This window comes from Spirabiliibacterium mucosae, from assembly GCF_014884965.1.
Taxonomy (GTDB): Bacteria; Pseudomonadota; Gammaproteobacteria; order Enterobacterales; family Pasteurellaceae; genus Spirabiliibacterium; species Spirabiliibacterium mucosae.
Map to the genome: position 1 here is coordinate 1 of NZ_JABTBO010000018.1, position 48,288 is coordinate 48,288.

A 48,288-nucleotide genomic window follows, 5' to 3' on the forward strand; every position below is an offset into this window, starting at 1 on the left:
GTCCTTTAAGTTCCTGTGTACCTAACATTTTAGAAACTGTTTCGCCTGAGAAGCTTACAATTGCAATACTATTTAAATCATCATATTCATTTGCATTCCATATATCTTCTATAGGGTATTTATCAGGTCTGCATGAGAAGTTTATTTCCTTAATAATTTCTAGTAGTGTTTCTTTGTTTTGTATTTTGCTAGGGACAAGATGTTTAAGTTTTTCATACTTAATGATTTCTTTAAATTCATTATTGGAAATGTATTTTTTATAAAAACACATTTGACTATTATTTTTAGAATAGAATAAAATTGTATCGTGATTTCTAATGTAGTTATTAACAGATGTTTTATATCCTGAAACCCATCCGATCCTCCAAATAATCTCTCGTTGAAAGTTTTCTCGTCCAAAAATTTCATCCATTAAAATTTTAAATAATGGACCTCGTTATAATCTAATTGAACATAAATAACACCATCATCACGCAATAATTCACGCGCGACTTCCAAGCGGTTTTTCATAAAGGTGAGCCAAGTGGAGTGATTGAAATTGTCGTTATAATTGAAACTGTCATTGCCCGTGTTGTAGGGTGGATCAATATAAATCAGTTTCACCTTACCTTTAAATTGGGCGTGGAGTGAGTGCAGAGCAATCAGGTTGTTGCCTTTAATGATGAGATTTTCAGCCAGTGTGCCGTCATCATGGCGTTTTAGAGAATCAATCGTCTGTGCGCCGTCGGCGGTGTAGCGAGTGAAATGGGCGAGTGATTTGCGATCAAAAAGGCGGTCTAGCTCATCAAAGGCGAGAATGCGATTAAAGAAAATTTCTTGACGTTTGCGCGTTTTTTGCGTGTAGGCTGTTGCCGATCCGATCCGATCCGATCCCTGAATTGCGTTCAAAATAGCACTCTTCGCGTTCTTCTGAGCTTTGCCCACCGCTCAACACGCAATCTTTGAACGGAAAGTCTAACACAATATCAGTACTGTCTTTTAAAAAGCGCGTGCCGTCGGTTAGTCCAATGCGGTTTTTAAAGCGAGTGTAGGAGTGGCTTATTTTACGCTGTGACAAGAAAAATTGAAAGTCTTGCTGTTTGAACACCCATGCGTCGCCCACTTGGGTGAAAAAGTGGCGTTTAAGCACTGAGTTATCTAAAAGTGCGGTTAAAATCGCAACGTCGTGTTTGTCGAGCTTGTCGAGCAAAAGGTTGTGCGCAAGTTCAGTCTTGGCTTCATCTGCCCACACCCCATCACAACCGCTAAGTGCGGTCTTGAGTTCTGAAAAAAGTTGAGATTGTTCCATGGTAGCCCTTGTCAATGGTAAAAATGGTTATTTGTGTTGCGTGCAACTGTGGCAAAACGATTTGAATTTTCTATTTTACCCAATAATCACCCGCTTGGGGAAACAATCTTTGTGAGAAAAACCGCACTTTTTTAAAGTGCGGTTTGCTTTTTTGTGAAACTTGATTTTATAAAGTGCGATTTTTTGTGATCTGACTCTAAGATTTGATTTTTGTTTCTTTTCTTTTTATTTCGACTGCTTATTATATGGGCTATGTGAAAGTAAACGTAAGCTTTCAGTGATTCATATTGCAGGAGAATGTTATGTCTAGAAAATTGAGCGTGGCCTATTGCTTAGTGGCCAGTGCGTTGGCCGCCAGTGCGGCGCTGGCCGAGGGGGCTAAATTCCCAACGTATTCCTTTGAACAAAACGACGTGGCAGCGTTTAGCGCCAAGCAGGGCAAGCTGAGCGTGAGCGACGCCCACTACAAAGACGGCAGCCACTCGCTGGTGTGGGATTTTGCCGCGGATGACACGCTGACCTTGACCACCGCGATTGATTTGAGCAATGATGACGACATCCTGCCGCGCACCTTTATGGCGTGGGTGTATAACCCGAAAGCGATTGATGCGCCGCTGACATTCGCCTTTGAACAAGGCGACAAGGCGGTGAAATCGTTTGAGTTCAACCTCAACTTCACCGGCTGGCGCGGAATTGCGGTGCCGTTTCGTGACATGACAGGCGCAGGCGCAGAGCACGCCGATCGCTTGGTGGTGCGCGCACCTAAACAGGCGGGCAAGCTCTTTTTTGACCAATTGATGCTCAACATCCCGGTGGATAACCGCAACCCAATTCCGGATTATCAAGCACGCTTTGTCAACCCGAAAGTCAACACCTCGGTGAACAAAAACTGGAATGCGCTGTTGATGTATGATGATATGCTCAGCAAGCACGTACCGCACTTGAAGTTTGACGGCAAATTCAGCGACCAAGGCAAGACCCATGCGCTGTATGAAAAATTTACTAAATTCATGGGCGTGAGTGACGCCGACGTGAGCGCCGACAAGGTGAAAGAAAACCTCGACGCCTACGCCAAATTTGGCATCAAACGTGATGACAAGGGCAACATTGTGGGCAAGATGATGGACTTCCCGGCCCGTCAAAAATTCATGAAAAACGCCGATGTGTTCGACAAACCAGCGCAGGATTTTTATCTCGATGCAATCCAAATGCGTGATTTGGGCAAAACCTTGCTGCAAAGCGCCAAATTGCTGAAAGCGAAAAACTTAAATACAGCCGACAAGCAACAACTTGAGCAGCAATTTTTGCTCGCCACTCAGTATATTTTCGACCAAGGCTTTGTGCGCGGCAGTGGGTATCAAATCATCACCCACTTAGGCTATCAATCCCGCGAGATGTTTGATGCTTGGTTCCTCGCGCGTGATTTGCTGGCGCAAAACAACCTGCTTGAGCAAGCCCAAGGCGCGATGATGTGGTACAACGGCACAGGGCGCATTTTTGAAAGCGATGACGAGATTGTCTCCGCCAATGTGGACATCCTCAACACCCAATTGCAATGGATGGTGAAAAGCATTTTGCTGATCCCTGATGTGGCGCAACGTGAAGAGCTGCTCACGCAACTGTCAAGCTGGTTGAGCAAAACCATTATGCAATCCAAAGGCGTGGCTGGCGGCTTCAAGCCAGATGGCTCAATTTTCCACCACTCACAGCACTACACCGCTTATGCCAAGGATGCCTTCAGCGGCTTGGCGCCAACCATTTATGTGCTCAGCGGCACCGATTATGCCATCAGCAAAGCGGCGCATAAACGCTTAGACGACGTGCTGTATAAAATGTGGGTTTACACCAAAGACACCAACATCCCAGTGGTGCTCAGCGGCCGCCACCCAACCGGCAAATTCAAAATTGCCGATGCGCCATTTAAATGGATGGCACTGGCAGGCGAAGTGGACAACCCAAGCCAAATCAACAAAACCTTCGCGGGCATTTATGCCGCGCTGAAAGGCGAAAAAGCCTTTGAAGGCGTGCCCGCCATTCAAGAGCCAGAAGGCGCTTGGGCGATGAACTATGCCTCCATGGCGTTGCAACGCCGCCACGGTGAAGACGCCAACAAATCCTGGCTTGCCGTGGCGCGTGGCTTTAGCCGCTATTTGGTGGGCAACGAAAGCTACGAGGCGAACAACCGCTACGGCCGCTATTTGCAATACGGCCAATTGGAGCTGATTCCGTCTGACTTTGCTAAATATGCCTTTAGTTACAACGGCTGGAACTGGAACCGCTTCCCGGGCACCACCACCATTCAATTGCCGTTTCGTCAACTCAAATCGCAACTCAACCAGCTGCCAGCCGCTGGCCTTGAGGAGATGCTGCTGTCAACCGAAACCTACGCAGGCGCCAATGCGCTGGATAACAACAGCATGTATGCCGTCAAACTCCACGGGCACAGCAAATATGACCAAGAGTCGTTTGTGGCAAACAAATCGTATTTTATGTTCGACAACCGCATTGTGGCGCTGGGGTCAAACATTCAAGACGATGACAGCCAAAACCCAACGCAAACCACCTTGTTCCAAGCTTCAGTGGCGCACAATCAGCCAATTTTGGTCAACGGCACCGAGATCAACAAACTCGGTGAATCCATGCAGTTTAACGGCGAGGCGTTGACGCTGGCTGATCCTGCGGGCAACTACTACTATGTGCCAAAAGGCCAAAATGTAGACGTGACCTACGAAGTGCAAAAATCCGTTGACGGACGCAACGACAAAGAAACCGAAGGCAATTTTGCCAGTGCGGTCATCAACCACGGCAAAGCGCCGAAAAACGCCGGCTATGAATATGCCATTGTGGTTGAACCAAAAATGCCACAGCAGCCAGCCTACCAAGTGCTTGCCCGCACCGACAAACTGCACGCCGTGCGGGATGACAAATCCGGCATGGAGGGCTACGCCTTCTTCGACAAAGCCGAGCAAAACCAAGGCGGCGTGGTGTTGAGTGCAGACAACCCAGTGATGGTGCTGACCAAAGCCCACGACAACGCGCTCGATGTGTCTGTCGTGAACCCTGACTTGGCCTTCTACCAAGGTGTGGAAGACGACCAAGTGAAAAACGGCAAACAAGCGGAGGTGAGCATTTATTCCCGCGCGTGGCGTGCGAGCGAATCCCAAGCGCAATCCTCACAAGTGACTTTGAAAGGCCACTGGGCACTGGCGGGCGAATCACACTGTGCGAAAGTGCAAAGTGCGGGTGACAATACCACACTGAGCACCACCACCCGTGATGCCACACCGTGTCAGGTCAACTTAACGGAGCAAAAATAACCCCTAACAGTGGCAGCGTGCTGCCACATTGAAACAACAGGAGCATGTATGAAAAAACATTAACCCTTTCTTTGCTGGCGTGCGCATTGGCCGCCAACGTGTATGCCGCCAACACTGGCGACAGCTACAATGTGGTGTATAACAACCAAGCGCCAACTTTGGATGGCAAACTCGACGACGGTGTGTGGAAAAACGTGAAAGCGATCACTGACTTCTCCAACCCGTGGGTGGAAGACAAAATGCCATCAACCGAGTTCAAAGCCTATCACGATGACAAAAACCTCTATTTTGCCTTTGACGTGGTGGACCCAAACGTGGTGGTTTACGACCAAACCGATCATGAATGGATGGTAGCGCGTGAAGACCGCGTTGAGCTCTTCATGGCGCCAGGTGCGATTGACCAAGCCAACGCCGATGGCAGCTACCCGAAATACATGGCGTTAGAGATGGACTACAAAGGGCGTGCGCTTTCAATGCTGCGTGATTCACAAAAAAATGTGAATGCTGAGTGGAACCCAAGCACCCTTGAGCTGAAAGGCGAACGCACCGACAAAGGCTATGTGCTTGAAGGCCAAATCTCCCTCAAAGAGCTCAATGACTTAGGCTTGATTAAAGACAACACCATCCAAGCCGGTGTTTACCGCGCTGAATTCAGCATTATTGAAGGCAAAGGTAAAGAGCGCGCAGATTGGATCACATGGGTCAACCCACAAACCGAAAAACCGAACTTCCACATCAATTCATCGTTCGGCAAATTTGTGCTTGAACCGAAAAAATAAGCCACACAAAAACAAAACCGCACTATACCGTGCGGTTTTTTTTATATCAAAGTGCGGTCACACCTCAAGCGCTTGGCTGAGATCGGCCAAAATATCATCAATATGCTCAATCCCCACACTCAAGCGCACCATGTCGGCGCCGACGCCTGCCTCACGCAGCTCGTCATCGCTCATTTGGCGGTGAGTGGTGCTGGCTGGGTGGCAGGCGAGGGATTTGGCATCACCAATATTGACAAGGCGCACGATGAGTTTGAGCTTGTCGATAAAGCGCGCGCCAGCCTCACGCCCACCTTTAATGCCAAAGCTCAACAGCCCTGAGGCTTTGCCTTTAAAGTCACGCTGAATTAAGGCATGATAATCGCTCGATTCCAGCGCAGGGTAGTTCACCCACGAGACTTGCGGGTGCTGTTGCAAAAATTGCGCGACTTTCAGCGCGTTTTCACAGTGGCGTTCCATGCGCAGGCTTAGCGTTTCCAGCCCTTGCAGCAGCAAAAAGGCGCTCATTGGGCTCAATGCCGCACCAGAGTTGCGCAGTGCCACCACACGCAGGTAGGCAATGAAGGCGGCGTTTTCAAAATAGTCGCAATAAGTGATGCCGTGATAGGACGGATCCGGCGTGGTGAATTGGCTAAAGCGCGTGTTTTGCCGCCAGTCAAAGGTGCCGCCATCAATAATCGCGCCGCCAATGGTGGTGCCGTGGCCGCCGATGTATTTGGTCAACGAATGTACCACAATGTCTGCGCCCAATTTCAGCGGGTTACACAACGCAGGCGACGGCACGGTGTTGTCGACCACTAATGGCACGCCGCATTGGTGTGCCAGTTTTGACACCTGCGGCAAATCAAGCACGTTAATCGCGGGGTTGCCGATGCTTTCGCAATAGACAAGCTTGGTTTGTTTGTCCGCCAGTGCAGTGATTTCGTCAGGCTGATCAGGGTTGAAAAACCGCACTTCAACACCTTGCTTTTTCAAGGTTTGGGTGAAGTAGGTATAAGTGCCGCCATAGAGCGTGCGGCTGGCGATGATGTTGTCACCACTTTCCACCAGCGCTTCCACGGCGTACATAATCGCCGCCATGCCGCTGGACACTGCCAGTGCCGCAATCCCGCCTTCTAGCTGGGCAATGCGCTCCTCAAGTACCGCGGTGGTCGGGTTCATAATGCGGGTGTAGATGTTGCCGGGGGTTTTGAGGTCAAACAAATCGGCGCCGTGTTGCGTGTTGTCAAAGGCATAACTGGCGGTTTGATAAATTGGCACAGCCACCGCTTTGGTGGTTTGCTCTGGCGTGTAGCCCGCGTGCAGGGCAATGGTTTCAGCTTTCATAAATGCTCCAATTGAGTGAAAAGTGCTCTCAGTGTAGCGCAACTTGGCGCAAGAAAAAACCGCACTTTGCAAAAGTGCGGTTTGTGGTATCAAAGTGCGGTGTTAGCCAAGCACTTTTTTCACCGCTTGGCCAATTTCGGCCAGGCTGCGCACGGTGGTCACGCCTGCGTCTTCAAGGGCGCGGAATTTGTCATCGGCGGTGCCTTTGCCGCCGCTGATGATAGCTCCTGCGTGGCCCATGCGTTTGCCTTTTGGCGCGGTGACGCCGGCAATGTAGGCCACCACAGGCTTGCTGACGTGCTCTTTAATGAACGCGGCGGCTTCTTCTTCAGCGCTGCCGCCGATTTCGCCAATCAGCACAATGGCTTTGGTTTCGTCGTCTTGCTCAAAGAGTTTGAGAATGTCGATAAAGTTCGAGCCTGGGATTGGGTCGCCACCAATGCCGACACAGCTTGATTGCCCCAAGCCGCAATCGGTGGTTTGTTTCACCGCTTCATAGGTCAGTGTGCCGGAGCGCGAGACAATGCCGACTTTGCCTTTTTGGTGAATGCTGCCAGGCATAATGCCGATTTTGCACTCATCAGGGGTGATCACACCTGGGCAGTTCGGGCCAATCATGCGCACGCCCGTTTCGTTCAAGCGCTGTTTCACGGCCAGCATATCCAGCGTTGGGATGCCTTCAGTGATGCAAATCACCAGCTCAATGCCCGCGTCAATCGCCTCCAAAATGGCGTCTTTACAGCCTGGTGCTGGCACATAAATCACGCTGGCGGTCGCGCCTGTTTGCGCCACGGCTTCTTTCACGGTGTTGAACACCGGCAGGCCTAAGTGGGTGGTGCCGCCTTTGCCAGGGGAGACGCCGCCGACCAGCTGCGTGCCGTATTCCAGTGCTTGCTCAGAGTGGAAGGTGCCTTGGCCGCCGGTGAACCCTTGGCAGATCACTTTGGTGTTTTTATCAATTAAAATAGACATTATTTGCCCTCCGCAGCTGAAACAACACGTTGCGCGGCATCGGTGAGGCTGTCTGCCGCAATGATATTAAGCCCACTGTCGGCCAAAATTTGGCGGCCGTTTTCAGCGTTGTTGCCCTCAAGGCGCACCACAACCGGAATGGTCACCCCCACCTCGTTGACGGCCGCGATGATGCCGTTGGCAATCAAATCACAGCGCACAATGCCACCGAAGATGTTGACCAACACGGCTTTAACGTGTTTGTCTGACAAAATGATTTTAAACGCCTCGGCCACGCGCTCTTTGGTGGCGCCACCGCCAACATCCAAAAAGTTGGCCGGCTCCCCGCCGTGGAGTTTGATGATGTCCATGGTGCCCATCGCCAAGCCCGCGCCGTTGACCATACAACCGATGTTGCCGTCAAGCGCAACGTAGTTGAGCTGCCATTTTTCGGCTAACGATTCGCGCTCATCTTCTTGGCTTGGGTCGTTGAACGCGTCCAAATCCGCGTGGCGGTAGGTGGCGTTGCTGTCGGTGATGATTTTGGCATCCAAGCACAGCAGGTCACCACTGTCTAAAATCACCAGCGGGTTGATTTCAATCAGGGCGAGATCTTTTTCAACAAACAATTTGCCCAGTTGCACAATCAAGTGGGTGAACTGCTTGAGTTGTTCTTTGTTCAGCCCCAAAGCAAAGCCTAATTGGCGCGCTTGGAAGGGCTGCACGCCATAAAGCGGGCTGAAGCTGACTTTGTGCAGCAGCTCTGGCGTTTTGGCGGCCACTTCTTCAATGTCCATGCCGCCCTCGGTGGAGGCCATGAAGGTGATCGCCTGTTGGCTGCGGTCAAGCACCGCACTGAGGTATAACTCTTTGGCGATTGCCGAGCAGCGCTCAAGATAAATGGTGTTGACCGGCTGGCCGTGTTTGTCGGTTTGAAAGGTGACTAAATTTTTGCCAAACCACTGCTCGGCAAAGGCACGAATATCGTCTTTGCTTTCAACCAATTTCACCCCGCCAGCTTTGCCGCGGCCACCGGCGTGCACTTGGCATTTGATCACCAGCCGCGGGTCACCGAGTTTGTCGGCGGCCTCAAAGAGTTCGTCCACCGTTTTGCAGGCGTAGCCGTCTGGCACGGGGATGTCATATTGCGAAAAAAGCTGTTTGCTTTGATATTCGTGTAGATTCATAGTGTATCCTTTCGTCGTTTTAGGGCAAAAGTGAACGTAGGCATAAGCACCTTATGCCTACAAGAAGTTAGATTTCAAGTAAGATGCGAGTTGGGTCTTCCAACAGCTCTTTGATGGTGACCAAAAAGCCGACCGACTCACGCCCGTCGATCAAACGGTGATCGTAAGACAAGGCCAAATACATCATTGGGCGAATCACCACCTCACCATTGACGGCAACTGGGCGCTCTTTGATCGCGTGCATGCCCAAAATCGCACTTTGTGGTGGGTTGATGATTGGGGTTGACATCAATGAGCCAAACACGCCACCGTTGGTAATGGTGAAGTTGCCGCCAGTGAGCTCGTCTACAGTCAATTTGCCATCACGGCCTTTAATTGCCAGCTCTTTGATCTTTTTCTCGATCTCCGCCATGGAGAGTTTGTCGCAGTCTTTCAGCACAGGGGTCACCAGCCCGCGCGGGGTAGACACGGCAATCGAGATGTCAAAGTAGTTGTGATAAACCACGTCATCGCCGTCAATCGAGGCGTTGACTTCAGGGTAGCGTTTAAGCGCTTCAACCACCGCTTTAATGTAAAACGACATAAAGCCAAGGCGGATGTCGTTGCGTTTTTCAAACTGCTCGCCGTAGGTTTTGCGCAGCTGCATAATCGGTGACATATCCACCTCGTTGAAGGTGGTGAGCATCGCGGTGGAGTTTTTCGCCTCCAGCAAGCGCTCTGCCACACGTTTGCGCAGGCGTGTCATTGGCACGCGTTTTTCGCTGCGGTTAGCCATCGCAACAGAACTATCGGTGCCGTCACTATGAACCGCACTTTGGCTTTTTTCAACATAGGCTTGCACGTCTTCACGGGTGATGCGGCCGCCCACGCCAGAGCCTTTGATTTGGCTGGCGTCAAGGTTGTGTTCAGCCAACAAGCGGCGAACAGACGGGCTGATGCTGTCGTTGCTGGCGTCTTCTTCAATCGCGCCGCCGTGGCGTTGCGCTGGGGTGGCCTCACTGCTTTCCACTTTGGCGTTGGTTTGGGTGCCGGCGGCCGATTGTGGGCTGAGTTTGCCCAGCACTTGGCTGCTGGTGACGGTTGCGCCTTCATCTTCGGCAATGCTTTCAATTACGCCATCAGCGGTGGCAGGCACTTCCAGCACCACTTTGTCGGTTTCAATTTCAACGATGATCTCATCGCGCGAGACGCTGTCGCCCACTTTTTTGTGCCAGGTGGCAACGGTGGCATCAGCAACGGATTCAGGTAATACAGGGGTTAAAATCTCAATAGTGCTCATTGTTTAATCCTTAATAACAGTCATTCGGTTACACATTCAACGCTTGCTCAACTAATGCTTTTTGTTGCGCATTATGCAGTGATGCAAAGCCTGTTGCAGGAGAAGCTGATGCCGCTCGCCCTACATAATTTAAACTTGCGCCATCAGGCAGTGATGTGCGGAAGTTGTGCTGGCTACAATACCAAGCCCCTTGGTTAAGCGGCTCTTCTTGACACCAGATAAAATCTTTCACGTGTTGGTATTGCGCCAACACCGCTTGCACCTCTTGGGTTGGGTAAGGGTAGAGCTGCTCAATACGGATGATGGCCACGTTGTCTTGGCCTTTTTCGCGGCGTTTTTCCAACAAGTCGTAATACACTTTGCCCGCGCACAGCACCACGCGTTTCACCGCGGTTGGATCGAGCGCGTCCACCTCTGGCAACACCGGCTGGAAGGTGCCGTTGAGCAACTCATCCATCTCAGAGATAGCCAGCGGGTGGCGCAGCAGTGATTTTGGTGTCAGCGCAATCAGTGGCCGGCGCATTGGGCGCAGCATTTGCCGGCGCAGCATGTGATAAACCTGCGCAGGGGTTGACGGCACGCACACTTGAATATTTTGCTCAGCGCACAGCTGCAAATAACGCTCTAAACGGGCAGAGGAGTGCTCAGGGCCTTGGCCTTCATAGCCGTGTGGTAACAGCATGGTCAAGCCGCACATCCGGCCCCATTTTTGCTCGCCTGAGCTGATGAACTGGTCAATCACCACTTGTGCCACGTTGGCAAAATCACCAAATTGCGCCTCCCAAATCACCAGAGTTTTCGGATCCGAGGTGGCGTAGCCGTATTCATAAGCCAGCACCGCCTCTTCTGACAGCACGGAATCCCACACCTCAAAGCGGCCTTGTTGTTGGTGCAAGTGCTGCAACGGGATGTAATAGGTGCCATCTTCTTGATTGTGCATCACCGCGTGGCGGTGGAAGAAGGTGCCACGGCCTGAGTCTTCACCCGAGAGGCGAATGGCGTTGCCATCGTCAAGCAAGGTGGCGTAGGCCATGATCTCTGCCATGCCCCAGTCGAGCGGTTTTTCGCCCGCGGCCATCAGCTCGCGGTCTTGATAGATTTTTTTCACGCGGTTGTGCAATTTGTGCTCTTGCGGATACATGCACACTTTTTTCGCCAGCTGCATAAAGCGCTCTTTGTCGAACGTGCTATCAAAGGCCGCCGTCCAATCGTGGTTGAGATACGGCAGCCAGGTGAGTGAAGTGCGGTCAATCTCGCGCCACTCTTTCACCACGCGCTCACCGTTATCCAGCGCGTCGCGGTATTCATTGACCATCTCAAAAGTTTGATCGTCGCTAACCACGTTTTCAGCCACTAGGCGGTCGGCATAGACTTTGCGCGGGGTTGGGTGTTTTTTGATGGCTTTATACATCATCGGCTGCGTGGCAGACGGCTCATCAGCCTCATTGTGGCCATGGCGGCGATAAGAGACCAAATCAATGAAGATATCGCGTTTAAATTTGGCGCGGAACTCCACCGCCATGCGCGCGGCATATACCACCGCTTCAGGGTCGTCGCCGTTGACGTGAATCACCGGCGCATCCACCATTTTGGCAATATCCGTGCAGTATTCGGTTGAGCGGGTGTCGCCACGATAAGAGGTGGTGAAACCAATGCGGTTGTTGATCACAACGCGAATGGTGCCGCCAATGGTGTAGCCACGGGTGGCAGACATATTCAAGGTTTCTTGCACAATGCCTTGGCCGGTCACGGCGGAGTCACCATGCACAGTGATGCCGAGCACTTTGTCGTGAGTTTCATCATTGAGCCGTGTTTGGCGTGAGCGCACCGAGCCAATGACAACAGGGCTGACAATTTCCAAGTGCGATGGGTTGAACGCCAGCGACAAATGCACGTCGCCTGATTCGGTGTGGAAGTTAGACGAAAACCCTTGGTGGTATTTCACATCCCCTGTGCGCTCTTCATTGCTGTGCTTGCCGGCAAACTCATCAAAGAGCTCAACAGGCTTTTTGCCCAGCACGTTAACCAGCATATTCAGCCGCCCGCGGTGGGCCATGCCCATCACAATATCTTGCGCGCCAAATTTGCCCGCATGGCGGATGATCTCTTTCATCAATGGGATGAACGCATCACTGCCCTCAAGCGAAAAGCGCTTAGCACCTGGGAATTTTGCGCCTAAATAGCGCTCAAGCCCTTCGGCGGCGGTCAGCTCTTGCAAGTAGGTGATCTTCTCTTCTTGACTAAAGTGCGGTTTGGCGATGCGTGCTTCCATCTTCTTTTGCAGCCAGTCGCGCATTTCCACATTGTGCACGTGCATAAACTCCAGCCCGATGGTGCCGCAGTAGGTGGCGTGGAGTTTTTCAGACAGCTCACGCAAGGTGATGTTTTCTTGGTCGTAAACATAACGCCCGATGTTAAACTCTTCATCGAGGTTTTTGTCTTCAAGGCCATAGAATTGATAATCGAGGTTTGGCACCGACAACCGCTGCCACATTTTCAGCGGGTCAAGGTCGGCGCGCAGGTGCCCACGGTAGCGGTAGGCATTGATGTATTGCAAAATGCGCACCAAACGCTGGCTGGCGCTTGGGTCAATGATGGTGAGGGTGCCTTTGTTGTTAGTGTTCTCGCGCGCAAGCTCGCGAAAATAATCCCGCACGGGGCTGTGTGCTTGCTCTGGCAGCTGTGGCGCTGGCCATTGGTCAAAAATCTCGCGCCAGCTGCTGTCAATACTTTTGGGGTCGTTTAGGTAATCTTCATAGAGTTGCTCAATGTAACTTTGATTGGCACCACCTAAGGCGCTGGTGTCAATCCAGTCTTGCATGGCATGATTTTGTTGCATAAATTTAGACCTTTTTCTATCCACGATTCGGGGTTAGTGTACCGCTAATTATCTTCTAACACACGGCTGTGTGTTAAAAATATAACGCAAGTTGTCATCAATGGTGAAATTATACCTAAAAATTTTTTTTATAATGTGACGAGCCTAGAATTTTTTACAAAAAAGTAACAAATTAATCATTTCAGGCTTTAATTTTTGATGATAAAGGGCTAAATTGTTAGCAGGTTAATAAAAAAGCCCCCTTATTTGTTGGGCAAAAGTGCGGTTTTTGCTGCACCTTGTGGTTAACAGGACAATAACAAAGGAGTAAGTATGTCAGAACTGAAAGCAACGCTGTCTATTAGTGATGGTCGTCAATTTGAGCTTAACGTGGAACAAGGCTCACTGGGTTATGATGCCGTTGACGTGCAGCCATTGGTGAAAAATCAACTGTTCACCTTTGACCCTGGGTTTATGTCCACCGCGTCGTGCAAATCGCAAATCACCTACATCGACGGCGAGCAGGGCATGTTGCTCCATCGTGGCTACCCAATTGAGGAGCTGGCCGAGCACGCTGACTACCTTGAAGTGTCCTATTTGTTGCTGTTCGGCGAGCGCCCAACCAAGGAGCAATACATCGCCTTTAGCAACCGCGTGAAAAAACATGAACTGGTGCACGAGCAAATCTCGCGCTTCTTCCACGGCTTCCGTCGAGATTCTCACCCGATGGCGATCATGTGTGGGGTCAGCGGCGCGCTGGCGGCGTTCTACCATGACTCCACCGATGTGGCTAATCCGTATCACCGTGAGCTGACGGCGTATCGCCTGCTGGCGAAAATGCCAACGCTGGCGGCGATGTGTTATAAATATTCCATCGGCCAGCCGTTTATGTACCCACAACGTCATTTGTCCTTCTCGGGCAACTTCTTGTATATGATGTTTGCCACCCCATGCGAGCCGTATGTGGTCAACCCTGTGTTGGAAAAGGCGATGGATCGCATCTTTATTCTCCATGCCGACCACGAGCAAAACGCCTCCACCTCCACCGTGCGCACCGCTGCGTCATCAGGCGCGAACCCATTTGCCTGTATTGCTGCGGGCATCGCGTCACTGTGGGGGCCAGCACACGGCGGCGCGAACGAGGCGTGCATTAACATGCTTGAAGAGATCGGCACCGTTGATCGCATCCCGGAATACATCGCCAAAGCGAAAGACAAAAACGACCCATTCCGTTTGATGGGCTTTGGCCACCGCGTGTACAAAAACTACGATCCACGCGCCAAAGTGATGCGCAAAACCTGTCACGAAGTGCTCAAAGAGCTCAACGTGCAAAACCCACTGCTCGACGTGGCGATGGAGCTTGAGCGCATTGCATTGAGCGATCCGTATTTTAAAGATCACAAACTCTACCCGAACGTGGACTTCTACTCCGGCATCATTCTCAAAGCGATCGGCATCCCAGTGTCGATGTTCACCGTGATGTTTGCGCTTGCGCGTACCGTCGGCTGGATTGCGCACTGGAAGGAAATGTACAACGACGGCGCGATCCGCATCGTGCGCCCACGCCAAGTCTATGTGGGGCATGAAAAACGCGAGTTCACCCCGTTGGATAAATCCTAATCTAACCGCACTTTGATAAAAACCGCACGTTAAAGTGCGGTTTTTTTAGCTGATGTGAATGCGATTGTTGTGCTCAAACACCTCGGCGCGGTAGTCGTAAAGCGCGTGGATCGTCTGCGCCGTCATCAACGCTTTGGTTTCACCCAAGCCGACCAACTCACCACGGCGCAGTAGCAAGAGTTTGTCGCAATAACGGCTAACGAGGTTGAGATCATGCAGCACGATCAACACTACGTGGGTTTTCGCCAACGCTTGCGTGAGGGTGAGGAAGTGGTGCTGATGTTTGAGATCCAGCGCGCTGGTGGGCTCATCCAGCAGCACTAATTTCGGCGTGTGGCTCCCTTGAATTTGCGCCCACACCCGTGCGGCGTGCACCCGTTGTTTTTCCCCACCGGAGAGGTGCAGGTAGTTTTGCTGCTTAAGTGCGGTTATCTCAAATTGCGCCAAGGCATGGTCTACCACCGCACTTTTGTTTTTCACCCTGGGGTGCATCATCACGCCCATTTCGACAATCTCTTGCACGCTCAACGCAAACGCCATCTGGCTATGTTGCGGCATAAACGCCATGTGCTGCGCGCGTTGCGCTTCATTCATTTTGCTCAACGCCATCTCACGCCAGGTGATTTCCCCTTTATGAGCGATGTTTTGCCCAATGGTTTTCAGCAGCGTTGATTTGCCCGCGCCATTGGCGCCAATAATGCCCACACAGCAGGGGGCGTCGAGTGTGACACTCAGTGGCGAGAGCAACATTTTGCCGCTTACTTCAGCTGACACCTGATTGAGCTTAAGCATTAGACTTTTCCTTTTAACTTGAGCAACAACGCGATGAAAAACGGCGCACCTAAAAGTGCGGTGATGATGCCAATCGGCACTTCTGCCGGTGGCGCAATGGCGCGCGCGAGAATGTCGGCAAACAATAACAACACCGCACCCATCAAGCTGCTGGCCGGGATCAGCACTTTGTGATTGGCGCCAAGCAGGCCGCGACAAATGTGCGGCACCACCAGCCCAACAAAGCCGATGATCCCCGCCACCGCCACCGCCATGCCAATGGCCAGCGCGGTGAAAAAGATGCACTGGCGCTTAACGCGCTCAATATTCACGCCCAAATGCTGCGCCTCAATATCTCCCAGCAACAGCGCATTGAGCGCATGCGCCAGGCGGCGAAAGCGCAGCAACACAATGGCGAGCACCAGCCATGTCAGCAACACGTGCCAATAATTGCTTTGCGCCAGTGAGCCTAGCTGCCAGGTGGTGAGATCGCGCAGTGCGCGGTCGTCGGCGATGTACTGCAACAAGCCGAGCAGCGCAAAGGCAATCGAGCCAATGGCAATTCCGCCGAGCAGCATCAGCGTCATTTGCGAGCCGTATTGCGTTTGGCCTAAGCGATACACAAACAAGGTGATCAGCAAACTGCCCACAAAGGCAAACACCGAGGTGATGCCAAGCTGCACGCCAAAAAGGGAGGCCGGCAGCAGCACAATGGCAATGCCAGCCCCGAGTGCAGCGCCCGCGCTCACGCCGATGATGCCAGGGTCAGCCAAAGGGTTGCGAAAAAGCCCTTGCAGCACCGCACCCGAGCAGCCCAAAATCGCCCCAATAGCCAGTGCGTTGAGCGTGCGCGGCAGGCGCAATTGCTGCAAAATAAACACCGTGGCCTCATCACCTTGGCCCAAAAGTGCGCTCGCCAGTTGAGCAACATCGAGCTTCACCGCGCCCGTGCTTAATGACAGCAGGCTCAAGGCCAGCAGCAGCGCGGTGGTCATCAACCCAAAGGCGAGTGGGGAGAGCAGCTTCATCATCGGCAAGCAGGGTTTTGCGCAATCGCTCGTTGCAGCCGCACGCTTTCTGCCAGTGAGCTTAAGTTAAAGCCACCGAGCAGCGCTTGGCCGTTGACGGTGAAAATGCATTGATTTTGCGTTGCTTTCAATTGGCTCAAAAACGGGTATTTCGTCAAAATGCCGTTGAGATCCTGCGCTAGGCTGCGCTCTGAAATCAGCACCACTTTCGGCTGCTCGGCAATCAAGGTTTCAATGCCGTAGGGGTAATAATTCGTCTTGCCTTTGGCGATGTTGCTCAGCCCAATGAGCTCAAACATGCCATTGGCCGTGGTGGCATCGCCGCCGGCAAACAGCGCGCCCTTTTCGCCTAAAAAGAGGAACACCGCGCGTTGCCCGCCTTGCTTGCCGCGGGCTAATTGCGCTTGTTGCTGCGCCACTTGGTCTAGCAAAACCGCACTTTGTGATTTTTTATCAAGCTGCTCGCCCAAGGTGCGAATGTGCGCGCTGAGGTCTGACACATTGTGCTGCGCGCCATCGAGCACCACCACCGCAATGCCCGCTTGCTTGAGTTGCGACAGCACCACCTCAGGCCCCATCTCCTCACTGCCAATCACCACTGTCGGTTTCAGCGCGATAATCCCCTCCGCGGCAAGCTTGCGCTGATAGCCCAGCACCGGCAAATTGCGCGCCTTGGCAAAGGCCTTGCTGGTGGAATCCACCGCCACAATCTCCTCGCCAGCGCCAAGCGCATCAATCAACTGCGTTACCCCAAAGCCCACCGACACCACTCGCTGTGCTTCGTGCGCCACTGCGCCAGCGGAAACCGCCAACATCAAAAGTACGGTTAGTAAATTTTTCATGGTTGCTCCTTAAAGTGCGGTCAAACCGCACTTTGCTTATTTATCACGGCTCGCGCCAAAGGCGATGCGTTCTTCACCGCCACCAATTTGGCCGACAATTTCGTCTGCATTAGGGCCTGCGAATGTGCCGCCGTAGTTTTGGCTCGCGACTTCTTTATCACCATCCATCCACGCGACATTGTCACTAGCGCCTTTGCCAAAACTCATGGTGCCGTTTTCGCTCACTTCAATTTTGGTTGGTTTTAAGATCAAATCTTGCTTGGTGAGATCAATGCCTTTTTGCGTTGGCATATCATCGTCATCTGTGTAGCGCCAGTTGTATTTGGTGAACCCATCTTGACGCGCGGTCACTTTGCCATCGATCATTTTGGTGTCAAAATTCACATTCAAATTGACATCCCCCATATAACCTTGCGTTGGTGTTTTACCATCGGGGCCATCAACATAGCCCAGGGTGTGGCCTGAATAGGTAGCCGTGCCTTTTTGCTGTGCAAATTGCGCTTCGGTGGTTGGGTTGGCCACAAAGAGCGCAACATTTTCAGGGGTAATATGCTCACCATATTCGATTCTTGTCATCTCAGGCACAAATGTGGCATAGCTGGAGTAAGATTGATTCACAAATTGGAATTTACCCAGCAGTGTACCGTCATCTGCTTTGACTTCCAGGTATTGTGCCTTTTGTGGATCAATTTCCCCTTTTTGCAAAAAATCACTTTCTTTGAGTGCATCAGCCAATAATACGTTTTTCTTGTTTTAGGATTCATGAATTCTCTTGAATCACCTGCGTTGTAGTAGAATGCTGTTCCATCCTTAATAAGTGGATTAAACGCATCATATGCAGCAACAATATCCTTGGTTGTTTTAGGGATGCTAACACTGCGATTCTCCAAGCCATTTACCACCTCAGGCTTAGCAGGTTCAGCTGGCTCGGCAGGTTTCTCAGGTTCAGCAGGCTTCGCTGGCTCGGCAGGTTCGGCAGGTTCGGCAGGTTTTACAGGTTCAGCAGGCTTCGCGGGCTCAGCCGGTTTTGTTGGCTCAGCAGGCTTTGCGGGCTCAGCAGGTTTTGCGGGATCAGCAGGCTTTGCGGGCTCCGCAGGTTTAGCCGGCTCTGCAGGTTTAGCCGGTGTGGTGGCGTGCGGGTTGTTTGCCGCACTTTTGTCTAAACTGTAATCGGTCGAGCTAGATGAGCACGCGCTTAGTGCCAGCACAAGGCTGGCGGCAAGGGTGAGTTTGGTCATAGTCATAGTGTCTCCTTAGGTTAAAAGCGGACTTCAGCGCCGAGATAAAAGGTTCTGCCACGGGCTGAGTTGGTGAATGAGAATACATCGTTTTGGTTGCTGTCCACGCTGTATTGCGATGCGGTGGAGTTGAGGCTGTTGAGCGCTTCAACGTAGTTTTTGTTCATCACATTTTGCACTGAGGCTTTAAGCAAAATGTATTTGTTGAACTGATAATTGGCGTAGGCATCCACAATGATCGGCACTTTTGGCATGTCTTGCACCAAGGTGTCGTTGCCCTCGGCATAGGCCACTGTCAAGCCATTTGGCTTGGTGCGTTGGTTTTTGCCGGTGTATTTAAAAATGGTGCCCAAGGTCAAAGTGCGGTCAAGCAGTCGCCCGCCCAGTTCAAGGGAGCCGTAGCTCGCCGGCAGTGTGGTCACACCCACGGTGCCAAAGCCTGTGCCCACGGTGGAGGTGACATCCAGCGGTTCGTTGGATTTGATATAACTTAAATCCAAGCGTGCAAAGGCAAAGCCTGCGTCATAGTTCATATCCAGCTCAATGCCACGGCGTTTGATAGTATTGATGGAATTGGTATAAACCTGAAAATGGTTAAGCGCGCGTGGGTCACTAATTGGCACCGATTGCCCATCTTTGGAATAATAAAAACTTTGTTGTAGATGTAATCACGCACGCTGCTGTAAAACGCGGTAAATTTGAGGCCAAAGAAATCATCGTTGACCCACAGATTGTCTTTGTGAATATTAAAGCCCAATTGGAATGTGTTACCTTTTTCTGGCTTCAAGAACGGGTTCATTGAGCCACCACTTTGGTGGTTAAAAAAGATCTCGTTTAAATTGGGCGCGCGGGAGGTGTAGGCATAGCTCACATAGGGTGTCAGCCAGCTATTGGCTTTCCAAGAGAGCATCATACTCGGTTTTAAAATGCTTTGGGTCAGCTTCATGTGTGCTGCGCCTTGTGGGAAGCAAGGGCTTTCCTCACAGGCGGGCTTATAGCCTTTGGTGACAGACTGGCTGTAAGCAAGGTTGGTGTCTAAGATAAAGCGCGACCATTCGGATTCCAATGCGGCATAGGCGCTGCGCATTTTCTGCTCGCCTGTTGGCGCAAAGGGGGTGTAGTTGTAGTTATCTTGATTGACCGCAACCGCACTTTTGCTGTATTTGTTGCTGAGGTAATTCAGCCCCACGGTCAAGGTATTTTGCGCGCCCAGCGCATCAAAGGCCATTTTATTGCTTAGATCAAGATAATCTGAGGTGTTTTTGGTTTTGGCATCTGCAATTTGCCAAATATTGGCATCATTATTGAAAATTTGCTGGTTAGTGCTTTTTGCTGCCAGCAACTGCACCTCCACCCAAGGGGAAACAGGGGTGTAGTGATAATCAACAATGTAGCTGTTGTGCTCGGTTTCACGCCCGCCCACATTGTTGCGGTAGCCATTGTGGCTGAGCTTGATGAAATGATCATTGTTTGCCTTCAATTCCACTTTCGCCAGCCACGAGCGCGGGCGTTGGTCAAGGCGTTTCACGTAGTCATTGCTGCTGGAAAAGGTGCCTGCACCCGTTTTGTAATTGGCTTTGCTGGAATTGCCTGAATAAGCAGCAAAGGCGCCGAGATGGCCGTTATTCTCCAGCAATGTTTTGCCACCCAGCGCTAACATGCCACCACGGCCCACGCCGTTGTTGCCGGTGTTGAATTTGGCCAAGCCACCCACGCGGTTGCTAGCAAACACCACATCGTCCACATCAAGAGTGCGGAAGTTGGCGCTGCCGTTAAGAGCATTAATATTGTGCGCGCCGTCTTTGCTAAAGCCACGTTCAACCGTGGCGCCGACGATAAAATTTGGGTCGATCATCACGCCATATTGGCTGCTTGGCCCGTAGCCCTCGCCGTCATCGCCAGCGTGGTAGCGGCTGCCAGAGTTGGATGAGGTGCCGTAAAAGGTTTGTGGCACGCCATCGACCATGGTGTTCACGCGCCCAAACCCGGTCAGCCCGCGGATATTAACACTTACCGTGCCTTGGGTTGGGTTGATATTGGTATAAGTCCCCGGCAGGGAGCGAATAGTGCTGTCAAGGGATTGCAGGGTTTTGTCGGTGGCGCCAAGGGTGCTCACCGCACCTGATTGGGTGTAGCGCTGCTGCTCGGCGGTTTTCTTCTCGCCGAGCACTTCAATGGTATCAAGTGCGGTCACGCTTTCAGCCCACAGTGCATTGGCGTAGAGCGCAAGGCAGGTGACAATCACTGCGCTGGCAATGTTATTCAATCGCATAAATTCTCCTTCAAGTTATTGGGGTGCGTTTTGTTCTTGTTTTAAAAAAAAGAGATAACTGGCAATATTACGCTGCAGCCGGCCATAGCGCCCATGCCCTTGGCTGTGGCCGCCTTCGCGCTCGATATGGAGCAAAATCGGCATTTCGCTGGTGGTGTTTTCACGCAATTTGGTGACAAAATTAACGCTCTCTTTAAGCGGCACGCGGCTGTCTTGCTCACCGCTTATCACGAGCAGTGCAGGGTAGGGCTGCGTGCTGATGTTTTGCATGGGCGAATAGCTTTTGATGTAGGCCATATCGGCCGGGTTATTGGCATCTCCCCACTCTTCGCTTTCTTGCGCGCCAAGGCCATCGGGCGATTGCAAGGCGTTGAGCACATCCACAAACGGCACTTGCAACACCACCGCCTTAAACAGCGTAGGCGCTTGGTTCATGGCACCTGCGATGGCCAAGGCACCCGCACTTTCACCCAAGGCATAAAGATGCGTGGTGTGAAAGCGCTCAGCCAGTGCGCGCGCGGCATCAACGGTGTCGTTAAGCGTATTTAGCTTATGCTTTTTGCGCCCTTGCGCGTGCCAGTCAATGCCCAGCTCGCCACCGCCGCGCACATGGGCGATGGCATACACAAACCCGCGGTCAAGCAAGCTTTGGTACCCTGTGCCAAAAGTCGGCTCAAAACTAAAGCCATAGGCACCATAGGCTGTGAGCAACACCGGCGTATTTTTAGCCTTAAGTTGGGATTGTTTATAAATCAGCGACACAGGCACCTTGGTGCCATCGCGCGCGGTGATAAACGTGTATTCACTGTGATAATCGCCCTCAAGTGCGGTGGGCTTGTCAAGCCACTGCGCGGTGTTGAGGTCAAAGCGCAGGTGCGTTTTCGGTGTGAGCATGGCGGTGTAGTTGAAATCCAAAATGCCCTGCGCCATCTGCTCACCGCGTTGCAGCCAAGCGAGATAATTGCCATCAAAAAACGGGATTTGCCCAACTGATTGTGGTGCGTTTTTAGCCCAATAGCGGTACTGGCTCACGCCGTTTGACCGCACTTTCACCACCATCCAGCGCGGCAAAATAGTGAAACTCTCCAGCAGCTCATCGCCGTGGGTTTCGTAACGCAGCTGCCAAGGCGCGTTGAGATCGCGTGTATAAAATAATGCAAAGTGCGGTTTGTGCGCGTTGGCACGGATATAAAAGCCATCATCGGTGTGGTCAAGGTAATACTCAACACCCTGTTCACGCGCTTTAAATACGCGCAATTGGGGCACGGCTGCCGTGAGGTCAAGCACACGGGTTTCGGATTGATCTTGGCCCGCAATGTCGAGTAGCAAATAGCGCTTGGATTGCGCGCGCGACAAACTTAATAAAAGCGCGGGTCGGGCTCTTGATAAATCAGGCGATCGCGCGCTTGCACCGTGCCGATCGTGTGTTGATATAACCCCAAAGTGCGGTGCGTTTGAGGGTCAACGCGCAAATAATAGAGCTGCTGGCCATTGGCCGCCCACACCATGTCGCCGGTGGTGTTTTCAAGCTCAGGGGTGAAGGCATCGGCGCCCATCGCGGCGATTGAGATGCGGTAAAGCTCGCGCCCCGTGGTGTCTTCAGCAATCGCAACCATTTTGTTATCCGCGCTGATGGCAGGCGGCAACAGCTGGTAATAGCTCTGCTGGGCCGCGCGGACATCACCGTTAACGATAGTTTGCCACTTGTCTGTGCCGAGCGGTGCGCGCTCAAAGTGCGGGTAGCGCTGGCTGAGGCTTTTGCGGTAGCGATAATCGCCGTCAACCCAGGTTTGCACCGCACTTTGGTGGTGAATACGCGCGCGCATTTCTGTTTCTAGCGTGTTTTTCAACGCGGCCTCATCGGCAAAATAGTGCGCCGTTTGTGCGTTTTCTTGCGTGATGATTGAAGCCATTTCATCACCATAGGCATAAACGCTGAACAACAAGGAGAGCAGAGCAAGGCAGGCTTTCATCGAATCTCCCAGATATAATCGGCTTCACCCGCGCGCACACGCTGGCGATCATCGGTCATGATCACCGTGGCATAGCGGTGTTTTTGGTAGTCATCAAGGTGCACGGGCACGCCGAAAAAGCGGCTGGTGTGAAAGCGCCCGGCAATCAGCAAGCCCCGTTGGTGATTGGGTGTGGCCTCCACCAAGGTTTGCGCCATGCGGCGGTCTCTAAATTGCTGCACACTCACCAAATTTGCTAAGGTGGCATCATCCAGCTTGCCGTGGCTTTGGGTGATAATCCTAGCAATCTGCGCTTTAACCTCGGCGGTGGTGGAGCGTGTACCGTTGAGCGGATAGGCGCCTTGCATGACGGTGTTGATCTCCTCACGGGTGAGGTTGCCACCTAAAAGTGCGGTTGGTGAGCGCGCAATGTCTGTCACCAGCGCGTGGTATTGTGCCCAATCCCATTTTTCATCCCACCCCAGCAGGCAGGCGATGCACTCGCTATCCGTAATGCGATCAGCGCGAATATGGTGCTGGGCGTGGGTAAGTTGTGCATTTTGCGCACTCGGTAACATCTCCAGCACCACGATGGCTAACCCGTTAGGTTGTGCGCTCAAGGCATTGAACAGCTGCACTTCAGCCTGGTGGTGTAGTGCGTTGTCGTGCACTTCACCGAGCAAGATATAATCGACCTGCGCCAAATCGGCCAGCATGGCATCAAAGGTGATTGGCTGATGATCGCGGTTATACAATTGGCTACTTTGCGGCGTTTGTTGCGCACAGCTTGCGATCAAAACCGTGATCAAAACCCAGAACGTGGAGGAAATCCATTTCATAACATTAACAATTGAGAAAAAGAATGATAATAATTATTATTTGATCCCGATAGCGAAGTCAAGTTTTTTAATCACTGCGATTGTTGTCATCAATCAAAACTAAGGCCTTAAATTTTATACGGTTTTTACGGAGCAATTTTTGTTTGCTTTTGTTTGGATTATTTATTTATAATGAGAATCGTTTTTATTCAAGTATAATTTGAGGTTTTGATGAGTGATTTGAAGGCGGCGGTGGCGCAGTTGTTGGCGCAAACGCCGGAGATGAATACGTTGGATTTGGCCGCTCAGCTTGAGGTGGGCGAGGGCAGTGTGATTTTGGCGTTGTCTGAAAAATGGGTCACCGTGCTTGGCGGCGAGCAGTGCGAGGCGTTGCTCACGGCGCTGACCCAATGGGGCGATTTGGTTACGATCATTGAAAAAGAAGGCTCGATTTTTGAAGTCAAGCAGCCCTTCCCGCAGGGGCGCAATGGCTACGGTTATTACAATTTGAATATGCATGGCGGCACGCCAACGGGCTCGCTTTATGGCCATTTAAAACTCAGCCAGGTAGACAAAATCGCGCTGGTGAGCAAGCCGTTTCGCGGTAAAGAGAGCTACGCCTTTGCGTTTATCACAAAGTGCGGTCAGGTGATGTTCAAAATTTATCTTGGCCGCGACGACAAGCGCGAGCTGATTGCCTCACAAGTGAGCAAGTTTAAACAATTATTAGCCACAAAACCATTAACTAAGGATTATCCATGGAAGATCGTCAAACGCGTTTGCAAAATAAAATTGGGCCTGAAATTCAAGAGCTGAAGGACCATTGCCGCACCATTATGCTCGCCACAGTCGATGAGCACGGCCAGCCGAATGTGAGCTATGCGCCTTTTGTGCTCAATGATCGTGGCTATTATGTGTTTATTTCAGACATTGCGCGCCATGCCCGCAACCTTAAGCAAAACCCGCGGGTGTCGTTGATGTTGATTGAAGATGAAGAAAAATCCCGCCAAATTTTTGCTCGCCGACGCCTGTCGTTTGACGCCGCCGTCGAGGTGGTGGCGTTTGACAGTGATGAATGGCAACAAGGCACGCAAGCACTGCGTGAGCGCCACGGCGAGGTGATGGATCACTTGATCAAAATGCAAGATTTCACCTTGTTTAATTTGATTCCTGAAAAAGGGCTGTTTGTCAAAGGCTTTGGCCAAGCCTTCCAGGTTGACCCCAATGATCTTGTCGGCATGGTGCATCTTGATCAAGGCCATATTGAGCGCGATGTGCGTGGCCACGTGGAACGTGAGCGCGCTTAACGCAAAACGTAAAATAGCAAATAAAGGCAACGTTGGTTGCCTTTAAATTTTTTCAATATCAAAGCAGTCTAAATCAATTTTAGCTTCAGTGCCATAAAAGTCACATAAAGCGCGGTGCAACAGTGCCGCCCGCTTTGGCAAACCGTGCTCGGCGTAGTGGCACACTTGGTTATACACCGCTTGCTTAAATGGCCGCGTGTCGCCCGTGGTGCCGTTGAGGTTGTCGCTGCTGGCATAAAAGCGATGGTTGGCCGCCACCGATAAAATCCACTCCAGTGCTTGCGGCTTGACTTCAACCTGCTCGAACAAGCGTTGTTGCGCTTCACTGCGCCCGTCGGCTTCATACCAATAGCCAAAATCCACCAAGCCCCAGCGTTTGCGCCCCGCCACCAGCCAATGGGCTATCTCGTGCAAGGCGCTGCTGAAATAGCCATGGGCGAAATAAATGCCGTTAAACGTGCGGTGTTCATCCGCGGGGAGATAAATCGGCTCGTCGTCGCCTTTGACGAGTTTGGTGTTGTATTCGGCATAAAAAGTGCGGTTGAAAATCGCGATTAAATCGTTGTAGTCGTGTTCCATGCGTTAAAAAGGGGCTAAAAAGCCCCTCCCTTTTAGTTTAAATTTTCAAGTGCTTGAATGCGTTTTTCAAGCGGTGGGTGGCTCATAAACAGCGCTGCCAGCGAGCCTGTGCGTTTGCCGTTGATGGCAAATGCGGCCAGTTCACCTTCAAGTTGCTCTGGCTCATGCAGGCTTTGCAAACGGCGCAGGGCCGCGATCATTTTTTGTTTGCCAACCAATTGGGCGGAGCCAGCGTCGGCGTGGAACTCACGATAGCGTGAAAACCACATGGCAATGATACTCGCCAAAAAGCCAAACACCACCTCCAGCACCATGGCAATCATAAAATACAAGCCTGTGCTGGTTTCGCCGTCGCGGTTGCTGGCCACCACTTTGGCCACCATGCGCGAGACAAAAATCACAAAGGTGTTGAGGACGCCTTGCAGCAGCGTCATGGTGACCATATCGCCATTGGCAATGTGGCTGACTTCATGGGCGAGCACGGCTTCGGCTTCATCGCGCGTCATGTTATTCAAAAGCCCTGTGCTCACTGCCACCAGCGAGTTTTTCTTAGATGCCCCTGTGGCAAAGGCATTGACATCACTGGAGTGATAAATCGCCACCTCTGGCATCGGGATGCCTGCTTTTTGCGTTTGTTGTTTTACGGTGTTGAGCAACCAATTTTCAGTTTCATTACGCGGTTGTGTGATCACCTCACCCCCGACAGCGCGCAGCGCCATGCTTTTGGACAAAACAGTGAAATCAGTGAGCCGGTGAAGCCAAATAACGCGGCAAAAATCAACAAGCCTGCAGCATCTTGCGCCTGCACGCCTGTGAGGGTCAAAATAATATTAAATACGAACAATACTGCCATATTGGTTAATAAAAACAGCACAATTCTCATCATAAATCATCACTCCTATGTAAAGTCCACAGTCATATTAATGGTTACAAAAATGTTATTTTCAAGCGTAGTTTGGCGAAAAATCGCTTTTTTTACAATCATTTTCTGCATTATGTGATACGACATTGCGGAATTTCTGACCAACGCGTGGTGTAGCGCGGGGAGAGAAAATTCTGCTTCATTTTCCACCCTTGTGACAAGGTGGCGGCAAACTGCATTTTGTTGTGATAGCGCGCGTTGAGCTCATCCATCACAGTCATCAATTTGCTGTTGTCGGGCTGGGTTGGAAATAGCGGATATTGCACATGGGCATGCTCACAAAGCTGGGCAAGCAGCACACCGCACTTGACAAATTCGCCACCTTGCCACTGGCGTTTGAGCCCATTGGCCAACAGGCGAGAAACCAACACCGTGTCTTGCGTCGGCTCGGGTAGTTGGAGCGGGAAGCTAATATGCGAGCGCACACCGTCAAAACGTGAGCCATGGGCAAAAAAGAGCACAAACTGGCAGTGGAGTTGCGCTTTGCGCAGTTTGGCCATCGCCTTGGCGCAGTAGTGCGCTTGTGCTTGTTGCAGCTCACACAAGGTGTTGACATTGTGCCCAAAAGAGCGTGAATAGACAATGCTGTGCTTGGCGTGATGGCTGGTGATGTCGATACACGAAATGCCATTGAGCTCTTGCACAGTGCGCTCAAGCACCACGCTGAACGCCTTTTTCATCGCATTGTTCGGCTGCGCGGCTAATTGCTGCGCGGTGTGAATGCCCAGGGCATTTAAATGCTGGCTCAGTTTGCGCCCCACGCCCCACACCTCCGCCACGGGGACTTTTGCCAACAGTCGTTGCTCCAATGCAACATGGTTGAGAAATACCACGCCACCGGTTTTGGGGTAATGCTTAGCGGCAAAATTGGCCAGTTTCGCCAGCGTGCGCGTACGCCCAATGCCCACGCCCACCGGCAGGCCCGTTTGTTTTAAAAGTGCGGTTTGGATCCGCTGGCCTAACGTGGCTAACGCCTCGGGCGGCAGGCCTTGCAAGTCGAGAAAGGCCTCATCAATGCTATAGACCTCAACAGGCGCAAATTGCGCGAGAATGTTCATCACTCGCCGTGACAGATCGCCATAAAGCGTATAATTGCTTGAAAATACCTGCACCCCTTGCGCGCGCAATTGGGCTTTGACTTTAAAATAGGGCGTGCCCATGGCAATGCCAAGCTGCTTAGCGCGAGCGTTGCGGGCGATAATGCAGCCATCGTTATTGCTTAGCACCACAATGGGCGCGTCGCGCAAATCAGGGCGAAATACCGCCTCACAGCTGGCATAAAAGGAATTGACATCCACAAGTGCAAACATAGCTACCTCAGCGGGTGAATGGCATGGGTCACCACACCAAAAATCATCAACTCTGATTCCACTGGCAGTGGTTTATAGCGCCCGCTTGGGTTCATTGGCTCAAGCTGAATGGGCGTGGTTTTTAAATTGAGTTTTTTCACCGTGAATTCGCCTGCCACACAGGCAATGACAATATCACCATGCTGTGCTTGGCGCGCGCGGTCCACCACCAAAACATCATCATCAAAAATGCCAGCCTCGACCATCGATTCCCCCTGCGCGCGGACAAAATAAGTGGCATCAGGGTGGCTGATGCACAGCTCATTGAGATCAAGATAGCGCTCAATGTAATCCTCCGCCGGCGACGGGAAGCCCGCTTTGACATGGGCTAGAACAAACGGAATGCGTAAAGTTTGATGAATACGGGCTCGATACATAACTGAAAAATACTGTTTATTTATACAGTATATTAAGTCAGTTTTTCACAAAGTGCAAGCCAGTGAAGTGCGGTTGGCAAAACACAAAGTGCGGTTAAACCGCACTTTTGTTTTCGGGCTTAATGCAAATGGCTGTGGCGTTTAGGGACTTGGCATTCCCAGCCGAGGTAGTCGCCTTCAAATTGGTTGGCGGCGGTGTCGAAGGCTTTGACAAAGTCAAAGATGCTGTCGTCACTGAGCACCAGCTCGTGTTGCAGCTCGACGATGAAAAAGGCACTTTCGCCGTCTTGCACCGGCTCTTGGGTGTAGCGGATTTCAATCGCGCCAAACTCGCGCATGCCGTGGTCAACAAAGGCTTGCATTTTATCGGCCTCGTCGAAGCGGAATTTGTGGGTGATGAGGTGCGCTTCGGCCAAATTAATGCCATCTTGGCTGAGGCTGTCGAGGGTGAGGGCGGTGGCGTTGAACTTCATCTCCAGCGCGCTGGGCAGCAAAAAGTCGTAATAAATATCGCACTCAGGGTCGTGCTGGACGATCAGATCTTGATAATCCAGCGTGCTGAAGATCGATTTAAACAGCGCCACATCGCGGGTGTAGAAATAGGCCGTGACGGTGTTGCCCATCACGATAAAGCCCACCAGTGAGGTGTGGCTCATGCCGATTAATGGCACCAAAATTTGCGCCAGCTTTTGCAAATGCGCCTCGCACTTGGCCTCGCGGTCAAGCGGCGAGGTGTCGTCGGCGCTGTCTTCAAACGGCATGGAAAACGACATCGCATAGGGGAGGTTGAGCTGGTCTAAAATCATCACCAGCGCGGCATTGAACATCACCACCGATTCATGATCGTTGATCAACGTGCGGTAGGTCTCCCACTGATAGTGTTGTGCTTCCATGGCGCTCCCTTAGGCAAATTCAGCAAAAATAGGCGCGTGGTCGGACGGTTTTTCCATCGCGCGGATGTCAAGGTCAATGCCAGTGGCGATGCATTTTTCGGCCAAGTCACGGCTGGCAAGAATCAAATCAATGCGCAAGCCGCGGTTGTCGTCAAAGCCTTTGGAGCGGTAGTCAAACCACGAGAATTTATCATTCACCTCAGGGTGCTGGGCGCGGAAGGTGTCAACCAGCCCCAACTCGAGCAGCTCGCCCAGCCATTGGCGCTCTTCTGGCAAAAAGGAGCATTTGCCAGTGCGCAGCCAGCGCTTGCGGTTGTCTTCACCAATGCCGATGTCCAGATCCGTTGGGCTGATGTTCATATCGCCCATGATCACCAAATGCTGGCCTTGCGGGTGAACGTTGGCAACATAATGGTTAAGATCGGCATAAAACTTAGCCTTGGCGGGGAATTTGGTTTCATGGGCGCGGTTTTCCCCTTGCGGGAAGTAGCCGTTAATCACCGTCACCACGCCATCGGGGGTGTCGATGTCGGCCATGATAATCCGCCGCTGGGCGCTCTCGTCATCTGTCGGGAAGCCCTTGCGCACGGCGAGAGGCGGCTGCTTGCACAGCAAGGCCACGCCGTAGTGGCCCTTTTGCCCATGGTGGAAGACATGATAGCCCAAGTGTTCCACCAAATGGTGCGGGAAGTCTTCATCAGCGACTTTGATTTCTTGCAGGCCAATCACATCGGGCGCGTGTTTGGCGATAATGGCCTCAAGTTGCGCAGGGCGAGCGCGCAAGCCATTAATATTAAAAGAGATATATTTCATCTGTGATTCCTTTGAATAATGCAGACGTATTCTACCAAAATTGTGGCGTTGTGTCTGTGTTTTGCGCGTTGATTGCATAATCTCTGTAAATTGTGTTTTCGAAGTTGGTTAAATTTTGTTAAAATAGGCCGATTTTACTCAAACCCAAGGACCAAATAATGTTTACCAAAACAAAACTCGCCAAAGCGTTGTGCTTGTCTGTCGGCACCTTTGCGATGGCAAGCGTGGCCTTTGCCCAAGAGGCTGGCACCACAGGCCAACGCGTTGTTGACAAAACAGCAGAAACGTTGCAAGCCGTGCAGTCGGTGATCAACACCCAATCCGATGGCAGTGTTGAAAGTCAAAGTGCGGTGCAAGGTGGCTCGCTGACCCCTGTCGAGGTGGCGCCACAGCCAGAGGGCGCAACCCAAACCCCAGCCAATGAGCAACTCGAGCCACACGAAAGTGCGGTGCCAGCGGTGACAGAAAAACTGCTGCAAGATGCCAAAGGCCCAGTTGATACCCAATCCGACGGCGTGCAAGCCACCGAGGGAGAGTCGCAATCCAACGTGGTGCTCAGTGATGAAGAAAAAGCGCAACAAGCGCAGCTGCTGGCTGAAAACAAAGCCAAATTGCAGCAACTGCTTGGCGGCCACAGCGTGGTGTATGGCGACCAATTAGCCAAACTCTACGGTGAGCACAACTTCCAACCACTGTGGGGCAACAAGCAAGCCACTCAAAGTTTGATGCGCCAATTGGTGCCGTGGGTGCTCAGTGGTGTGTCTAACCAAGCATCGCAACAACTCGGCGCCATCAGCCGCGTGAGTGACAACATGCAGCGCGACATTTTGCTCAGCGATGCCTTTTTGAATTACCTGTACTACGCGCAAAACGTGCGCAGCGCACAACGCCGCTGGCTTTATGGCAACAGTGGCTACAAAGCCGCAGCACCAAATGCGTCAAGCATCAGCGCGTGGAGCCGTGCTATCACTGATGGCAACACTAAAGGCTATGTGCAAGCCCTTGAGCCAAGCAATAAAAATACAAAGCGACCGTCAACCGCATTTTGTCTTCACTGCCGGCCGGTGGCATCGCCAATGTGGCCAGCGTGAGCCAAACCTTGAAACCAGGCGATCGCTCAGTTGAAGTGAATGACTTGGCCACCATTTTGAAAAATAAAGGCTTCTACACTGGTTCTACCAACGAGGAAGTTTACAGCGGTGCGTTAGTCGATGCGGTGAAAGCCTTCCAAGCCCGCAGCGGCTTGAGTGCAGACGGCGTGGTGGGTGCCAACACCCGCGCGCGGCTCAATCCTGTGAGCGTGTCAGCTGGCAGCAACTTGTACAAATTGGCGATCAACGCCCAACGTTTGCGCGTGCTGCCAAATGAAGTGAACGGCATTTTTGTCAACATTCCAACCTATCAGCTCAACTATTACCGCAACGGCCAATTGGTGCTTAACTCCAAGGTGATCGTCGGTAAAAAAGCGCGCCCAACCCCTGTGTTGACCAGCCGCTTGAGCAACGTGGTGGTTAACCCGCCATGGAATGCGCCAACCCGCTTGATCAACGAAGATTTGATCCCGAAAGTGCGCCGTGACCCGAGTTATATCTACCGCAACGGCTACACCATTGTTGACGGCAAGGGCCGCACCATTGACCCTTACACCATCGACTGGGAAAATATGACCGCGAAAAAATTCCCGTACCGCTTGCGTCAAGCACCGGGTGGCGACAGCGCGCTGGGCAGCTTTAAATTTAATATGCCAAGCTCGGATGCGATCTACCTGCACGACACCCCATCGCGCGGCTTGTTCTCGCGCTCAGACCGCGCTTTGAGCTCAGGCTGTGTGCGCGTGCATAAAGCCGATGAATTGGCAACGTTATTGCTTAATGAAAACGGCTGGACCACTGCGCGCAAACAGCAAGTGCTGGCGAGCAAAAAAACTACCTCAACTAACTTGAGCAAACGTGATGATGTTTACTTGTATTACGTCACCATGTGGGTGGGCAGTGATGGCCAAATTCACACCGCGCCAGATATTTATAATCACGACAGAAAATTGGGCAAAACCAATATTAATTGGGCCAATATCAAGAAAAACTTGATTTAAACGTGATTTAAATCGCAAAAATTAAAAAGCTATTGAAAAATAGCTTTTTTTATGTTTTTCTAGTCAGAATTTTGAGGATGATTAAAACTAATTCTTATTTTTATTGTCTTATTTTCACCGCAACTACTTTTTAATACATGATGACAGAAACAAATCAACAACGTCGTAGATGGCTCGCATTAGGTGGCATTGTGCTTGGCAGTGCGCTAATGCCGACGGAACTGTTAGCTGCCGTCTCCACGCCAAAGCCGCGCATTTTAAGCTTTCGCAACATCAACAACGGCGAGCGTTTAACCTCGCAATTGGTCAACGGCAAAATCACCAGTGCCGCGGCATTGCAACAACTCAACTATTTCATGCGTGACCGCCGCTCTCAGCAAGTCACCCGCATGGACCCGAATTTATTCAGCAAGTTTTATCAAATCCAAAGCCAATTGGGGCTGCGCAACACCGAAATTCAAATCGTTTGTGGCTACCGCGCGCCAGCAACTAATGCCGCGATGCGCCGTCGCAGCCGTGGCGTGGCGAAAAACAGCTATCACACCCGCGGGCAGGCGATTGATTTCCGCATTGATGCCGTCTCCCTCTCGCAGGTGAGAAAGGCAGCGCAAGCGCTCAACAACGGCGGAGTGGGCTATTACCCACGCAGCAATTTTGTCCACATCGACACCGGCCCGGTGCGCACTTGGCGAGGCTGATATGCACGTTGAAATTTTGCCCGTGACGGCGTTTTCACAAAATTGCACCGTGATTTGGGACGATGACAAAAACGCCGTGATCATCGACCCAGGTGGTGAGGCGCCACGGCTGATCAAATTTATTGAAGAACAAGGCTTGAAACTCAATAAAATTCTGCTGACCCACGGCCACCTTGACCATGTGGGCGCGGCCAAAAAATTGCAAGATCATTTCAACGTTGAGATGATTGGCCCGCACGTTGAAGACCAATTTTTATTTGACTCACTGCCTGAGCAATCAGCGCGTTTCGGCCTGCCTGAAATCGCCCCGTTTTTGCCCGACCGCTGGCTCAACGAGGGCGAGCAAGTCACCTTGGGTGAACTCATCTTTGATGTGCTGCACCTGCCTGGGCACACGCCAGGGCACATTGGCTTTATCGAAAAAAGTAAAAACGTCGGCTTCACAGGCGACGTGCTATTCCACGGCAGTGTAGGGCGCACTGACTTCCCGCGCAGCAGCCATGCCGATTTGATCAACGCGATCAAAACCAAATTATTTGCCTTTGATGATGATATGATCATCATTCCAGGCCACGGGCCGGCCACCAACATTGGCCGCGAGCGCAAGCTCAACCCGTTTGTGCAATAAAAAGTGCGGTTGGTGACCGCACTTTTTGTTTTTCACTGCACGTTTCAAACCGCACTTTGGGTTTTTGACCTAATCATCGTAATACGACGCCATGCCGTCTTCAGGGCGGGTTTTAAAGCGGCGGTGCAGCCACATGTATTGCGTCACGTCTTTTTCAATCTCGCGCTCGACCACTTTGTTCATCTGTGCGGCGACCTCTTCTTTGCTTTCACCGTGGTTGAAAATCACCGGTTGTGAGATCGACACATGGTAGCCAGAGCCGTCGGCATTGCGCAGTGGCGCAAAAGGCACCACGGCGACGTTGTCGTTGGCTTTGATCAAATAATAGCTGCCCGTGGTGGTGGCGGCGTCTTGCACGCCGAAAAACGGCACAAACACCGCATTTTTGCGCCCGTAGTCGTGATCGGGCGCGTACCACACGGTGTCGTTGTTTTTCAGCGCTTTTAAAATGCCGCGCAAGTCTTTGCGATCCAGCAGCATTTTGTTTGAGCGAATCCGCCCGCGGTATTGAATCCAGTCAAACACTTTGTTGTCGTTGGGGCGATACACACCCACACCAGGGTGCACCAGCCCGATGATGCGCGCGCCCAGCTCAAGAGTCAAAAAATGCACGCCGACAAAAATAATCCCGCCTTGGCTGTGGGCTTTAAGGTGCTCCAGCCCTGAGATGGTCGACCACTTTTTGATCCGCCAATCGGGCCAAAACCAGGCCATGCCTGTTTCAATGATCGCCATGCCCACCGCGCGCAGGTTTTGCGCCAAGATGGCTTCACGCTCTTGCGCGGATTTGTGCGGAAAGGCTAATTCCAGGTTACGACGGGCAATGCGCGCGCGGCGTTTGCCAATGTTCAGATGCATGAACAGCCAGCTTAAGCCGTGGCCGAGTTTGAGCAGCACAGGGTAGGGCAGCCACAAAATCAGGCGAAACAGCCCCACGCCGAGCCACAAAAGCCAATAGCGCGGGTGAAGAAACTCAAGTTTAAACGGGGGCAAGCTGTGTTTGTCGCTCATGGGGTATCCTTGTGTGAAAACGTTATTTTACCGAAGATGGCCCAAAAGATAAACCAGCGCAGGCAAATTGCGCGCGAGCGCGTGATTTTTCTGTCAGTGGTGGGGAAATATGCTAAAATCAGCAAAAAATTTGGAGCATGTATGACGCAATATATCACACAGTTTAATCGCGCCAGTGTGCTGGTGCTCGGCGACGTGATGCTGGACCGCTACTGGTTTGGCGCCACTCAACGCATCTCACCTGAGGCGCCGGTGCCGGTGGTGCAGGTCAACCACAACGAGGCGCGCGCCGGTGGGGCGGCCAATGTGGCGATGAACGTGGCAGGGCTGAACGTGGCGGTCAAACTTTTAGGCCTGGTGGGCAATGACGACAGCGCCCACGCGCTGCGCGAGATGCTCAGTGCCGCGCGCATTGAGTGCGATTTCGCCACCCTTGATGACCACCCAACCATCACCAAATTGCGCATTCTCTCCCGCCATCAGCAGTTGTTACGGCTCGATTTTGAAAATGCCTTCAACCAAACGCAAAGTGCGGTTTTGCTTGAAAAGCTCGAGGCTGGGGCACCGCACTCTGGTGCGCTGGTGCTCTCGGATTACGGCAAAGGCACCTTGCACTGCGTGCAGGAGATGATCGCCATTGCCAATGCGCACAACCTGCCTGTATTGATTGACCCAAAAGGCACTGATTTTGCCCGCTACCAAAACGCCACCTTGCTCACCCCGAATTTGAGCGAGTTTGAGGCCGTGGTGGGTGCGTGCGCCGACGACGATGAACTGTGCGCCAAAGGGTTTGAATTAATTCAACAACTCAATTTGAAAGCGCTGCTCATCACCCGCTCTGAAAAGGGCATGACACTGTTGCAGCTCAACCAACCACCACTGCATTTGCCAACGCAAGCCAAAGAAGTGTTTGATGTCACCGGCGCGGGGGACACCGTGATCAGCGTGCTGGCCACGGCACTGGCCGATGGCCGCACGCTTGAAGAGGGCTGTTATCTCGCTAATGTGGCCGCCGGCGTGGTGGTGGGCAAAGTTGGCACCTCGACCATCAGCCCCGTGGAGCTTGAAAATGCGGTGCATCAACGCACTGATGAAGGCTTTGGCGTGGTGGATAAAGTGCGGTTGCAGCAATTGGTGCGTGAGGCCAAAGCGCGCGGTGAAAAAATTGTGATGACCAACGGCTGCTTTGACATCCTCCACCCAGGCCATGTGTCGTACCTTGACAACGCCCGCAAGCTCGGCGACCGCCTGATTGTAGCGGTCAACTCCGATGAGTCAGTCCGCCGGCTGAAAGGCGAAACACGGCCTATCAATAATCTTAACGCGCGCATGGCGGTGCTCGCAGGGCTTTCTTCTGTGGACTGGGTAGTGCCTTTTGAGCAAGACACTCCTAGAGAGCTGATTGCTGAGATTTTGCCAGATTTGCTGGTCAAAGGCGGCGATTACAAGCCTGAAGACATTGCCGGCAGCCAAGAGGTGTGGGCCAACGGGGGCGATGTGCAAGTGCTCAATTTTGAAAACGGCTATTCAACCTCCAGCGTGGTGGAAAAAATTAAATTACAAGGTTAGGAGTAACAAACAAAATGAAAGTTGCGGTTTATAGCACCAAAAAATACGATAAAAATTATCTTGAACTGGTGAACGTGAAATACGGCTTTGAGCTGGAGTTTTATGACTTTATGCTCACCGAGCGCACCGCCAAAATGGCCGAAGGCGCCGATGCGGTGTGTATTTTTGTCAACGACGTGGCCGACCGCCGCGTGCTTGAGCGGCTCAAAGCGCTTGGCGTGGGCATTGTGGCGCTGCGCTGTGCGGGCTTTAACAATGTGGATATTGAAGCGGCTGCGGAGCTGGGCATCAAAGTGGTGCGCGTGCCTGCCTACTCGCCTGAGGCGGTGGCCGAGCACACCGTGGGCTTGATGCTGACCCTCAACCGCCGCATTCACCGCGCCTACAACCGCACGCGCGATGCCAACTTCTCCCTCGAGGGCTTGATGGGCTTTAATATGCACGGGCGCACGGCGGGGGTTATCGGCAGCGGCAAAATCGGCGTGGCGGTGATGCGCATCCTCAAAGGCTTGGGCATGAATTTGCTCACCTACGACCCGTATGAAAACCCGTTGGCGCTGGAATTGGGCGCAAAATATGTCGATTTAGACACGCTTTATCACCAATCCCACGTCATCACGTTGCATTGCCCGGCCACACCGGAGAATTATCACATGCTCAACAAAGCGGCGTTTGACAAAATGCGTGACGGCGTGTTGATTGTCAACACCTCCCGCGGCTCGCTGATTAATACCAAAGATGCACTGCAAGCGCTGAAATCGCGCAAAGTGCGTGGGCTTGGGATTGATGTGTATGAAAACGAGCAAGGGCTCTTTTTTGAAGACAAATCTAACGATGTGATTCAAGACGACACCTTCTCGTTGCTGGCCGCCTCGCACAATGTGTTGATGACAGGCCACCAAGCGTTTTTGACCGAAGATGCCATCACCAACATCGCTGAGGTGACGCTGCGCAACATCGCGGATATTGTGCTGAATATCCCATGCCAAAACGAGGTGAAACCCTAAAGGGGTTGCATAAAAGTGCGGTTTAGTCTTATTTCAATGCCAAGACTTGAAAAATCGCGCGTTAGCCCTTATCCTTGAAACATCACTAACACAAAAGGATGGACAAATGAGTGAAGTATTACATGTAACAGATGCTAGTTTTGAAAAAGACGTTTTGCAATCCGATATCCCAGTGGTGTTGGACTTTTGGGCGCCATGGTGTGGCCCGTGCAAAATGATTGCGCCAATTTTGGACGAAATTGCCGCAGAACTGGGTGGCAAAGTGAAAATCGCGAAAATCAATGTGGATGAAAACCAACTGGTTGCCGCCAAATTTGGCGTGCGCAGCATCCCAACCTTGGTGATTTTCAAAGAAGGCAAAGCGGTCAACACCCAAGTGGGCGCGCTGCCGAAAACCCAATTGACCGCGTTGATTGAAAAATCCATCGCGTAATCTCAATTGTAAAAAAGCCTCTCGCAGAGAGGCTTTTTTTATGCCTGAAAACCGCACTTTAGATCGCAACCGCACTTTACGTTTGAACCAAAGTGCGGTTGGTGTTATTTCACGCCGCAGTCAAGGCAGTAGAGGTATTGCCCTTTCGGGTCGTTGAATTGATTGAACGTGCCCAATTGTGCGGCTGCCTGCCCCAGTGGTGATTGCGGCGTGATGCCAAAGGCGCGCAGCACCAGTTGTTTGACGCTCGCTTGGCCGTCGCTTAACAATTTGCCCAGTAGGCTGTCGTCTTGCTCGACAAACCATTGCACCTTGACGTGCTCGGCGTTGGCCAGGCCCGCTTGCGCACGCTTGGCGTTGATGAGCGTGACGGCCTCATCAACAGCGGTGTTGAAATCCCCGAGTTTATCCACGAGCTTTTTCTCCAGTGCGGTTTGCCCCAGCCACACTTGGCCTTGCGCCACGCTGTCGGCCTGCTCGCGGGTGATGTTGCGCCCTGTGGCCACAATGTTTAAAAACTGCTGATAGCCGTGCTCAATACCGAGCTGGATGTAATCTTCCGCCGCTTTGGGCAAGGCGTTGGTCAGCGCCATTTCACTGAGCGGGTTGGTGGCCACGCCATCGCTGTGTACCCCAAGTTTGGAAAGCGAATTTTCAAGCGTGAAAAACGCGGCAAAAATGCCAATGGAGCCAGTGAGCGTGTTCGGGCTGGCGATGATTTTATCCGCACCGGCGGAGATCCAATAGCCACCCGAGGCCGCCATGCCGCCCATCGACACCACCACTGGCAGCCCTTTGGCTTTGAGTGCGTTGACGGACTGGCGAATCAATTCGCTGGCAAAGGCGCTACCACCTGGCGAGTTGACGCGCAAAATCAGCGCTTTCACGCTCTCATCACGGCCAACGCGTTCAAGTTGTTCCACCACGCTGTCGCCGCCCACGGCTTGATTGGTGCTGTAACCGTCGATGATTTCCCCTTCAACGTTGACCACCGCGATTTTATTCTCGGCCTCAAAGTCAAAACGGCTTGGCAGCAGGCTGACGTAATCTTGCAGGGAAATCTGCTCAAATTTGCCCTCGTCGCCCTCACCAAATACGCCCACGAGCGTTTTATTAATAGTGGCATCATCGGCCAATTCGGTGACAAGGCCGGCCTTTAAGGCATATTGCGCACTGTCGCCGCCGTGGGCTTTGAGCTTGGCGATCAGCGTTTCAGGCGCTGGCAGAACCGCACTTTGATCGATTTGGCGGTTTTGCGCGATGGTCTCTTGCATATTCGCCCACAATTGGTTGAGCCAAAGTGCGGTGTTGGCTTTCGCCTCAGGCGACATATCATCACGCATAAACGGCTCAACGGCGGCTTTGTAGGTGCCGACGCGGAAGATGTGCGGCGTCACCTCGAGTTTGTCGAGCAGGGATTTGAAAAACAGCGTATTGGCCGCAATCCCTTGCAGGCCAACTTCGCCGGCGGGGTTGAGGAAGATTTTATCGGCAAAGCTCGCCAGCCAGTATTGTTTTTGGCTGTAGCTGTGCGCCATGGCGTAAACGGGCTTGCCTGCGGCTTTGATGCCGTTTAATGCGTCACCAACAAACGCCAGTGAGGGCACGTCACCGCCGACAAAGTTGTTGAGGTCAACCACCACGCCTTTGATGCGCTCATCGCGCGCAGCGGTTTGCAGCGCATTGACCACATCAAAGGTGGAAATTTGGCGTGGTACGCTGCGCTCATCCAGCTCGTTTATCAGCCCCATCACATCGCGCACGGGGCGGTTGTCGGCCAAAAAGCCGTCAAGGTTGAGCACCAATGCGCCGGCAGGCTCGGCAACATCGGCGCCACCGCGGACAAAAAGTGCGGTCACGCTCAAGCACAACAACACAAACAGCACGAAAAATACGTTCAGCACCAGATCGCGCACAAAGCACAACGCACGCCAAAAAAAGCGCAGCAGTGAGAGGATCGCTTGCATAAAATTCCTTAGTGATTGATTGAAAATGGGGTATATTGTATCAATAATTTTGTGAAAACCTAGCTTGAAGGAGTAAAAAATGCACGCCTTGGATCTCTTGCTGCAACGCCGCTCAAACAAAAACTCACCGCCCCTGCGCCCAACGCCGAGCAGCTGGAAAAGATGATCCAAGCCGCGATGCACGCGCCCGATCACGGCAAGCTCAAGCCCTACCGTTTTGTGGTGATTGATGAGCGCGCCCAAGGCAAGCTTGAAGCGCTGCTTAGCGACGCCGTTGATGAGCTCAACCTTGGGGAAGAGCGCAAAGCCAAAGCCCACAGCGTGGCGCACCGCGCGCCGATGATGGTGGCCGTGGTGGCGAAAATCAACCCTGATATCGACAAAGTGCCTGGCTGGGAGCAAATGCTGTGCGCCGGTTGTGCGACCTACGGATTGCAGCTGGCGGCCAACGCGCAGGGGTTTGACAACGTGTGGGTGACAGGCCCGTGGGTCGAGGGCAGCGCACTGCGCGAAGCATTAGGCTGCAGCGAGCACGACAAAGTCATCGCGCTGGTGATGATCGGCACCGCGGAGAACAAGCTAGACAATGGCCGCGAATACAATGTGGCGGAGTATGTCAGCTATCTTTAGTCTGCGCGCGGTAGCGGCTGGGTGACACCCCTGCGTGAGTTTTGAACACTTTGGAAAAGTGTGATTCCGATTGATAGCCCACTTCGAGCGCGATGTTGAGCACCGATTTATTGGTGTTTTTCAGCAACATTTGCGCTTTTTGCATACGTAGATCAAGCAAAAATTTACCGGGCAGGGTGTCTGTTTTCTGCTTAAACAAGCGAATGAAGTTAGCCCGCGACATGGCGCAAAGTTCGGCGAGTTTGACCATATTCCACGGCTTTTCAGGCAGCTTGAGCATTGCATCAACGGCGTGAAACAGGCGTTTGTCTTGCAGTGCGGCAAAAATGCTGTGGCCGAGCGCGTCCCCTCGGCGAATATAATCCCGGATTAAATAGGTCAGCAGCACATGGCACACGCCGTTGATGATGGCGTGCGAGCCAAGCTGGGCGCGTGCCTCTTGCTGCAAAATCATCACAATAGGCATCGTCACCGCCTCTTGGCCGGAGAGAATCCAATAATCGGGCATCACTTTCGGCAGCAGTGCGCTTTGGGTGTAGTCAAAATAGCCGCAAAACATCTCAAAATCGTATTCCTCACCGCTTTGGTGCAGCTCAAACAAGCCGTGGCTGCGCGTTTGCGTGGTGCTTGCGACCGCACTTTGCGTTTGTGTGCCGAGCAGGTGGCAAAGCCCGTTGGGGAAGAAGAGAATATCGCCTTTTTGCAGCGTGTGGCGGTGCTTGCCGATTTGCACTTGGCATTGGCCAAGGGTGATGATGTGAAACACGCCGCGCGGCTGGGCGGCTTGCTGCACCTGCCACTCGCCACAAAAGCGGCAAAGCACGTTGATCTCCCCGCGCACGTCGGCGAGCTGAATCAAATTGTCGAGATAATCCATAGCGGCCCTTTTTGAATTAAAAACCAAAAGTTGATACTATCGAGCAAGAATTATTGCGCTAAAGTATCAATAATACCCTCAGTCAATCACGAAGTGAATCACTTTAGTTAAGTTAAGGAGAAATTATGTTTACAGATTGGAAAAACCACACCGCCTTGGTGAAAAAAGCGTTTGGCAAATTAGGCCAAAAACACCCAAAAATGCTGCAAGCCTACGGCGCGCTGAGCAAAGCCGCGGCTGAAGGCGACGTGCTGGATGCCAAAACCCGCGAGTTGATCGCCCTGGCTGTGGCCGTGACCACCCGCTGCGAAAGCTGCATTTCTGTCCACGCGCAAGAAGCGGTGAACGCAGGCGCGAGTGAAGAAGAAGTGGCCGCTGCCTTGGCCACCGCCATCGCCCTCAACGCAGGCGCGGCGTACACTTACTCACTGCGTGCGCTGGAAGCATTCGAAGAGCAAAAATAATGTTGCTTAAAAACAAAACCGCACTTTGCAAAGTGCGGTTTTTTTATGCCTAGGCTTTCTCTCCTTGGGCGAGGATAAAGGCGCGAAGTTCATCTAAACTTTTGCCTTGCAGTGGGCTGTGGGGGTTGTCAAACAGTTGGCGCACGCAGTGAATGCGCTGCTTCACCAATGAATAGGCCAGCACATCAAGCTTGGCGCGCGCTGCCCAATCAATAAAAGTGATTAAGTAAGAATAGGCCAGCTGCTGCCAGGTTTGGAATTGCCCGCCAAATACACCGCCGCGGCGCGCAGCATATTGCGCACTTCTTGCTCTTTGACAAAGCCAAGGGTAAAGCACGCGCGCGTGAGCCAAATAAAGCGCACCAGCTCGGAGCCGGCGGAGTTGACTTTGCGATCGCGCTCATTGACTTGATAGCCAAAATCCCGTAGGCAGCGGTCGTATTTCGCAAAGTGCGGTATGGCGCTTATCATTTGCTCTTCTTGGCGCAGCACTGACTGCCACAGCGCTTGCATCGCCTGCATCGCGCTGGCACTGTCGGTCACCTTCCATGAAGTTTGCAGAAGGGCTTTCAGCTCTGTTGTGCCCGCGTCATTGGGCTTCATGCCCTCAAGGGCGTTGAGGTACATCGCATCGGTGCCCGTGAGCGCATACTGCGGGTTGCGCTCAAGCTCAATCAGCGCGCTGTTTTGATTTGAGCAAATCAGCGTGACATCATAAAAGCTCTGCGCCAGCGCGGCAAATTCTTCGGCTGTGTTTTGCAGGGCAAAGTGCGGTTGGCTTGTTTTCAACGTGCCGAAAAAACACTGCCCGATCGGCTGGCTGGCGCGTTTGACAAACAACAGGCTCAAAAACACCTTAAACGCCGTATAAAGCCCCAAAATCACAAGCCCAATCATCAACACCCAGCGTGGCAGGCTCTGGGAGGGGGAAACAAAGGTGAAATAACACAAAAACAACAACGCCAACAACGGCATCAAAAAATTAAATTGCTTTAAAAACAAGCGCTGCTTGAGGTTCATGACTGCTCCGAAGGTGAGGGTGAATTATACGGTGTGCGCAAAAGCACTTGGCTGTAAAAGTTGCCATTAATTTGCGTTTTGTTCATGTGCAGCCGCTGAAAGGCAGAAAACAGCTGCGCATCGGGCTGGCCTGGGTTGGCCCAAAAGTCATCCAGCGCGCCTTGATAGGTCAGCCCTGGGATGTTGTAGCTCGCGCGCCCCAAAGTCAGCACTGGCATGGTGTGGATCAAGGCTGAGATCCCGCTGGTGGAGTTGAGCGTGACCATGCCCTTGCCGTGGCGCAAAAACACGGGCATCGCCACATCGTGAATATAAAAAAGCCGCCCTTTGAGCGCGGGGTATTGCTGCTTGAACTGCTTGATCACCTTGCTGTAATCCACAAAGCCGCGGTCCATCGGGTGGTGTTTGACAATCAAGCGCAAGTGCGCAGGCGCGTGCTCGGCGAATGAGGTGAGCACATGGGTTAAAAAGTCCTGCACGGTGGCAAAATCACTGTGCACCCGCACTTGGCTGTCGTCGTAGACTTGCAGCGGCAGCACAAAAAACTCGCCAAACTCACCGCGCTCAACGCGCTTGGCAAAATTGGCATCTTCCAGCCAATAGCGCAGGCGCTTGATGCCCGAGATGACCCACAAGCGAATGTAATAATTGATATTCAGCAGTCGATGGTGCTTGTAATGCGGGTATTTTTGCCGATTCCAGTAGGCTTTGGTGTAATAACGCGTGGCAAGGCGCGCCACTGGCCAAAAGCCCGAGGCCACAGGCGTTGGCTCATCGGGCATGGGCAAATCTGCCCCGTGGGTTAAATAATAGTCCGCCGTGCGCGGCAGAGTGGAAAAATCATTCACGCCGTCTTTTTCCAGCGTGATAAAGTGCGGCCTGAAATAACCCTCTTCAAAGGCCCAAAAGGTCAAATCAAAGCGTGTGGCAATGCGCTTGGCCACAACGTGATAATAACGGTTATCGCCAAAGCAGACGATGCTTTGGATTTGCTTGCGCTGCACCAAATCACTCAAAAATTGTTCAAAATGATCAAGGGTTGAAGTGTAACTGATCACCTCACTGGCATAACCTGGGGGGAAGAAGTGCTCATCACCATAATTGAAATTGATTTTAGTGCACTGCTTACCTTGGCGCTCAAGCCACTGCGCCAGGGTTTTGAAAAAATGCCCAATCGGCCCTTGCAAAAGCAAAAAGCGCTCACCACTGGCAAGCAGGTCATCTAAATTGTGCTGAAACATGCGCACTATACCCCATAAAAGCTTTTGAAAATAATGTACTTTTTATAGTATAACTCCATAAATTGATTAGCAATAAATTTTATTGGTAATTGATTTTTTTGCTACAGGTGTATCATTATGCGCAAGTGAGATGCATTGGTTATGGAATAAAAAGTGAAACTTCTTGTAATTTTCGGAACAAGACCAGAGGCCATTAAAATGGCGCCGTTGGTTAAAGAATTAAATAAATTTCCTCAAATTGAATCCAAAGTTTGTGTAACAGCGCAGCATCGAGAAATGCTTGATCAAGTCCTTAATCTGTTTGAAATTGTTCCTGATTTTGACTTGAATATGATGAAAGCTGGGCAAACATTGCAAAGCATTACAAGCGATATTTTGATAGGGCTAACAGCTATATTAAAATCGTATCGCCCAGATTTTATATTGGTTCATGGTGATACGTCTACAACGTTTGCAGCGAGTTTAGCAGCATTCTATGAAAAAATTGCAGTGGCGCATGTCGAGGCAGGATTAAGAACTGGAAACCTGTATTCACCTTGGCCTGAGGAAGCAAATCGTTGTTTAACGACTGTGTTGAGTCGATTACATTTTGCGCCTACAGAAGAATCAAAAAATAATTTATTGAAAGAAAATATAGCTGCTGCTGATGTGTTTGTAACAGGTAATACGGTGATTGATGCTTTGTTGGCAACCAACCAAAAATTGCAAACGGAAACCTATAAGCAGTTGATGCAAGAGCGGTTTCCTTTTTTACAATCTGATAACGATATGATTTTGATCACTGCTCATCGTCGTGAAAACCATGGGCAAGGTATTATAAATATTGCACAGACTATTAAAGACTTGGCTGAGCAATATCCTGATAAACAGTTTGTATTGCCTTTGCATATGAATCCTAATGTGCGTCAGCCGCTAACTGAAGTGTTATCCAATTCAGGTAATATTTATTTGATTGATCCGCAGGAATATTTGCCTTTTGTTTATTTGATGAGTAGAGCAAAAATCATTTTAACCGATTCGGGTGGTGTTCAAGAAGAGGCGCCTTCATTGGGTAAACCTGTTTTGGTTATGCGAGATACAACAGAGCGACCAGAGGCTGTTGCAGCAGGAACGGTGCGGCTAGTAGGTTCTAATCGTGATACGATTGTAGAGCAGGTGGTCAAATTACTTGATGATGGGCAAGCATATCAAGAAATGGCTCAAGCAAAAAATCCCTATGGCGATGGGAAGGCTTCACAAAGAATTGTGAAAGCGTTATTGGAAATGAATGTTTAATTTAGTTAGGAGTAGGGCGGTAATGTCAACGTCAGAAAAGTAATTTCGGTTATTGGGTTGGGTTATATTGGTTTACCAGCGGCTGCAATGTTTTCATCGCGCGGTGTGAAAGTTATTGGTGTTGATGTGAATCAACATGCAGTTGATACTATTAATCAAGGTAAAATTCATATTGTAGAACCTGGATTGGAAGAGATTGTACAAAAAGCGGTTTCAGACGGCCTTTTGCGTGCTGTGACATCGCCTGAACCAGCTGATGCTTTTTTGATCGCAGTTCCTACGCCTTTTAAAGGTGATCATGAGCCAGATGTGAGCTATATCAAGGCAGTTGCTAAATCATTGGCACCTGTTTTGAAAAAAGGTGACGTGATTATCTTGGAATCTACTTCACCAGTAGGCACGACTGAACAACTGGTTGAGTGGTTATCAAGTGCTCGCCCCGAGCTTACCTTTCCTAAAGAGGGTTGCAATGCAACACCAGATGTATATGTAGCCTATTGTCCAGAACGAGTACTACCAGGGCAAGTTATTCGTGAATTAGTTGAAAACGATCGGATTATTGGTGGTATTACAGATGCATGCTCAGAAAAAGCTATTGAAGTATACAAAATTTTTGTAGAAGGTGAATTGTTAAAAACCAATGCACGTACTGCCGAAATGAGTAAGCTAACAGAAAATGCTTTTCGTGATGTAAATATTGCCTTTGCTAATGAATTATCACTCATTTCCGATCGATTAAATATCAATGTTTGGGAGCTTATTTCACTAGCCAACCGTCATCCGCGTGTCAATATTTTACAACCTGGTTGTGGTGTAGGTGGGCATTGTATTGCTGTAGATCCATGGTTTATCGTTGATAAAACGCCAGATTTGGCTAAGATGGTTCGTACAGCGCGTGAAGTTAATGATGGTAAGCCGCAATGGGTTATTGAGCAAGTGCAAAGTGCGGTTAAAAAAGCAGCTCACGAGGCAGGTAAAAAACCAGAAGAGATGAAAATTGTCTGTTATGGATTAGCATTTAAGCCTGATATTGACGATTTGCGCGAAAGCCCAGCTTTGATGATTACAGAAAACTAATGGATCTCTATCCAAATCAGGTTTATGCCGTTGAACCAAATTACCACGAAGGCACCGAACACCATGGCGAAAGGAAATTCGTTTGATATCTTATGAAAATAGTTTAAAAGAGGCTGATGTTGCAGTACTGCTTGTTAATCATAAAGAGTTTATGCAAGGCAAGCCATGCTTCAAATCTTCTGCATGTGTAGTAGATACAAAAGGTATTTGGAATTAATTTCTAAACTATAGAATTGATGGCATAAATGACGATGAGTAAAAAAAGAAAAAAACAGCTGCAACAAAAAAAAGTTCAGTTGCTTCAAAAATAGCAAAACTGAATACGCTTGGCAGTTCACATGGGCAATTATCTGAGCTGGACAATAGTTCGTGTCAATACCAAATGGCTGACTCATCAAAAGGTTATCTCTCAGACGGCATAATATTTTCTTTAAAAAGACAATTAAGTACTTTAGATAAAAAAAATATTAGATTAGAAAATAAGAATATTAGTTTAAATAGCGAGATTCAAAATCTTAAAAAAGAGTTGCTTTTCTATAAGCAAGAGTACAGTCGCTTTGATGCTGAAAAACAACAGCTGTTGGTAAGAGAGCTCAAAGCTAGAGATAAAGTATTGAGTTATGAGAACTCAATGTCATTTCGTTTAGGCTACGCCATTATATTTGCTTTTAAAAATCCAGGAGGCTTAAGGCATTTAATAAAAACTATTTTTTCATTGATAGGTGAGCGAAAAATAAAAAGTTCGGCAAAAATTGGTTTTTAACCCAGCAGATCATGTAAATGTACCTAAAATTAGTTTTGCGCAATGGAATAAAAGAAAACCTGTTTTTCAATGGCTAACACCTAAAATTGATGGGAAAAAATTTATTAAGCTTAGCCAAGATGAGTCACAACAGTTAAGTCGAGAGCCTATAACGCACACTATCTCATGTGGAGATGGTGTGGTTGAATTAGTACTTTCTATTGACATATTTAGCAATCAGCCTAAACCTAAACAAGCCCTACTTTTCTTTTCATTTCGTGACAAAGATGGAAGAATATTGGATCCAGTAGTGGATTATCCTTTTAGTAAAGCTTTAAACAAGTCTTATGTTTATTTGAATACAGATCCTAGACAATTCGATCAAGTTTTACTAATCCTCCCTGAAACATGTCGCTCAGTTGATATTGGATTGCAGACTTGGGATAGTGGTGATGCGAAAATACAATTGAGTAATAAAGTTGGTATTACGACTTACAAAGAAGGAGTTTCAGTCGTTATTCCTACTTATAAAGGGGTAAACACTATAAGGAAGTGTATAGAGTCACTTTTGAATCAAGACTTTCCCAAAGATTCCTATGAGCTATTGATAGCCATAAATGGCGAGTCTGATGGAACAAATATCTTACTTGAAAAAATCAAACGTAAGCATCCTCTGGCTAATATTAGAATTTTGCAAATACAAGAAGCGGGCGTTGCCAATGCGAGGAATCTTGCTGTTTCTGAGTCATCTTATAATTACACTACATTTATTGATGATGATGACTATGTAAGCCAAAGTTATTTGACATCTCTTTATTCTCTTGCTGACTATTATTCAGTTGTATTAACTGGAGTGACTGATGTTTCACCAGAAGGCAAGACACTTCCAACAGTTATCACACAACAGTTAGGCAAAGTATTACTTAAAGAAGATATTCAATATAGTGATGTCTCATCATCACTAACAATGAATGCTTGCAAACTTGCGCCAGCTCATATGGTAAAGGCAGTATCCTATTTATGTGAATTACGTAGTGGAGAAGATGTTGTTTATTGGTCAGAGCTAATAAGTCGCTTCCAGCCTAGGGTGAAAGTGGTAGAAGAGTTGGAAAATGCCGTTTACTATCGAGTATTACGTGAAAATTCTGTATCAAGACAGAAAGAGTCATTTGATTTCAATGTTCGTCAGCGTTTAATGGTAATTTCAGAGCTCATTAGACTACTGAAAAACGCACCTGTAAAAATTATTGCTGATTTTGTACAAAGTAAGATTAATGCTCAAGCAGGATTTGTTAAACGTTATCTAAGCAAATATCCGCAAGAATTTCCAGATTTCCAATTGCTAGTTGACGAGTTAAAAGTCAACAATAGTGTTATTAGAGAAATTAATGCTCAATTTTCAACCGCATTGATAATATCCTATTGCTATGCCCCGTATATAGATACCTCAGGTGTAGTTATGGGTAAGCGGGTAAGAAATATGGAGCAAACGGTTGATGTTATTTATAACAGCATGGACAAAGTTCGGTCTAAAGATGCCAATTTGCTAAATATTTCTTTACCGTTTGTAGGTAAAATGATTGAGCTTAAATGTGCACAAACTTTCTCAAATTGGAATGGAATAGAGCAATTTGCAGAGCAAGCCTTTGTTGAAACAGCTAGATTGCTTTCTCGTCGTCCTATTTATGAAAAAATTTATAGTCGAGCAATGTGGCCTGCATCTCATTTTGCTGCCGCATTAATTAAAATCTAAATATCCACAGATGAAATGGGTCGCAGAGTTTTCAGACCCCTTATTGCTTTGATGTTGACAGGTAATCAAACGCCATGAGCC

General features: G+C 50.6%; 42 protein-coding genes and 5 pseudogenes. 18 read left to right on the forward strand and 29 right to left on the reverse strand.

From position 1 onward, the window contains the following. Positions 1 to 603: pseudogene (locus HPC37_RS10955) on the reverse strand (DNA methyltransferase); the annotation flags it as partial. A 199-nt stretch (positions 604 to 802) separates the two neighbouring features. Then, positions 803 to 1,288 (reverse strand): site-specific DNA-methyltransferase, encoded by a 486-nt coding sequence (locus HPC37_RS10965; RefSeq protein WP_235961611.1) that lies wholly within the window; start codon positions 1,286 to 1,288, stop codon positions 803 to 805. Positions 1,289 to 1,590: 302 nt separating this feature from the next. On the opposite strand from HPC37_RS10965, the gene HPC37_RS07620 reads away from it, so the two are divergent. After that, a complete protein-coding gene (locus HPC37_RS07620) occupies positions 1,591 to 4,605 on the forward strand; it encodes a chondroitinase family polysaccharide lyase (RefSeq protein WP_208122564.1) in 3,015 nt (1,004 codons plus the stop codon). 44 nt (positions 4,606 to 4,649) lie between these two features. After that, a complete protein-coding gene (locus tag HPC37_RS07625; RefSeq protein ID WP_208122565.1) occupies positions 4,650 to 5,384 on the forward strand; it encodes a carbohydrate-binding family 9-like protein in 735 nt (244 codons plus the stop codon). 57 nt (positions 5,385 to 5,441) lie between these two features. Here the strand turns inward: HPC37_RS07625 and HPC37_RS07630 are convergent, their stop codons facing one another. From HPC37_RS07630 to sucA, 5 genes are all read right to left on the reverse strand, one after another. Beyond that, entirely contained in the window at positions 5,442 to 6,707 is a 1,266-nt protein-coding gene (locus HPC37_RS07630; RefSeq protein ID WP_208122566.1) for an O-acetylhomoserine aminocarboxypropyltransferase/cysteine synthase family protein, read from the reverse strand. A 102-nt stretch (positions 6,708 to 6,809) separates the two neighbouring features. Beyond that, entirely contained in the window at positions 6,810 to 7,679 is an 870-nt protein-coding gene (gene sucD, locus HPC37_RS07635; RefSeq protein WP_208122567.1) for a succinate--CoA ligase subunit alpha, read from the reverse strand. Next, entirely contained in the window at positions 7,679 to 8,845 is a 1,167-nt protein-coding gene (gene sucC / locus HPC37_RS07640; protein WP_208122568.1) for an ADP-forming succinate--CoA ligase subunit beta, read from the reverse strand. Before sucC ends, sucD begins: the two co-directional genes overlap by 1 nt. Before the next feature lie 67 nt (positions 8,846 to 8,912). Continuing rightward, positions 8,913 to 10,124 carry a 2-oxoglutarate dehydrogenase complex dihydrolipoyllysine-residue succinyltransferase gene (odhB, locus tag HPC37_RS07645; RefSeq protein ID WP_208122569.1) on the reverse strand — a complete coding sequence of 404 codons (1,212 nt, stop codon included), beginning with the start codon at positions 10,122 to 10,124 and terminating at the stop codon, positions 8,913 to 8,915. 28 nt (positions 10,125 to 10,152) lie between these two features. Beyond that, on the reverse strand, positions 10,153 to 12,963 hold the full coding sequence (gene sucA, locus HPC37_RS07650) for a 2-oxoglutarate dehydrogenase E1 component (RefSeq protein WP_208122570.1): 2,811 nt from the start codon (positions 12,961 to 12,963) through the stop codon (positions 10,153 to 10,155). 312 nt (positions 12,964 to 13,275) lie between these two features. On the opposite strand from sucA, the gene HPC37_RS07655 reads away from it, so the two are divergent. Then, complete coding sequence (locus HPC37_RS07655) at positions 13,276 to 14,562, forward strand: citrate synthase (protein WP_208122571.1); 1,287 nt, start codon at positions 13,276 to 13,278, stop codon at positions 14,560 to 14,562. A gap of 45 nt (positions 14,563 to 14,607) precedes the next feature. On the opposite strand, the gene HPC37_RS07660 is transcribed toward HPC37_RS07655, so the two are convergent. From HPC37_RS07660 to HPC37_RS07705, 10 genes and pseudogenes are all read right to left on the reverse strand, one after another. After that, complete coding sequence (locus HPC37_RS07660) at positions 14,608 to 15,354, reverse strand: ATP-binding cassette domain-containing protein (RefSeq protein WP_208122572.1); 747 nt, start codon at positions 15,352 to 15,354, stop codon at positions 14,608 to 14,610. Then, positions 15,354 to 16,364 carry a FecCD family ABC transporter permease gene (locus tag HPC37_RS07665; protein ID WP_235961614.1) on the reverse strand — a complete coding sequence of 337 codons (1,011 nt, stop codon included), beginning with the start codon at positions 16,362 to 16,364 and terminating at the stop codon, positions 15,354 to 15,356. The genes HPC37_RS07660 and HPC37_RS07665 overlap by 1 nt, the downstream gene beginning before the upstream one ends. Next, a complete protein-coding gene (locus HPC37_RS07670; protein WP_208122573.1) occupies positions 16,361 to 17,203 on the reverse strand; it encodes a heme/hemin ABC transporter substrate-binding protein in 843 nt (280 codons plus the stop codon). Before HPC37_RS07670 ends, HPC37_RS07665 begins: the two co-directional genes overlap by 4 nt. Positions 17,204 to 17,239: 36 nt before the next feature. Further along, positions 17,240 to 17,779, reverse strand: coding sequence for a transferrin-binding protein-like solute binding protein (locus HPC37_RS07675; RefSeq protein ID WP_235961617.1), 540 nt, complete (start codon positions 17,777 to 17,779; stop codon positions 17,240 to 17,242). Positions 17,780 to 17,817: 38 nt separating this feature from the next. Then, the gene (locus tag HPC37_RS10970; protein ID WP_235961618.1) at positions 17,818 to 18,447 is read right to left on the reverse strand and encodes a hypothetical protein; all 630 of its coding nucleotides are present in this window, start codon (positions 18,445 to 18,447) and stop codon (positions 17,818 to 17,820) included. Between the two features lie 14 nt (positions 18,448 to 18,461). Next, positions 18,462 to 18,974: a porin family protein gene (locus HPC37_RS07685; protein ID WP_345790022.1), complete on the reverse strand. Its 513-nt coding sequence runs from the start codon at positions 18,972 to 18,974 to the stop codon at positions 18,462 to 18,464. Beyond that, a complete protein-coding gene (locus tag HPC37_RS11190; RefSeq protein ID WP_208122577.1) occupies positions 18,971 to 20,713 on the reverse strand; it encodes a TonB-dependent receptor domain-containing protein in 1,743 nt (580 codons plus the stop codon). The genes HPC37_RS07685 and HPC37_RS11190 overlap by 4 nt, the downstream gene beginning before the upstream one ends. 15 nt (positions 20,714 to 20,728) lie before the next feature. Next, positions 20,729 to 21,643: a prolyl oligopeptidase family serine peptidase gene (locus HPC37_RS07695; RefSeq protein WP_427915966.1), complete on the reverse strand. Its 915-nt coding sequence runs from the start codon at positions 21,641 to 21,643 to the stop codon at positions 20,729 to 20,731. Continuing rightward, positions 21,620 to 22,686, reverse strand: a pseudogene (locus tag HPC37_RS11290) (S9 family peptidase); the annotation flags it as partial. The pseudogene HPC37_RS11290 and the gene HPC37_RS07695, both read right to left, overlap by 24 nt. Further along, the gene (locus HPC37_RS07705) at positions 22,683 to 23,504 is read right to left on the reverse strand and encodes a ChaN family lipoprotein (RefSeq protein ID WP_208122580.1); all 822 of its coding nucleotides are present in this window, start codon (positions 23,502 to 23,504) and stop codon (positions 22,683 to 22,685) included. The gene HPC37_RS07705 and the pseudogene HPC37_RS11290, both read right to left, overlap by 4 nt. A gap of 210 nt (positions 23,505 to 23,714) precedes the next feature. Between HPC37_RS07705 and hutX the strand changes: the two genes are divergently transcribed. Both hutX and hutZ read left to right on the forward strand, forming a co-directional pair. Next, the gene (hutX, locus tag HPC37_RS07710; protein WP_208122581.1) at positions 23,715 to 24,299 is read left to right on the forward strand and encodes a heme utilization cystosolic carrier protein HutX; all 585 of its coding nucleotides are present in this window, start codon (positions 23,715 to 23,717) and stop codon (positions 24,297 to 24,299) included. Beyond that, positions 24,242 to 24,790 carry a heme utilization protein HutZ gene (gene hutZ, locus HPC37_RS07715; RefSeq protein ID WP_208122582.1) on the forward strand — a complete coding sequence of 183 codons (549 nt, stop codon included), beginning with the start codon at positions 24,242 to 24,244 and terminating at the stop codon, positions 24,788 to 24,790. The genes hutX and hutZ overlap by 58 nt, the downstream gene beginning before the upstream one ends. 42 nt (positions 24,791 to 24,832) lie before the next feature. On the opposite strand, the gene HPC37_RS07720 is transcribed toward hutZ, so the two are convergent. From HPC37_RS07720 to xthA, 6 genes and pseudogenes are all read right to left on the reverse strand, one after another. Next, entirely contained in the window at positions 24,833 to 25,369 is a 537-nt protein-coding gene (locus HPC37_RS07720; protein ID WP_208122583.1) for an elongation factor P hydroxylase, read from the reverse strand. Positions 25,370 to 25,401: 32 nt separating this feature from the next. Then, positions 25,402 to 26,255, reverse strand: a pseudogene (htpX, locus tag HPC37_RS07725) (protease HtpX). A gap of 107 nt (positions 26,256 to 26,362) precedes the next feature. Continuing rightward, a complete protein-coding gene (locus tag HPC37_RS07730) occupies positions 26,363 to 27,601 on the reverse strand; it encodes a Y-family DNA polymerase (RefSeq protein WP_208122584.1) in 1,239 nt (412 codons plus the stop codon). Between the two features lie 2 nt (positions 27,602 to 27,603). Further along, positions 27,604 to 28,017: a translesion error-prone DNA polymerase V autoproteolytic subunit gene (gene umuD, locus HPC37_RS07735; protein WP_208122585.1), complete on the reverse strand. Its 414-nt coding sequence runs from the start codon at positions 28,015 to 28,017 to the stop codon at positions 27,604 to 27,606. 119 nt (positions 28,018 to 28,136) lie between these two features. After that, a complete protein-coding gene (locus HPC37_RS07740; protein ID WP_208122586.1) occupies positions 28,137 to 28,910 on the reverse strand; it encodes a TIGR01619 family protein in 774 nt (257 codons plus the stop codon). Between the two features lie 9 nt (positions 28,911 to 28,919). Beyond that, positions 28,920 to 29,723, reverse strand: a complete 804-nt coding sequence (gene xthA, locus HPC37_RS07745; protein ID WP_208122587.1) for an exodeoxyribonuclease III — start codon at positions 29,721 to 29,723, stop codon at positions 28,920 to 28,922. A gap of 158 nt (positions 29,724 to 29,881) precedes the next feature. On the opposite strand from xthA, the gene HPC37_RS07750 reads away from it, so the two are divergent. The 4 genes from HPC37_RS07750 to HPC37_RS07765 all read left to right on the forward strand — a co-directional run bounded on the left by HPC37_RS07750 (position 29,882) and on the right by HPC37_RS07765 (position 33,141). Further along, a complete protein-coding gene (locus HPC37_RS07750) occupies positions 29,882 to 30,814 on the forward strand; it encodes a L,D-transpeptidase scaffold domain-containing protein (protein WP_208122588.1) in 933 nt (310 codons plus the stop codon). A gap of 35 nt (positions 30,815 to 30,849) precedes the next feature. Then, on the forward strand, positions 30,850 to 31,815 hold the full coding sequence (locus HPC37_RS07755) for a L,D-transpeptidase family protein (RefSeq protein ID WP_345790024.1): 966 nt from the start codon (positions 30,850 to 30,852) through the stop codon (positions 31,813 to 31,815). 140 nt (positions 31,816 to 31,955) lie between these two features. Further along, positions 31,956 to 32,513 (forward strand): peptidoglycan L,D-endopeptidase MepK, encoded by a 558-nt coding sequence (mepK, locus tag HPC37_RS07760; RefSeq protein WP_208122589.1) that lies wholly within the window; start codon positions 31,956 to 31,958, stop codon positions 32,511 to 32,513. Between the two features lies 1 nt (position 32,514). Further along, positions 32,515 to 33,141, forward strand: coding sequence for an MBL fold metallo-hydrolase (locus tag HPC37_RS07765; RefSeq protein ID WP_208122590.1), 627 nt, complete (start codon positions 32,515 to 32,517; stop codon positions 33,139 to 33,141). A 69-nt stretch (positions 33,142 to 33,210) separates the two neighbouring features. Here the strand turns inward: HPC37_RS07765 and HPC37_RS07770 are convergent, their stop codons facing one another. Beyond that, positions 33,211 to 34,152: a Kdo(2)-lipid IV(A) acyltransferase gene (locus HPC37_RS07770; protein WP_208122591.1), complete on the reverse strand. Its 942-nt coding sequence runs from the start codon at positions 34,150 to 34,152 to the stop codon at positions 33,211 to 33,213. A gap of 141 nt (positions 34,153 to 34,293) precedes the next feature. On the opposite strand from HPC37_RS07770, the gene hldE reads away from it, so the two are divergent. The 3 genes from hldE to trxA all read left to right on the forward strand — a co-directional run bounded on the left by hldE (position 34,294) and on the right by trxA (position 37,161). Next, complete coding sequence (hldE, locus tag HPC37_RS07775) at positions 34,294 to 35,721, forward strand: bifunctional D-glycero-beta-D-manno-heptose-7-phosphate kinase/D-glycero-beta-D-manno-heptose 1-phosphate adenylyltransferase HldE (RefSeq protein WP_208122592.1); 1,428 nt, start codon at positions 34,294 to 34,296, stop codon at positions 35,719 to 35,721. A gap of 14 nt (positions 35,722 to 35,735) precedes the next feature. Next, a complete protein-coding gene (locus HPC37_RS07780; RefSeq protein WP_208122593.1) occupies positions 35,736 to 36,728 on the forward strand; it encodes a 2-hydroxyacid dehydrogenase in 993 nt (330 codons plus the stop codon). 106 nt (positions 36,729 to 36,834) lie between these two features. Continuing rightward, entirely contained in the window at positions 36,835 to 37,161 is a 327-nt protein-coding gene (gene trxA, locus HPC37_RS07785; RefSeq protein WP_208120113.1) for a thioredoxin, read from the forward strand. Positions 37,162 to 37,265: 104 nt separating this feature from the next. On the opposite strand, the gene sppA is transcribed toward trxA, so the two are convergent. Next, positions 37,266 to 39,128 (reverse strand): signal peptide peptidase SppA, encoded by a 1,863-nt coding sequence (gene sppA, locus HPC37_RS07790; protein WP_208122594.1) that lies wholly within the window; start codon positions 39,126 to 39,128, stop codon positions 37,266 to 37,268. Between the two features lie 79 nt (positions 39,129 to 39,207). Between sppA and HPC37_RS07795 the strand changes: the two are divergent. Next, positions 39,208 to 39,758: pseudogene (locus HPC37_RS07795) on the forward strand (nitroreductase family protein). Here the strand turns inward: HPC37_RS07795 and HPC37_RS07800 are convergent. Next, complete coding sequence (locus tag HPC37_RS07800; protein WP_208122595.1) at positions 39,745 to 40,635, reverse strand: helix-turn-helix domain-containing protein; 891 nt, start codon at positions 40,633 to 40,635, stop codon at positions 39,745 to 39,747. The pseudogene HPC37_RS07795 and the gene HPC37_RS07800 overlap by 14 nt on opposite strands. Positions 40,636 to 40,760: 125 nt before the next feature. Between HPC37_RS07800 and HPC37_RS07805 the strand changes: the two genes are divergently transcribed. Next, on the forward strand, positions 40,761 to 41,099 hold the full coding sequence (locus tag HPC37_RS07805) for a carboxymuconolactone decarboxylase family protein (RefSeq protein WP_208122596.1): 339 nt from the start codon (positions 40,761 to 40,763) through the stop codon (positions 41,097 to 41,099). A gap of 49 nt (positions 41,100 to 41,148) precedes the next feature. On the opposite strand, the gene HPC37_RS11090 is transcribed toward HPC37_RS07805, so the two are convergent. The 3 genes from HPC37_RS11090 to HPC37_RS07815 are packed head-to-tail and all read right to left on the reverse strand — an operon-like array spanning position 41,149 to position 43,360. Beyond that, positions 41,149 to 41,283 carry a hypothetical protein gene (locus HPC37_RS11090; RefSeq protein WP_282435400.1) on the reverse strand — a complete coding sequence of 45 codons (135 nt, stop codon included), beginning with the start codon at positions 41,281 to 41,283 and terminating at the stop codon, positions 41,149 to 41,151. Positions 41,284 to 41,321: 38 nt separating this feature from the next. Further along, complete coding sequence (locus HPC37_RS07810; RefSeq protein ID WP_208122597.1) at positions 41,322 to 42,119, reverse strand: DUF1266 domain-containing protein; 798 nt, start codon at positions 42,117 to 42,119, stop codon at positions 41,322 to 41,324. Further along, the gene (locus HPC37_RS07815; protein ID WP_208122598.1) at positions 42,116 to 43,360 is read right to left on the reverse strand and encodes a capsule biosynthesis protein; all 1,245 of its coding nucleotides are present in this window, start codon (positions 43,358 to 43,360) and stop codon (positions 42,116 to 42,118) included. Before HPC37_RS07815 ends, HPC37_RS07810 begins: the two co-directional genes overlap by 4 nt. A gap of 153 nt (positions 43,361 to 43,513) precedes the next feature. Between HPC37_RS07815 and wecB the strand changes: the two genes are divergently transcribed. The 4 genes and pseudogenes from wecB to HPC37_RS07835 all read left to right on the forward strand — a co-directional run bounded on the left by wecB (position 43,514) and on the right by HPC37_RS07835 (position 48,207). Continuing rightward, positions 43,514 to 44,635, forward strand: a complete 1,122-nt coding sequence (gene wecB / locus HPC37_RS07820) for a non-hydrolyzing UDP-N-acetylglucosamine 2-epimerase (RefSeq protein WP_208122599.1) — start codon at positions 43,514 to 43,516, stop codon at positions 44,633 to 44,635. Positions 44,636 to 44,722: 87 nt separating this feature from the next. Then, positions 44,723 to 45,929, forward strand: a pseudogene (gene wecC, locus HPC37_RS07825) (UDP-N-acetyl-D-mannosamine dehydrogenase). A gap of 165 nt (positions 45,930 to 46,094) precedes the next feature. Continuing rightward, a complete protein-coding gene (locus tag HPC37_RS07830; RefSeq protein ID WP_208122600.1) occupies positions 46,095 to 46,475 on the forward strand; it encodes a hypothetical protein in 381 nt (126 codons plus the stop codon). After that, on the forward strand, positions 46,465 to 48,207 hold the full coding sequence (locus tag HPC37_RS07835; RefSeq protein ID WP_208122601.1) for a glycosyltransferase family 2 protein: 1,743 nt from the start codon (positions 46,465 to 46,467) through the stop codon (positions 48,205 to 48,207). Before HPC37_RS07830 ends, HPC37_RS07835 begins: the two co-directional genes overlap by 11 nt. The last annotated feature ends 81 nt before the right edge of the window (positions 48,208 to 48,288 follow it).

Bases quoted from the DNA above. Each gene is read 5' to 3' on its own strand.
- HPC37_RS10965 (WP_235961611.1), bottom strand. From the start codon at position 1,288: ATGGAACAATCTCAACTTTTTTCAGAACTCAAGACCGCACTTAGCGGT.
- HPC37_RS07620 (WP_208122564.1), top strand. From the start codon at position 1,591: ATGTCTAGAAAATTGAGCGTGGCCTATTGCTTAGTGGCCAGTGCGTTG.
- HPC37_RS07625 (WP_208122565.1), top strand. From the start codon at position 4,650: ATGTATGAAAAAACATTAACCCTTTCTTTGCTGGCGTGCGCATTGGCC.
- HPC37_RS07630 (WP_208122566.1), bottom strand. From the start codon at position 6,707: ATGAAAGCTGAAACCATTGCCCTGCACGCGGGCTACACGCCAGAGCAA.
- sucD (WP_208122567.1), bottom strand. From the start codon at position 7,679: ATGTCTATTTTAATTGATAAAAACACCAAAGTGATCTGCCAAGGGTTC.
- sucC (WP_208122568.1), bottom strand. From the start codon at position 8,845: ATGAATCTACACGAATATCAAAGCAAACAGCTTTTTTCGCAATATGAC.
- odhB (WP_208122569.1), bottom strand. From the start codon at position 10,124: ATGAGCACTATTGAGATTTTAACCCCTGTATTACCTGAATCCGTTGCT.
- sucA (WP_208122570.1), bottom strand. From the start codon at position 12,963: ATGCAACAAAATCATGCCATGCAAGACTGGATTGACACCAGCGCCTTA.
- HPC37_RS07655 (WP_208122571.1), top strand. From the start codon at position 13,276: ATGTCAGAACTGAAAGCAACGCTGTCTATTAGTGATGGTCGTCAATTT.
- HPC37_RS07660 (WP_208122572.1), bottom strand. From the start codon at position 15,354: ATGCTTAAGCTCAATCAGGTGTCAGCTGAAGTAAGCGGCAAAATGTTG.
- HPC37_RS07665 (WP_235961614.1), bottom strand. From the start codon at position 16,364: ATGATGAAGCTGCTCTCCCCACTCGCCTTTGGGTTGATGACCACCGCG.
- HPC37_RS07670 (WP_208122573.1), bottom strand. From the start codon at position 17,203: ATGAAAAATTTACTAACCGTACTTTTGATGTTGGCGGTTTCCGCTGGC.
- HPC37_RS07675 (WP_235961617.1), bottom strand. From the start codon at position 17,779: ATGACAAGAATCGAATATGGTGAGCATATTACCCCTGAAAATGTTGCG.
- HPC37_RS10970 (WP_235961618.1), bottom strand. From the start codon at position 18,447: ATGACTATGACCAAACTCACCCTTGCCGCCAGCCTTGTGCTGGCACTA.
- HPC37_RS07685 (WP_345790022.1), bottom strand. From the start codon at position 18,974: ATGAACTATGACGCAGGCTTTGCCTTTGCACGCTTGGATTTAAGTTAT.
- HPC37_RS11190 (WP_208122577.1), bottom strand. From the start codon at position 20,713: ATGCGATTGAATAACATTGCCAGCGCAGTGATTGTCACCTGCCTTGCG.
- HPC37_RS07695 (WP_427915966.1), bottom strand. From the start codon at position 21,643: ATGGCGCAGGGCATTTTGGATTTCAACTACACCGCCATGCTCACACCG.
- HPC37_RS07705 (WP_208122580.1), bottom strand. From the start codon at position 23,504: ATGAAATGGATTTCCTCCACGTTCTGGGTTTTGATCACGGTTTTGATC.
- hutX (WP_208122581.1), top strand. From the start codon at position 23,715: ATGAGTGATTTGAAGGCGGCGGTGGCGCAGTTGTTGGCGCAAACGCCG.
- hutZ (WP_208122582.1), top strand. From the start codon at position 24,242: ATGGAAGATCGTCAAACGCGTTTGCAAAATAAAATTGGGCCTGAAATT.
- HPC37_RS07720 (WP_208122583.1), bottom strand. From the start codon at position 25,369: ATGGAACACGACTACAACGATTTAATCGCGATTTTCAACCGCACTTTT.
- HPC37_RS07730 (WP_208122584.1), bottom strand. From the start codon at position 27,601: ATGTTTGCACTTGTGGATGTCAATTCCTTTTATGCCAGCTGTGAGGCG.
- umuD (WP_208122585.1), bottom strand. From the start codon at position 28,017: ATGTATCGAGCCCGTATTCATCAAACTTTACGCATTCCGTTTGTTCTA.
- HPC37_RS07740 (WP_208122586.1), bottom strand. From the start codon at position 28,910: ATGGAAGCACAACACTATCAGTGGGAGACCTACCGCACGTTGATCAAC.
- xthA (WP_208122587.1), bottom strand. From the start codon at position 29,723: ATGAAATATATCTCTTTTAATATTAATGGCTTGCGCGCTCGCCCTGCG.
- HPC37_RS07750 (WP_208122588.1), top strand. From the start codon at position 29,882: ATGTTTACCAAAACAAAACTCGCCAAAGCGTTGTGCTTGTCTGTCGGC.
- mepK (WP_208122589.1), top strand. From the start codon at position 31,956: ATGACAGAAACAAATCAACAACGTCGTAGATGGCTCGCATTAGGTGGC.
- HPC37_RS07765 (WP_208122590.1), top strand. From the start codon at position 32,515: ATGCACGTTGAAATTTTGCCCGTGACGGCGTTTTCACAAAATTGCACC.
- HPC37_RS07770 (WP_208122591.1), bottom strand. From the start codon at position 34,152: ATGAGCGACAAACACAGCTTGCCCCCGTTTAAACTTGAGTTTCTTCAC.
- hldE (WP_208122592.1), top strand. From the start codon at position 34,294: ATGACGCAATATATCACACAGTTTAATCGCGCCAGTGTGCTGGTGCTC.
- HPC37_RS07780 (WP_208122593.1), top strand. From the start codon at position 35,736: ATGAAAGTTGCGGTTTATAGCACCAAAAAATACGATAAAAATTATCTT.
- trxA (WP_208120113.1), top strand. From the start codon at position 36,835: ATGAGTGAAGTATTACATGTAACAGATGCTAGTTTTGAAAAAGACGTT.
- sppA (WP_208122594.1), bottom strand. From the start codon at position 39,128: ATGCAAGCGATCCTCTCACTGCTGCGCTTTTTTTGGCGTGCGTTGTGC.
- HPC37_RS07800 (WP_208122595.1), bottom strand. From the start codon at position 40,635: ATGGATTATCTCGACAATTTGATTCAGCTCGCCGACGTGCGCGGGGAG.
- HPC37_RS07805 (WP_208122596.1), top strand. From the start codon at position 40,761: ATGTTTACAGATTGGAAAAACCACACCGCCTTGGTGAAAAAAGCGTTT.
- HPC37_RS07810 (WP_208122597.1), bottom strand. From the start codon at position 42,119: ATGAACCTCAAGCAGCGCTTGTTTTTAAAGCAATTTAATTTTTTGATG.
- HPC37_RS07815 (WP_208122598.1), bottom strand. From the start codon at position 43,360: ATGTTTCAGCACAATTTAGATGACCTGCTTGCCAGTGGTGAGCGCTTT.
- HPC37_RS07830 (WP_208122600.1), top strand. From the start codon at position 46,095: ATGGCTGACTCATCAAAAGGTTATCTCTCAGACGGCATAATATTTTCT.